The following is a 57,671-nucleotide window of genomic DNA, read 5'->3' as shown; positions in this document are numbered from 1 at the left end:
GAGGAGGTGCTGCGCCCGGTGGGTTTCTACCGGGCCAAGGCCGCGTCGGTGCAAGGCCTGGCCACCCGCCTCGTCGAGGTCTACGGCGGGCAGGTGCCGCGCCGCCTGGAAGACCTCGTCACCCTGCCGGGGGTCGGCCGCAAGACCGCCAACGTGGTGCGCGGGGACGCGTTCGGCCTCCCCGGCATCACTGTGGACACGCACGTGGGGCGGCTGTCGCGCCGCTTCGGCTGGACCACCCACGAGGACCCGGTGGACGTCGAGACCGACCTCGCCGCGCTCTTCCCCAAGGCCGACTGGACCCCGCTGAGCCACCGGATGATCTTCCATGGGCGGCGCACCTGCCACGCCCGACGGCCCGCGTGCGGCGCCTGCCCGATCGCCCGCGACTGCCCCTCCTACGGGGCGGGCGAGACCGACCCCATGAAGGCGGCCGCCCTCGTCAAGCCCGGTCCCCCCGTCGCGGCCCCTCCGGTCCTGGCGGGTCCGGGGTGACGCGGCCCGACTGGCTGGAGCGTCTCGCCGGCTCCCTGCCGCAGGTGGGCGAGGCCGTGGCCGAGCACCTGGGGGAGCGCACCCGCGCCGCCCGCGCCGAGGGCGTCCACCTGGGCGCCCGCAGCGGCCGCCGCGCGGCGGTGCTCGTGCTCTTCGGCCCCGGCGCCGACGGGGCGGGTGACGTCGTCCTCCTCGAGAGGGCGTCCGGTCTGCGCTCGCACTCCGGTCAGATCGCCTTCCCCGGCGGGGGCGTCGAGAACGACGACGGCGGCGACCCCGTGCGCGCGGCGCTGCGCGAGGCGCGCGAGGAGGTCCGCCTCGACACCGCTGGCGTGGAGGTGCTCGGCGTCGCGCCGGCGCTGCACGTGCCGCCCACGGGCGCCTCGGTGGTGCCCGTCCTCGCGTGGGAGCCCGTGCCGTCGTCGCTGGCCGTGGGCGACCCCGTGGAGGTGGCCCGCGTGCTGCGGGTCCCGCTGGCCGTGCTCACCGACCCCGCCTCCCGCGCCGTGGTCCGCACCCGGTCCGGCTGGACCGGGCCGACGTTCGCCCTGGAGGCGCCGGACGGCGACGACGGCGGGCTGGTCGCCTGGGGCTTCACCGCCGCCGTCCTCGACGTGCTGCTGCGCGTGGCCGGCCTGGAGCGCCCCTGGGACTCCTCGCGCGCGCTGCCGATGTCGGCCGTCACCGGTGGCCTGCCGGAGGGCGCCCGGTGAGCACCCTCGACGTCGTCCTCCTCCTGCTGCTCATCGTGTACGGGCTGTCGGGCCTGCGGCAGGGCCTCGTGGTGGGGCTCCTCTCGGTGGGCGCCTTCATCGCCGGCGCCGGGCTGGGGATGTGGCTGCTGCCGCTGCTCGTGGAGCGCATGGAGCCGGGGCGTACGCGGACCGTCGTCGTCGTGGTGGGCGTGCTGCTCATCGCGTGGGGCTGCCAGCTGCTCGGGGCCATGCTGGGACGGCGGCTGCGTGAGGTCATCACCTGGCAGCCCGCGCAGGTGGTCGACTCCGCGCTCGGGGCCGTCGCCGCGGTGGTCGCGGTGGCCCTCGTCGCGTGGTTCGTGGCGGGGGCGGTCCGGGCGGGCCCGATGCCTACGCTGGCGCGCGCCGTCGCCTCCTCCCGTGTCATCGCCACCATCGGCACGCTCGTGCCGCCGCAGGCCGACACGCTGTTCGCCGGGTTCCGCTCCGTGGTGGAGGCCAACGACTTCCCCCGCGTGTTCAGCGGCACCGGTGCCGAGCCGGTGACGCCCGTGGCGGCCCCCAACGACGCCGTGGTCGGCGGGGCGGCCTCCGTGGCGCAGGGAGGCATCGTCAAGGTCACCGGCACCGCCGAGGCGTGCCGGCGGGGCAGCGAGGGCAGTGGCTTCGTCGTGGCGCCGCAGCGCGTCGTCACCAACGCACACGTCGTCGCCGGGGTCGACGCGCCGCAGGTGCAGGTCGGCGGCAAGGGCGAGCGGTACGACGCCACCGTGGTGCTCTTCGACCCCGCCGAGGACCTGGCCGTGCTCGCCGTGCCGAAGCTGCGCGCCGAGCCGCTGGGTACCGGGCGCCAGCTCGGTGCGTCCGCCGACGCCGTCGTCGCCGGATTCCCCCAGGACGGACCGTTCACCGCCGTCCCCGCCCGCGTCCGCGAGGTGGTGCGCGCCGAGGGCAAGGACATCTACGGCGAGGCGACCGTCATCCGCCAGGTGTACTCCCTCGCCGCCGACATCGAACCCGGCAACTCCGGCGGGCCGCTGCTCGACCCGGGCGGCAACATCGTGGGTGTGGTCTTCGCGCGGTCCCTGACCGACACCGCCACCGGCTATGCCCTCACCCTCGACGAGGCCAGGCCGGTGCTGCAGAAGGCTCAGGAGGCCACCCAGCCTGTCTCCACGGGACGCTGCACCAGCGGCTGAGCTGCCTGGCGCGGGGTGGGGCGTTCAGTGCGGGTCGGTGGCCAGATGGAGCGTGCCGAGCCAGTCCAGGAGCAGCTCGGAGGTGACCTCCGGAGCCTCCTCGCCCAGGAAGTGCCCGGCACCGGGCACCTCGGCCCAGCGGTAGGCCGCGCCGGCCCAGCGGACGCTGCGGCGGCAGGAACCGGGGACGACGGCACCATCGAGCGTGCCCTGCGCGGTGAGCACGGGGACGGCGGCCGGGCGGGAGAGCGACCGGGCGAAAGCGTGCCCATCGGCGCGCACCCGTGAGCGGGCCATCCACCGGTAGCACTCCAGCGCGGCGTGCGCGGCGAACGGCACCCGCAGCGCCTGCGCGTGCTCGGCGACGACGGCGTCGTCGGCCCAGCCGGGTGCCCCCCACGCGCGCAGCACCTCCTCGACCATCGACCCGTCGCGCACCGCCCACTCGGGGAAGGCGGGCACCTGCACCCGGGCCACGTGCTTGGCGGCAGAGGGGGTGAGCACGCGCCACGGCTGGCGCAGGGCGAGCAGCGGGTGCGGCTCGCCCAGACTGGCGATCGCGGCCGTGGTGGCCGGCTGCAGGGCGGGGGAGGCCCACGCCGCCCACGCGCCCCAGCCGCTGCCCACGAGCACGGCGCGCTGGGCGCCGAGTGCCTTCACCACGCCGGCGGCGTCCGCTGTGAGGGTGGCGGTGTCGTAGCCACGCGGGGGCTTGTCGGAGGCACCGCTGCCGCGCAGGTCCATCGCCGCGGCGCGATAGCCCGCCGCCGCCAGGGCCACGAGCTGGTGCTTCCAGGCCCGCCACGACTGCGGGAAACCGTGCAGCAGCAGCACGAGCGGGGCGGCGCCGTCGTCGGGGCCGGACTCGGCGACGTGGAAGCGGCACCCGTTGGCCGTGACGTAGCGGTGCCGCCAGGGGCCGGGGTCGAGGAGGTCTGCGGCATCGACAGGCGGCCCCGCGCGCAGACCGCGGGGGAGGTCCCTCACGGGGCCTCCCCCCTCCACACGGTGCTGCCTGACCGCTCCCTCATGGCCGCCGGTCAGCTGCCGTCAGCGGTGACCCTTGATGGCTTCGATCGACTGCTTCGAGGTGGCGATGGTCCGCTCCGGCTTGCCGACCTTGCTGATGCGGCCCTTGCCGATGAACGCCAGCACCCCGGCCACCAGGAACAGCAGCACCGCCACGATGAGGAACGCCGCCCAGTACGGCAGCCACAGCGTCAGCAGCCACGCGAACGCCAGCAGGAGGAACAGGCCGCCGATGCCGCCGAACACCGCGGCGCCGACGAACAGCCCGGCGCCGATGGCGCCCTGCTTCACCTCCGCGGTGATCTCGGCCTTGGCGAGCGCGATCTCGGCGCGCACGAGGGCCGACAGGTCACGGCTGGCGTCGGCCACCAGCTGGCCGATGGTGCGCTCGCTGGCGCCTGCGCTGTGGCTCACGGCGGCTGCCTCCTCATGATCGACGGGCAGCGCACACGCTGTGGAGCGGTGCACTGCGGGCATGGTCCCTGGTCGGCGAGCCTAGGGGTGCCCCTGAGCTCCCGCGCGACGGAGGGGGCGCTGTTTTCCGTGGTGACCACCTGGTCGGCGCATCACCGGGCCGCCCCCTCCGTCGACGAACGACTGCTCAGCCAGCGACTCAGCGACTCAGCCAGCCCTTCAGCCGTCGGAGCTCTTGCCGGCGCTCATGCCCGCCTGGATCGACGCCATGACGCTGGAGTCGGCCAGGGTGGTCACGTCACCGACCTGGCGGTCCTCGGCGACGTCGCGCAGCAGCCGGCGCATGATCTTGCCCGAGCGGGTCTTGGGCAGCTCGGAGACCACGAACACCTGCCGCGGCTTGGCGATCGGGCTGATCTCTCTCGCCACGTGGTTGCGCAGTTCCTGGCCGATCGAGGCCGGGTCAGCGCCGTGCGCGGACTCGCGGAGGATGACGAACGCCACGATGCCCTGCCCGGTGGTGGGGTCGGACGCCCCGACGACGGCGGCCTCGGCCACGCTCGAGTGGCTGACCAGCGCCGACTCCACCTCGGTGGTGGAGATGCGGTGCCCGGAGACGTTCATGACGTCGTCCACACGGCCCAGCAGCCAGACGTCGCCGTCGGCGTCGCGGCGGGCGCCGTCTCCGGCGAAGTACCAGCCCTGGTCGCGGAAGCGGGACCAGTACGTGTCGCGGTAGCGCTCGTCGTCGCCCCAGATGCCGCGCAGCATGCCCGGCCACGGCTCGGTGAGCACCAGGTAGCCGGCGCCCTCGTGGCCGGCGGGGAGCACACGGCCCTCGTCGTCGACGACCTCCACGCTGATGCCCGGCAGCGGCACCTGCGCCGAGCCCGGCTTGAGGGTCGTCACGCCCGGCAGGGCGCTGATCATGATGCCGCCGGTCTCGGTCTGCCACCAGGTGTCGACGACGGGCGTGCGGTCGCCGCCGATGACGCGGCGGTACCACGTCCACGCCTCGGGGTTGATGGGCTCGCCGACGCTGCCGAGCACCTTCAGGGAGGACAGGTCGTGCCCGGAGACCAGCTCCTCGCCCCACTTCATGAAGGTCCGGATGGTGGTGGGTGCGGTGTAGAGCTTGGTGACGCCGTACGTCTCGACGATCTGCCACCAGCGGTCCTGCGTGGGCGTGTTGGGGGTGCCCTCGTACATCACCGACGTCGCGCCGTTGAGCAGCGGCCCGTAGACGATGTACGTGTGGCCGGTCACCCAGCCGATGTCCGCGCCGCACCAGTAGACGTCGGTCTCGGGGTGCAGGTCGAAGACGTTGCGGTGGGTGTAGGCGGCCTGCGTGAGGTAGCCGCCCGTGGTGTGCAGGATGCCCTTGGGCTTGCCGGTGGACCCGGAGGTGTAGAGCACGAACAGCGGGTGCTCGGCCTCCACGCTGACCGGTTCGTGCGTCGGGGCAGCCGCAGCCAGGGCCTCGTGCCACCAGTGGTCGCGGCCCTGCGTCCAGGCCACCTCGCCCTTGGTCCGCTGGACGACGAGGACAGCCTTCACCGTGCTCTCCACGCCGTCCTTGGTCTCCAGGGCGGCGTCGACGGCGGGCTTGAGCGGCGCGGGCTCACCGCGGCGGTACCCGCCGTCGGCGGTGATGACAGCCACGGCCTGCGCGTCGTCCACGCGGTCGCGCAGGGCCTGCGCGCTGAAACCGGAGAACACCACGCTGTGCGGGGCGCCGAGGCGCGCACAGGCGAGCATCGCCACGACGGCCTCGGGGATCATCGGCAGGTAGATCGCCACCCGGTCGCCCGTGCGCACGCCGAGGTCGGACAGAGCGTTCGCGGCGCGCTGGACCTGCGCGTGGAGGTCGGCGTAGGTGACCGTGACGGTGTCGCCGGGCTCGCCGACCCAGTGGAAGGCCACCCGGTTGCCGTTGCCGGCCGCCACGTGCCGGTCCACGCAGTTGGCGGCGGCGTTGAGCTTCCCGTCGGCGAACCACTTCGCGAACGGTGCGTCGGACCAGTCGAGCACCTGCGTGGGCGCTGTGTCCCACGTCAGCAGCTCGTTCGCCTGCCGGCCCCAGAAGGCGAGCCGGTCGGTAGCGGCCTCCTCGTAGAGGTCGGCGGTGGCCACCGCGCCGGCGGCGAGGTCAGCGGGCGGCGGGAAGGTCTGGTGCTGGGGTTCGGTGGCGGTCTGCGTCATTGCGTCCTCCGGGTCGTGCAGGCGTGGTGGTGCTCCACGGGTCGGCAGGGAACGGCCTGTGCCGACCCTAGCCAGCGGGTCTGGTGGCCCCCAGGGTGGTTGCACCCGGTTGGTCACCCGTCGGTCGTCGTCCTCGATCGAGGATTCAGTGCTGGACGGCGCCCTCGGCGCCGGCGCCGGTGAGGGCGCGCACCTCCATCTCGGTGGCCTTCGCCTCGTGGTCCGGCTCCGGCTTGCTCGTGACCGTGCCCAGCCAGCCGAGGAAGAAGGCCAGCGGGATCGAGACGATGCCGGGGTTCTCCAGCGGGAACAGGGCGAAGTCGACCGAGGGGTCCTTGATGAGGGACAGGTTCTGGTCCGGGTTGGCGGGGTTGGGCTTTCCCGACACCACCGGCGAGAAGATGATCAGTGTGAGGCAGCTGATGAGCCCGCCGTAGATCGACCACAGCGCGCCACGGGTGGTGAAGCGCCGCCAGAACAGCGAGTAGACGAGCGTCGGCAGGTTGGCGCTCGCCGCCACGGCGAAGGCCAGCGCCACGAGGAACGCGACGTTCTGCCCCACCGCGAACATCCCGCCGAGGATGGCGACGGCCCCGATGACGATGACCGTGCGGCGGGCGATCTTCACCTCCGCGCCCGGGTCGGGCTTGCCGTCCTTGACGACACTCGCGTACACGTCGTGGGCGAAGGAGGCCGCTGCGGTGATGGCCAGGCCCGCCACCACGGCGAGGATCGTCGCGAAGGCGACTGCCGCGATGAAGCCCAGCAGCAGCGTGCCGCCCAGCTCGTAGGCGAGCAGCGGAGCGGCGCTGTTGACGCCGCCCGGTGCGGAGGTGATGGCCTCCGGTCCCACGAGCGCCCCGGCGCCGTACCCCAGCACCAGCGTGAACAGGTAGAAGAGGCCGATCAGCCAGATCGCCCAGACCACGCTGCGCCGGGCCTGCTTGGCATCCGGCACCGTGTAGAAGCGCATCAGCACGTGCGGCAGGCCCGCGGTGCCGAGCACCAGGGCCAGCGCCAGCGACAGGAAGTTGAGCTTGGTCAGCTCCGAGGCGCCGTACTGGTTCATCGGCTCGACGAGCTTCTCCGGGTCCTCGACGCCCTGGGCGGCTGCGGTGTCGATGGCGGCCTGCATGAGCGCGGACGGGTTGAACCCGTACATGGCGAGTACCCACACGGTCATCGCGCCCGCACCGGCGATCAGCAGCACCGCCTTGACGATCTGCACCCACGTGGTGCCCTTCATGCCGCCGACCAGCACATAGACGATCATGAGGACGCCGACGACGGCGACCACCGCGTACTGGCCCGCTGGCGCGGTGATGCCCAGCAGCAGCGCCACGAGGCCGCCCGCTCCAGCCATCTGCGCCAGCAGGTAGAAGAAGCAGACGGCCAGGGTGGCCAGCGCGGCGGCCATGCGCACGGGGCGCTGTCGCAGTCGGAAGCTCAGGACGTCGGCCATCGTGAACTTGCCGGTGTTGCGCAGCAGCTCCGCGACCAGCAGCAATGCCACGAGCCAGGCCACGAGGAAGCCGATGGAGTACAGGAAGCCGTCGTAGCCATAGATGGCGATGGCGCCGGCGATGCCGAGGAAGCTCGCCGCCGAGAGGTAGTCGCCCGCGATGGCGGTGCCGTTCTGCGGACCCGAGAACGAGCGGCCGGCGGCGTAGTAGTCCGCGGCCGTCTTGTTGTTCCGCGACGCCCTCAGGACGATGACCATGGTCACCGCCACGAAGGCGCCGAAGATCGAGATGTTGACGAGCGGGTTGCCGAGGTTCACGGCTGCACCTGCCCCGCCGTCGTGCTGGTCGGTGTGCCGGCGATGCGTTCGCGCAGCGCCTCCGCGCGGGCGTCGAAGCGGCGGTCCGCCCAGCGGCGGTAGGCCATGGTGATGGCGAAGGTCGTCACGAACTGCCCCAGGCCCAGCACCAGGCCGATCGTGACGGTGCTCCCGCCGAGGCGGGTGCCCATGAAGCCCGGCGCGTAGGCGGCCAGCAGCACGTAGAGGGCGTACCAGGACAGGAACGCCGCGGTGGTGGGGAAGACCACGCGGCGGAAGGAGCGGCGCAGCGCCTCGAACTCCTCGCTGCGGCGCACCTCCTCGAGGTCGACAGCGGGCGCACCCGGTGCGCCGTCGGCGGCGGGGGATCGCGTGTCGTGGACGGTGCTGCGCTCTGTACTCACGGCGCCTCCTCGTCGGGCCGGGGCTCCGTCGCTCCAGCCGGTCGACCCCAGTGCAGCGACTCCCGAGGTGTTCGTCAAACGGAAGCAAAGCCAGGTCAAGAACTGGTCACTTGAGTGGGTCACAGGCAGGTCGGCCGCCCACAGGCGGTGCCCCGTGGGCCCGGCGCGGTCGGTTGTCCACAGGCGCCGTCCACAGTCGGTGGGTCGTGGGTGCCGCGCGCCAGGGTCGGCCTCATGGAGTGGGCCAGAGATCAGCTCAGGGATCAGCGCGGAGATCAGCGCAGCGCTGGGTTCGCCGAGGAGGTGCTCCTGGTCACTCGGCGTTCTGCGCTGGTCGAGCAGGTGCGCCGGCTCGCCGCCGCGGGGGGCGTACCGCTGCGAGTGGTGCCCGACGCCGCCACGGCTGGAGCTGCCTGGCGCGACGCGTCGGCGGTGCTCCTCGGCGACGACGCCGCCGCGCTCGGCGTCCTCCACCGTCGTCCCGGCGTGCTGCTCGTCGCGGCGTCCGCCCCTGCGGACGCGGCACCGCTGTGGCGCTGCGCCGTGGAGGTCGGCGCCGAAGGCGTGGCCCTCCTCCCCGACGACGCTCCCGCCGTCGCCTCCCTGCTCGCGGTCGCCGCCGAAGGCCCCCCGGGCAGTGGCCGTGTGGTCGGGGTCGTCGGCGGGTGCGGAGGTGCCGGAGCCTCCGTGCTCGCCGCCGCCATCGCGTCCACCGCCGTGGCGATGCGGACCCGGACCCTGCTCCTGGACGCCGATCCCCTCGGCGGAGGCCAGGACGTGCTGCTCGGCGCTCACGACGAGCCCGGCCTGCGCTGGCACGACCTGCTCGACGCCCCGGCGCGGCTGCGCTCCGCCGCGCTGGCCGCCGGGTTGCCCCGTGGCCCCGGCGACGTGCCGGTGCTCACGTGGGCTCCGGGTCCCGAGCCGCGGCCGGCCCCGGCAGTCGCGATCGAGGCCGTGCTCGACAGCACCGTTCGCGCCAGCGACGTCGTGGTGGTGGACCTGCCCCGAGGTGCCTCCCCCTCGCTGCTGTGGCGTACCGATCTGCTCGTGGTGGTCGTCCCGGGGCATCTGCGGGCAGTGGCAGCGACCACCGCGCAGCTGCCGACGCTCCTCGGCCACGCCGGAGACGTTCGTCTCGTGGTGACCTCACCGCCCGGAGCACCCCTGCTCCCAGACGACGTCTCGGACGCGCTGGCCGTGCCGCTGCTCGCGCGCCTGCACCCCGACCGCGACGTCCGCGCGGCGCTCGGTCGCGGAGAGCCCCTGCCGCGACCTCGCGGGGCCCTCGCCCGGTGCTGCCGGGCGGTGCTCTCGGCCCTCGGCGGGGACGCGCTCGCGGCACCGGGGCGCAGCGCGTGAGCGCCGGCCCGCTGCAGGAGCTCCTCGACCTGCCCGGCACCACCGACGTCCTCGTCAACGGCCCTGGCCAGGTCTGGGTCGACAGAGGTGACGGACTGGTGCGGGTCGACCTCGACGTCGGCGCCGAACCCCAGGTCAGGGCCCTGGCGGTGCGCCTTGCGGCGAGCGCGGGGCGCCGCCTCGACGACGCCAGCCCGTGCGTCGACGCCGTCCTCGGCGACGGCGTGCGGCTGCACGCCGTGCTGCCGCCCGTCTCCGCCAGCGGCACCCTGATCTCCCTGCGGGTGCCCCGCCGGATCCCGCTCGCCCTGGCGGACCTGGACGCCGCCGGGTCGCTGCCGCCCGGGTGGGCACCCGTACTGCGGGCGGTGGTGCACCGCCGCTGCTCGCTGCTCGTCTCCGGGGGCACGGGCAGCGGCAAGACCACCCTGCTCGCGGCGCTGCTCGGCCTCGTGGACCCCCGCGAGCGCCTCGTGCTCGTGGAAGACGCCGGCGAGCTGTCGCCCGCGCACCCCCACGTCGTCCGCCTGCAGGCACGGCACGGCAACGTCGAGGGCGCGGGTGCCGTCGAGCAGCGAGAGCTCGTGCGGCAAGCGCTGCGGATGCGCCCGGACCGGCTCGTCGTCGGGGAGGTGCGAGGCGCCGAGGTCGCGGACCTGCTCATGGCCCTCAACTCTGGCCACGAGGGCGGGTGCTGCACCGTGCACGCCAACTCCGCCGCCGCCGTCCCAGCCCGCCTCACCGCGCTCGCGGCGCTGGCCGGGATGGGGCCGGACGTGCTGGCGGCTCAGGCGGCCGCCGGGCTGCAGGTCGTGGTGCACCTGCGCCGTGAGGGCGGCGTGCGCCGCGTGGTGGAGATCGGGGTGGTCGCCGGGGATGCGAAGGGGCTGGCCGTCGTCCCAGCGCTCGTCGCGGGCTCCGCGCCAGACCACCCGGGCACCCGCGAGGAGGGGTGGCCCCGCCTCGCGGAGCTGCTGCAGCTGGCGACGACGACGCCGCTGCGCTCCACGCGGCGCGGAGCGTGAGCGGAGAAGTGGCTGGGCAGATGGGGACGCAGATGGGCGCAGGGCTGGTCGTGGGGCTGGTCGTGGCGTGCCTGGTCGGGGCGGCGGTGTGGCTGCTGCAACCCGTCGCGCCGCCGCGGGTCGCAGCGGTGCCGCCCTGGAGACGAAGGGTGCTGGGCGCGGTGAGGACGCGCCCGCCCCATGAGTCGGCTGACCCGCCGGCCGTCGCCGTCGCCCGAGCGGCGTCCGAGGTCGCTGCTCTGCTGCGGGCGGGGGCCGTGCCCGCCGCCGCGTGGGCGCCCCAGCTGCTGGACGGCGGAGCCGGTGATCCGTCGTCCTCGTCCTCGTTCCCGTCGTCGTGCCGTGGGCCGGGGCAGGTGCGGCTCGCACTGGACGCGGCCGCCCGGGCCGCCTCTCTCGGCGAAGACCCAGCCGCGGCGCTACGCCGGGGGCATTCCCGGCGATCCGCCAGCGGCCCCGCACTCGACTCCTTGGCGCTCGCATGGCGCACCAGCCAGGTCACGGGCGCCCCCGCGGCTGCCGTGCTGGACGGCCTCGCCGGGGCACTGCGTGACGAGGCCGAGGCGCAGGACGCTCGGGACGCCGCGCTCGCCGGTCCTCGCGCGACGGCACGGTTGCTCCTCGCGTTGCCCGGGCTGGGGCTGGCGGCCGCCACGGCGCTCGGGGCGGACCCGGTGGGTGCTCTCCTGCAGACCACGGCCGGTCGGTGGTGCGCCGCGTTCGGGGTCCTGTTCGCCCTGGTCGGCTGGGGCTGGACGGCGCTCCTGGTCCGCGCGGCAGAGAACGCGGTGAGCGCGCGGTGACGGCTCACCTCCTGTACCTGGTCTCGCGCGCGGAGGCTCCAGGTCCGTGGCCCGTCGTGGCGGCCCTGCTCGTGGGACTGGCGGTGCTGGTCGCCCCCGGGAGGCCGCGACCTCCCCGTGCCCAGGGCGGGGCGCCCGCGCCCGCAGCGGTGCTCCACGTGGATCCCGCGCTGCTGCTCGACCTGGTCGCCGCTGTCGTGGCGGCCGGGGCCGCGCCTTCCGCCGCTGTCTCAGCGGTGGCGGACGTGCTTGCTGAGGCGGACTGGCCCCACGCGGCCGAGCTGGCCCGCGTCGCGCAGTCTCCCGGCACCCGCAGTGCTGGTGCCTCCGCGGAGAGCGCGCGAGGCGCAGCGCAGACCGCCATCGATGGAGTGACCGATGCTGGCGTGGCCGACGTCGTCCTCGCGCTGCGGCGCGGCCTGTGGATCGCCGAGCAGACCGGGGCGCCCGTCGCGGCCCTTCTCGTCTCGGCGGCTGCGGAGCTGCGCCGCCGACGGCGCCGCGCCGGCGCGCTGGCCGCCGCGAGGCTGGGCGTGCGCGTCGTGGCGCCTCTCGGACTGTGCACGTTGCCTGCCTTCGGGCTGCTGGCGGTGGTGCCGGTACTGCTCTCGCTCGGCCGCGGACTGCTCGCGTGAGCACGTCGTCCGCCCACAACCTGCCCTGGCGGCGGCGGTGTCCACAGGCCGCTCGGCGAGCGCAGCGGAGTTGCTCGGCGCTCGGCCAGCGTGGGTCGTGCGCCGGCAGCCGCCGGCGCGTCCGCAGGACTCCCCTTACGACCACAGGAGGACGACATGACCACGCCCACCACCGGTGCCAGCGCTTCTTCCAACATCCCCGGTAGCCCTGAGCGCACCGAACCGCTCGGCGCCGACGCCGGTATGGCGACGGCCGAGTACGCCATCGCCACGCTCGCGGCGTGCGGCTTCGCCGCGGTGCTGCTGGCGGTGCTGTCCAGCGGCGAGGTTCGAGGCCTGCTCCTCGGCCTTGTGCAGCGCGCCCTGAGCCTGGTGTGACCCTTCCCCCTCCGGCGAACCGCCGTCCCGGGCGCGGTGGTCTGCGCCGCGCCCGGGACGGCGGTTCGGTCACCGCGGAGCTGGCCATCGGCCTGGTGCCCGTGGGGGTGCTGCTCGTGCTCGCGGCGTGGCTGGCGGGAGCCGGCGTCGTCCAGGTGCGGGTGCAGCTGGCCGCGGGTGCTGCCGCGCGGGCCATGGCGCGCGGTGAGGCGGAAGCCGTGGTGGCTCAGCGCGTGGCCGAGGCTGCCGAGGGCTCGGTCCTGACGATCGGGACCAGTGGCGACCTCGTCACGGTGGACGTGTCCGCCCCGCTGCGGGCGCCGCTCCTCGGCGACGTGGGGCGTGTGGCCGGTGCCGCGGTGGTCCCCCGCGAATTGCTCGGCGGAGATGCTCCGTGACCGGCCCCACGACCGGCCCCACGACCGGCCCCACGACCGGCCCCACGACCGGCCCCACGACCGGCCCCACGACCGGCCCCACGACCGGCCCTGTGACGGATCGCGGGTCGGGATCTGTCCTGGTGCTCGCCCTCGCGGCGGCGGCGGTCATCCTCGCCGCCGGTGCGGCTGCGGCCGGGCAGCTGGCCGTGGCGGCGGCGCGGGCCGGCTCGGTGGCGGACGCCGCGGCGCTCGCCGGAGCGTCGGCGCTGGCGGTGCCCGTTGCCGGCGCCTCGGAAGATCCGTGCGCCCGCGCTGGCAGGGCCGCCGCAGAGGGCGGGGGTCGGCTGGAGGAGTGCCGGGTCAGCATCGGGGGCGCCCCTGGTCCGGTGGCGAGCCCGGACAGTGGCCAGCTCACGGGCACTGTCGACGTCACGGTGTCGATCGACCCGAGAGGCCCCGCCTGGCTGGCAGGACTGGTCGGCCCGCCCACCGCGCAGGCCCGTGCGGGAGCGGCGGGGCCGTGAACGATGTCCGACGGTGCCTACGCACCGCCACAGCCTGCCGTTTCGTGCCACGACGACCTACGTTTGCGGGACGTTCCCAGCGTGGAAGGAGATTCCATGATGGCCATCTTGGGAACTGCCCTGATCTGCGTGATCAGCCTGCTGGCCGCCGCACTGTTCTCGCTGCTGGCGCAGGTCCGCACCCTGCAGAAGGACGTCTACACCGGCTTGGCCGACGTCCGTGTCGGCTTGACCGATGTGCGGTCGGAAATGGCGGAACAGCGCTCAGAGTCAAGACTCGGTCTTGCGGAGGTGCGCCGGGAGATCGCGGAACTGCGTTCAGAGACGCGGCTCGGCCTCGCTGACGTTCGTTCCGAGACCGCGGAGCTGCGCGCGGAGACACGGCTCGGCCTCGCTGATGTCAGCGGAGCAGTCGCCGTCCTGGGGACGAAGCTCAACCAGCACGTTGACGTCCCCGCGCGGCAGGCGAACGGCTAACGGATCAGCTGCGGGACGCCCCGCTGCGGTCGGTGTCGACGGCGCCGGCCCGCGCGGATTCGCCGGTTCCGGGAGACGCGACGGTCGCCGCCGTCGTCGTCGAGGGTGACGGAGAGGGCGACGCCGAGGTCGCAGGAGCGCTCTGCTCCGCCGCGGTCGCGTGGCGGGCTCGCTCGGCCTCCACGCGCCGCAGGCGCCGCAGCTCCCGCCGGCGCTCCCAGTTCTTGCGGTTGCCCCGCAAGAGCAGGGCCAGGCCCATCTCGGCCACGAGCAGGCACACGGCCCCGAGCAGGAACACTCCCAGTGCGGTGAGGGTGACGGAGGTGCTGATCTGCGACCACTCCAGCGTCACCGTCGGGGTGATGCCCGTGATCGCCACGAACAGCACCACCAGGGCCACGGCGAGGAGCAGCAGCACGGCGAGGACGATCACGAGGACCCCCTGCTGACGGGCCGGCGCCACTCGCCGACCGGGGCTCGGACGCTAGTCCCGGTCGGCGCTCGCGGCGCGCTGGACGAGCGCGTCCGGAGCATCCGTCGGCGCGTCGCGCAGGTCGACCACGAGCGGGGCCTCTGCGGCGCTCGGTGAGCCGGCGCCCGCGTCGTCGTCGGCGTGAGTCAGGACGAGGCGCAGCAACCGCAGTGCCCCTGCCTTGTCGAGAGGTTCGTTGCCGTTGCCGCACTTGGGCGACTGCACGCAGGAGGGGCAACCGGCGGGGCACTCGCACGCGGCGACGAGGTCGGCCGTGGCGCCCAGCCAGGTGGCCGCCGCGGCGAAGCCCCGGTCGGCAAAGCCCGCGCCGCCGGGGGCGGCGTCGTGCACGACGACGGTCGGCAGGCCCGTGTCGGGGTGCAGCGCTGTGGAGACCCCACCGACGTCCCAGCGGTCGCACGTCGCCACGAGCGGCAGCAGCCCGATCGCGGCGTGCTCGGCGGCGTGCGCCGCGCCCGGCAGGTCCGCCGCGGTGACACCGGCCTCCTCGAGGAGGTCCGGCGGCACGGTCCACCACACGGCCGCCGTCCGCAGGGTGCGCGCGGGCAGGTCCAGTGGTTCCTCTCCGAGCACCTGACCTGTCGTGGCGCGCCGCCGCAGGTACGACGTCACCTGCGTGGTCACCTCCACCGCACCCGAGCACACCGCAACCGGCCCCCAGTCGCGGCGCTGCTGCTCGGCGAGGATCCGAACGTCGGTGGTCGTGCGCGCCGAGGTGGTGTGGTCGACCTCCTCGCGGTGCAGGAGGGCCACCGAGCCTTCCTCGTCGAGCGCCTCCACCACGTGGGTCTCGCCCTGGTGCACGTAGACGGCGCCGGGGTGGACGGTGTGGTGGGCCGACCCGGCGTCGACGGTGCCGAGCACCCGCCCGGTGGTGGCCTCGACGAGCCGCACCGGCTCGCCGCCCGCGCCGCGCAGGTCGGCCAGGTCCGCGGCCCGTTCACGGCGGGTCCAGAACCAACCGCCAGGCCGCCGGCGCAGCAGCCCTCCCGCCACGAGGTGGCGCAGCACCGGCTCGGCTGCCGACCCGAACAGCGGCAGGTCATCGGTGGTGAGCGGTCGCTCCGCGGCGGCCGCGCACAGGTGCGGACCGAGCACGTACGGGTTGCCGGGGTCGAGCACGGTGCTCTCCACCGGCGCGCCCAGCACCACCTCGGGGTGGTGGACGACATAGGTGTCCAGCGGGTCGTCCTCGGCCACGAACACGGCCAGCGCGTCGGTGCCCGAGCGCCCGGCCCGCCCCGCCCGCTGCCACAGCGCTGAGCGGGTGCCGGGCCAGCCGGCGACGACGACGGCGTCGAGCCCCGAGACGTCCACCCCCAGCTCCAGCGCGCTCGTCGACGCCACACCCAGCAGGTCGCCGGCGCGCAGGCGCCGCTCCAGCTCGCGTCGCTCTTCCGGCAGGAATCCGGACCGGTAGGCCGCCACCCGCCCCGGCAGCGCCGGGTCGACCTCCGCCAGGGCGCGGCGCGCCGTGGCGGCCACGGCCTCCGCGCCGCGCCGCGACCGCGTGAACGCGACCGTCCGCACCCCACCGGCCACGAGGTCCGTCAGGAGGTCCGCCGCCTCGGCCGTCGCCGAGCGGCGCGTCGGGGCCCCCTTCTCGCCGGTGCCCGGGAGCAGCGGCGGCTCCCACATCCAGAAGCGGGTGGCGCCGCGGCGGGCGGTGTCCTCGGTGACCGCCACGATGTGGGAGGCCGGCACGCCGATCAGCCGGGAGGCGGTGAGCGCGGGCTCGGCCGCCGTCGCCGAGGCCAGCACGAAGACAGGGTCGGCCCCGGCGGCCAGCGCCAGGCGCCGCAACCGGCGCAGCACGTTGGCCACGTGCGAGCCGAACAACCCCCGGTAGTGGTGGCACTCGTCGACGACGACGACGCGCAGCGCCCGCAGGAACCGCTGCCAGCGCGGGTGCCCGGGCAGCAGCGAGCGGTGGAGCATGTCGGGGTTCGTGAGCACGTGGTTGGCGTGGTCGCGCACCCAGCGCCGCTCTTCGGGGGGCACGTCGCCGTCGTAGGTGGCCGCCCTCACCCCTGGCACGGCCAGCCTACGTACCACCTGCAGCTGGTCGGCGGCGAGCGCCTTGGTGGGGGACAGGTACAGCGACGTCGCACGGCTGGAGGCGGGGCCGCCCGGCTCGGCGGCTCCTTCGGCGACCGCGGTCAGCGCGGGCAGCAGGTAGGCCAGCGACTTGCCCGATGCGGTGCCGGTGGACACCACGACGTGCCGTCCGGCCCTGGCAGCCTCGGCCGCTCGCACCTGGTGCTCCCACAGGGAGGACACCCCGGACGCCTCCAGGGAGGCGCGCAGCGCGGGGTGGACCCACCCCGGCCACGCGGCGGTGGTCCCGGTGCGGGCGGGGGAGGTGTGCTCGTGCAGCACCCGCTCGCGGCGGCCCGGGCCCGCGAGCAGGTGCGCCGCGGCACCCAGGGCGTCAGCGGCCGGGGCGCCACCGAGCGGGTGCTCGCGGCGCGCTTCCTCGTGCACCCGGAGATGGTCGCATCGGCCGGCCTCGGGCCACCGCGCGTGGCCGACCTGGTGGGCTGGTGGTTGACTGCCACCTGAGCTTGGGCTGATATCAGCCACCCGACCAGCACCACACCGGCGCAGCTGCGCCCGTCTCGATCCCGAGGAGCCAGCGTGGACCTTTCCGTCACCAGCCGCGAGCAGGGCGGCCGGACCGTCGTCGAGGTCGGCGGTGAGATCGACGTCTACACCGCCCCCGTCCTTCGTGAGCGCCTCAACGACCTCGTCGGCGAGGGCCGCCATCACCTCGTGGTCGACATGGAGAAGGTCGACTTCCTCGACTCGACCGGCCTCGGCGTGCTGGTCGGCGGCCTCAAGCGCGTCCGCTCCCACGACGGGTCGCTGCACCTCGTCTGCACCCAGGAGAAGATCCTCAAGGTCTTCCGCATCACGGGGCTCACCAAGGTGTTCCCCATCCACAGCAGCGTGGACGACGCGGTCGCGGCGTCCAGCGGAGACACCGCGTCCTGACGCGGTGGCTCTTCACACTCCCTCGACGGGCCCCAGCGGCGCACCCGCGCCGCTGGGGCCCGTCGTGCTCCGCTTCACGGCGCTGCCGGAGCACGTGCGCATCGCGCGCCTGGTGACCACGTCGCTGGCCCGGCGCGCCGGACTGTCCGCCGGCGACGTCGAGGGCGTGCGCCTGGCCGTGGGCGAGGCCTGCGGCCGCGCCGTCCAGCGCAGCGAGTCGGCCGCCACCAGCGAGCTCGTCGAGGTCACCTCCACCTCGTCAGCGGGGACCCTCGTGGTGGAAGTGGTCGACCATGCCGGCGACGACGGCGTGGAGACCGAGGAGGTGGCCATGCTCCTCATGGAGGGTCTGGCCGACGAGGTCGCGGTCACCGCGGGCCCGGGCGGGCGCGGCGGCACCACCCGGCTCACGTGGCGCGCAGCGGGCGGTTCCCTCCGCGGCTGACCTGCGGGGTCGTCGAGCCGGGGAGGCGCCGTCCTCCCCGACTGGACAGCGCGGGTTGGTGCGTCTGTAGTCTCGCCGAGACCTGTTCCACCCCCCGTCGGGTGCCGCGAGGCCGCCTGGGGGGTTCGCCCCAGCCTCGTCAAGGAGGACGGATGCTCGGGCTGACGAGCTCTGCCGTGCTGGCCGGGGTGCAGACCGCGGCTGGTGCGTCCACCACCCCCAGCACGGCCGTGACCGGCCGTGACCAGATCATCGTCATCGCCATCGCGGCCATCGCCGCGCTGGGCCTGGTGATGGCTTTCGTGTTCCGCCGCCAGGTGCTCGCCGCCGGTGAGGGCACGGAGCGCATGCAGGAGATCGCCGCTGCCGTCCAGGAAGGCGCGAGCGCGTACCTGCGTCGCCAGTTCCGGACGCTCGCGATCTTCGCGCTGCCCGTCGTGGCGCTGCTGTTCGTGCTGCCCGGCGATTGGGAGGTGCGGACCGGCCGCGCCGTCCTGTTCCTCGTCGGAGCCCTGTTCTCCGCCGCGGTCGGCTACCTGGGCATGTCCCTGGCCGTGCGGGCCAACGTCCGCGTGGCCGCTGCGGCTCGCACCCCCGAGGGGCGCGAGGAAGGCTTCCGCCTGGCCATCCGTACCGGCGGCACCGTTGGCATGGCCACGGTGGGCCTGGGACTGCTCGGCGCCTCCCTCGTGGTGCTCTTCTTCAAGGGCGACGCCCCGACGATGCTCGAGGGCTTCGGCTTCGGGGCCGCGCTCGTCGCGATGTTCATGCGCGTCGGCGGGGGCATCTTCACCAAGGCCGCCGACGTCGGCGCCGACCTCGTCGGCAAGGTCGAGCAGGGCATCCCCGAGGACGATCCGCGCAACGCCGCGACCATCGCCGACAACGTCGGCGACAACGTCGGCGACTGCGCTGGCATGGCTGCGGACCTCTTCGAGTCCTACGCGGTGACCCTCGTGGCCGCGCTGATCCTCGGCCGTGCCGCCTTCGGTGACGCCGGCCTGGTGTTCCCGCTGCTGGTGCCCGCGGTCGGCGCGCTCACCGCGGTGCTCGGCATCCTCCTCATCCGCGCCCGCAGCGGAGAGAGCGGTCTGGGCGCCATCCAGCGCGGCTTCTACCTGTCAGCGGTCGTCTCCGCCGTCGGCAGCACCGCGGTGGCCTTCGCCTACCTGCCGAGCTCCTTCGCCCGCCTCACGGGCGCCGGCCAGGGCGTCGAGCAGATCGAGTCCGACCCGCGCTTCCTGGCCTCGGCCGCGGTCATCGTTGGCATCCTCCTCGCCGTCGTCATCCTGTGGATCACCGGCTACTACACGGGCACGGAGTCCAAGCCGACACAGGCGGTGGCCCGCACGTCGCTGACCGGTCCCGCGACCGTGGTGCTCTCGGGCATCGGCCTGGGGCTCACCTCGGCCGTCTACACGACGCTGATCATCAGCGGCGCTGTGCTGCTCTGCTTCCTCCTGGCAGCGGGCAACGTCAGCCTGGCGCTGTTCCTCGTGGCGCTGGCCGGCACCGGACTGCTCACCACGGTCGGCGTCATCGTGGCCATGGACACCTTCGGTCCGGTCAGCGACAACGCCCAGGGCATCGCCGAGATGTCCGGCGACGTCGACGAGGCCGCCGCGCGCACCCTCACCGACCTCGACGCCGTGGGCAACACCACCAAGGCCATCACCAAGGGCATCGCCATCGCGACGGCGGTGCTGGCCGCGACGGCGCTGTTCGGTTCCCTGACCGACACCTTCCTCACCGCAGCGCAGTCGGCGTTCGCCAGCGTGCAGCAGGTGCCCAGCCAGTTCGTGCTGCAGTCCCTCGGCCTGCAGCTCAACCAGGCCGGCTTCGTCATCTCCATCGGCCAGATCACCGTGCCGTCGGTGCTCGTCGGCCTGCTGGCCGGCGCCGCCGTCGTCTTCCTCTTCTCGGGCCTGGCCATCGACGCCGTGACCCGCGCCGCGGGCGCCATCGTCTTCGAGGTGCGCCGCCAGTTCCGGGAGAAGTCCGGGATCATGGACGGCACCGAGAAGCCCGAGTACGGCCGCGTGGTGGACATCTGCACCCGCGACTCCCTGCGCGAACTCGCGACCCCCGGCCTGCTCGCGGTGCTCGCGCCCGTCGTCGTCGGGTTCGGCCTGGGTGTCGCCGCGCTCGCCGGGTTCCTGGCCGGTGCCATCGGCACCGGGTGCCTCATGGCCGTGTTCCTGGCCAACTCCGGTGGCGCCTGGGACAACGCCAAGAAGCTCGTCGAGGACGGCCGCTACGGCGGCAAGGGCTCGGAGGCCCACGCGGCCACCGTCATCGGCGACACCATCGGTGACCCGTTCAAGGACACTGCGGGCCCGGCCATCAATCCCCTGCTCAAGGTGATGAATCTGGTCGCCATCCTCATCGTGCCCGCGGTGGTGACCCTCACGGTCGGTGAGAGCGCGAGCACCCCGGTGCGCCTGGCGATCGCGGGGGCGGCCCTGCTCGTGCTCGTCGTCGCGGTCTACCTCTCGGCGCGGCGCACGAGCGCGCTCGACGCGGACGAGGACGACGACGACCTCGAGGACGACCTCGACGACGACGGCGACGGCTCGGCCGCTGACGGCCCGCAGGGCGAGGAGCGCCCCGCGGGTGAGCCGGCCACCGAGATCACCGACGGGTCCGCCGACAAGGCCAGCGGCAAGCCCGCTGCCGAGTCGACCTCCACCTCCGCGCTGGCCCCCAGCACGGAGCGCGAGCCGGAGGCGGAGCCCAGCCGCTGACGTACCGTCGGGGTGTGTCACTGACGGCTCCGACAGCTCAGACGACGGTCCGCGAGACGACCGGCGCACGGCCGCCGAGGCCCCCGCAGCTGACGGGGGCCTCGGCGGCCTCGCTGCGTGCGGACCTGGAGCGGTCCGGGTGGACGGTCGAGGGCGTCGCCGAGCTGCTGGGCCCGGTCGCGGAGGCCGCGATGCGGCGCGACTCGCTCCTGCCCGCTCGCCGGGCTGCCGCGGCCGCCGGTGACGACCCGGTGGCCGTGCTCACGCGCCTGTTCCTCCTCGCCGGCACCGTGACCCGCGCGGCGCTCGATGCGGCGCTGCCGGCCACCGGCACCGCCGGCGCGGAGGCCGTGGGGCTGGTCGAGGCCGCCGGCGGCTCCCCGGACGACGCTGTCCGCGCCGTCGTCGACCTGCGCCCTCACGCCGCTGTCGACGCCCTTGGTGAGGTCGCCTGGTGGGTGGCGTCCGACCTCGGGGAGCACGCTCTGCCGCCCGGGCAGCCGCTGCCGTCCGAGCACGTGCTCGGCATCGGTGGGGCCTCGGCCTCGCTCGCGAAGCTCGCGGTGAGGACGCCCGCGCAGCGGGTGCTCGACATCGGCACCGGCAGCGGTGTGCAGGCGCTGCACGCCACCCGCCACGCCCGCGCGGTCACCGCCACCGACACCTCGGCACGGGCCCTCGGCTTCGCGGCCTTCAACGCCGCCCTGGCGGGTGTCGAGCTCGACCTGCGCCGCGGCAGCCTGCTGGAGCCCGTGGCGGAGGAGCGGTTCGACCAGGTGGTCTCCAACCCGCCGTTCGTGGTCACCCCGCGCGCCGCCGGCGTGCCCGGCTGGGAGTACCGCGACGGGGGACTCGTCGGTGACGCGGTGGTCGAGCAGCTCGTCACGGGCCTCGGGGCGGTGCTGGCGCCCGGCGGCAGCGCGCAGATGCTCGGCAACTGGGAGCACCGGCGCGGCGAGGGCTGGCAGACGCGGGTGCAGGGCTGGCTCGACGCCTCCGGGCTGGACGGCTGGGTGGTGCAGCGCGAGGTCATGGACCCCGCCCACTACGCCGAGACCTGGATCCGCGACGGCGGCCAGCGCCCCGGGCCGGAGGCCGACGCGCTGCTGGAGGCCTGGCTCGACGACTTCGCCGCCCGCGGCGTCGAGGCCGTCGGCCTGGGCTTCGTCGTCCTGCACGCCCCGGCCGCAGACGCCGCCTCCAGGCCGCGGTGGACGCGCGTCGAGGAGGTCACCGGACCGCTGGAGCGCCCCCTCGGCGAGCACGTGGCCGCCGTGCTGGCTGCCCGCAAGCGCCTGGTGTCCACCGACGACGACGCGCTGCTCGCCGCGCGGCTGCGGGTGGCCGACGACGTCACCGAGGAGCGCCACGCCCGACCCGGGGAGGGCGGACCGCGCGCGGTGCTGCTGCGCGCCGGCGGCGGGCTCGGCCGCGTCGCGTCGGTCGGCACCGCGCTGGCCGGCCTGGTGGGTGCCTGCGACGGCGAGCTGCAGGTCGGTCAGGTGGTGCAGGCGCTGGCGGTGCTGCTCGACGTGGACGCTGCCGCCCTGCGGGCCGAGCTGGTGCCGCAGGTGCGGGGCCTGGTCGAGGACGGCTTCTTGGAGTGGACATGACGCTGTGGGGACCTCAGGGGGCATGGCGGTGAGGACGACGACGTCGGCGGGCGCCGCGGCCGCGTCGCCGCGGCGCGCCGTGAGCCCCGCGGCCCTGGCCGCCGGGGTGCTCGTCGCGGTCGCCTCGGCAGCCGGGGTGTGGGCGCTGCACCGGGTCTTCGTGCTCACCGCCCACGGCCAGGCGGTCGACGAGGCGGCGCTGACCGGCGCGCGGACGCGCCTGTGGCGGTTGGAGGGCAGCGCCCACGCCGTCCTCGACACGGTCTCGGTGCTGGGGGTGCTGGCAGCGGTGGCGGTGGTCGCCGTCGTCGCCCTGGCCCAGCGGCGGGTGCGGCTGGCGCTGGCCGCCGTCGTCCTGGTGACAGGTTCGCTGGTGACCACCCAGCTGGCCAAGCACGTGCTGCTCGCCCGGCCCGACCTCGACGTCACCTATGTGCTGTCCAACTCCCTGCCCAGCGGGCACACCACCTTCGCCGGGGCGGTCTCTGCGGCTGCACTGCTCGTGGCGCCGGTGCGGTTGCGGCCCCTCGCGGCTGTGCTCGGCGCCGGTTACACCTCCGCGATCGGCGTCGGCACGCTCGCCGCGGGGTGGCACCGGCCCAGCGACGCGGTGGCTGCCATGCTCGTGGTGCTCGCTTGGGGGGCGCTGCTGGCGCCGCTGGCCGGGGGCCGGCCTTCCGGCGGGGCGGGCTCGACGGGCCGCGCCGTCGCAGGGAGCCTGCTCGTGACCGGCGCCGCGGTCGGCCTGACGGGGGGAGCCACCGCCCTGGCCGTCGTCTCGGCCGTGGTGCCTCCCGAGCCCACCGGCCGGACGTGGCAGCTGGTGGCCGGAGCCGGAGGCGCCCTCGGGGTGGGCGGGGCCGCGTGCGGGGCGCTGCTGGCCATGCTGCTCCTCCAGCGCGCTGCCGATCGAGCTGCTGATCGAGCTGCTGATCGAGCTGCAGGTCGGGATGCTGGGAGTGGCGCCCCGGGAGCCGCTCCGCAGCGCGCCGGGGGCGACCCCGCCGTCACGGGAGGTACGGTGACCGCGCCGCAGCCGTCGGCGGGGCCGCGCTCCCTCGAGTGAGCCGCCCCGCGAGGCGCGCTGCCGCCCCACCGCTCGCAGACCCGCTGGCCCCGCCAGACCGAACCGCCAGGAAGGCAGGCCCGTCCGTGGCCCGAAGCTCCACCTCCGCAGCGCCCGTGCGCCGGCTCGTCATCGTCGAGTCACCGGCCAAGGCGCGCACCATCGCCAGCTACCTCGGCGACGGGTACGAGGTCGAGGCCAGCGTCGGCCACATCCGCGACCTCCCCCAGCCCTCCGAGCTGCCCGCCGAGATGAAGAAGGGCCCGTTCGGCAAGTTCGCTGTCGACGTCGACAACGGCTTCGAGCCCTACTACGTCGTCGACGCCGACAAGAAGAAGAAGGTCACCGAGCTCAAGCGGGCCCTCAAGGACGCCGACGAGCTCTACCTCGCCACCGATGAGGACCGCGAGGGCGAGGCCATCGCGTGGCACCTGCTGCAGACCCTGCAGCCCACGGTGCCGGTCAAGCGGATGGTCTTCCACGAGATCACCCGCGAGGCGATCCAGCGGGCGCTGGAGGCCACGCGCGACATCGACGCGCACATGGTCGACGCGCAGGAGACCCGCCGCATCCTCGACCGGCTGTACGGCTACGAGGTCTCCCCGGTGCTGTGGCGCAAGGTCCGCGCCGGCCTGTCCGCGGGGCGCGTGCAGTCCGTGGCCACCCGCATGGTGGTGGAGCGCGAGCGCGAGCGGATGGCGTTCCGCTCGGCGTCGTACTGGGACGTCCAGGCCGACACCTGCCCGGCCGGCTCCGGCGGAGCCCAGCGCTTCACCACCCGCCTCGTCTCCGTGGACGGCGCCCGCGTGGCCACCGGCCGCGACTTTGCCGACACCGGCCAGCTCACCGAGCGCGCTGCGGCCCTCGGCGCCGGGCTGGTGCGTCTTGACGAGGCCGCCGCCACCGCCGTGGCCAACGGTCTGCGGGCCGCCGGCGCGCAGGGACTGGCGGTCACCTCGGTGGAGACCAAGCCGTACTCCCGCAAGCCCGCGGCGCCGTTCACCACCTCCACGCTCCAGCAGGAGGCCAGCCGCAAGCTCGGCTCGTCGGCCCGCCAGACGATGCGCACCGCCCAGTCGCTGTACGAGAACGGCTGGATCACGTACATGCGTACCGACTCGGTGTCGCTGTCGCAGCAGGCGGTGAGCGCTGCCCGCTCGCAGGCCGCCCAGCTCTACGGCGCCGAGTACGTGGCGGACAAGCCGCGCACCTACTCCTCCAAGGCGAAGAACGCCCAGGAGGCCCACGAGGCCATCCGCCCCGCCGGTGACGTCTTCCGCACCCCTGCCCAGGTGGCGGGCCAACTGCGCGGTGAGGAGTTCCGTCTCTACGAGATGATCTGGCAGCGCACCGTCGCCAGCCAGATGGCCGACGCGCGCGGCTCCACCGCCACGGTGCGCCTCGGCGGCTCGGTCGACGTCGCTCCCCCCGCCGACGCGCCCCGCGGTGAGGGCTCCTCGCCCACGGGCACGCTGCAGCCCGGCTCCCACACCGTGGAGCTGTCGGCCTCCGGAACCGTCATCACCTTCCGCGGCTTCCTGGCCGCCTACGAGGAGGGCCGCGACGAGGAGCGCCACGGCTCCGGCTCGGGAGACGCCGAGCGTCGGCTGCCGCAGTTGGAGGAGGGCCAGCGCGTCGACGTGCTCGCCGCCTCCGCCGACGGCCACGAGACCTCCCCGCCGCCGCGGTACACCGAGGCCAGCCTGGTCAAGGCCCTCGAAGAGCGCGGCATCGGCCGCCCCTCCACGTACGCCGCGACCATCGCGACCATCTCCGACCGCGGCTACGTGTGGCGTCGGGGCACCGCCCTGGTACCCAGCTGGCTGGCGTTCGCCGTCGTCAGGCTCCTCGAAGACCACTTCGACCACCTCGTCGACTACGACTTCACCGCCGAGATGGAGGACGACCTCGACAGGATCGCCTCCGGCTCCGAAGACCGCCGAGCCTGGCTGAGCCGTTTCTACTTCGGCGCTGAGGGCAACGACGGTGGCGCCGGGGCGGCTGCCGTCCCCGGCGGCGGATCGCCGTCCCCGGCTGGCCGCACCGGTCTCAAGCCGCTCGTGGAGCACCTGGGCGACATCGACGCCCGCGGCGTGAACTCCCTCGACGTCGGCGAGGGCATCACGCTGCGTGTCGGCCGCTACGGGCCGTACCTGGAGATCCCCCCGCCGGAGGGGGCCCCCGAGGGCACCGAGCCGCAGCGCGCGTCCGTCCCGGACGACCTGGCCCCCGACGAGCTGACCCCCGCCAAGGCGCGCGAGCTGCTGGAGACCGCCGGCGACGGCGAGCGCGAGCTCGGCACCGACCCGGCCACGGGCCGCACCATCGTCGCCCGCGCGGGCAGGTTCGGCCCGTACGTCACCGAGGTGCTCGAGGAGGGCGCTCCCAAGAGCGCCAAGCCGCGCACAGCGTCGCTGTTCAAGAGCATGCAGCTGCAGACCGTCGGCCTCGACGACGCCCTGAAGCTGCTGTCGCTGCCGCGTCTGGTGGGCACCGACCCCGCCACCGGCGAGGAGATCACCGCGCAGAACGGCCGCTACGGGCCCTACCTCAAGAAGGGCACCGACTCCCGGTCCCTGACCAGCGAGGACCAGCTCTTCGAGGTCACCCTCGAAGAGGCCCTCGCGCTGTACGCCGAGCCCAAGCGTGGCCGCGGTGGCCGTGCCGCCGCCGCGCCGCTGCGCGAGCTCGGCAACGACCCGGTCAGCGGTGCCCCCGTCGTCGTCAAGGAGGGCCGGTTCGGCCCCTACGTCACCGACGGGACCACCAACGCCACCCTGCGCACGGCTGACACGGTCGAGGCCGTGACGCTCGAGCGGGCGGCGGAGCTGCTCGCCGAGAAGCGCGCCAAGGCCCCCGCCAAGGGCGCGAAGACCACCACCAAGACCACGAAGACCGCCGCCAAGACGACCAAGACCACCAAGACCGGCACGACGCGCAGCGCGTCCTCGCGGTCCGCCGCGGCGAAGAGCTGACCCGGCGCCCCGACCGGACCGGACGCTTCGCCGTGGTGTTCGCGCACGCCGCCGTGTGCTCCGCCTCGACAGCCTGGTCGTGTGCCGGGGTGTCCGCTCGGCCGCAGGATCACCCGTTCGGCTCCCATCCGCGAGGTGCCCAGCACCGAACGGTTGCTGGGAGCACGGAGGTCCTGCCGTGACGGGGGAGGGGGCATCACGTGGTGACGCACCGGGTGACGCCCTGGCGGCGGCGATGGCGCGGGTGGCCCTCGGCGACCGCGATGCCTTCGCCGAGGTCTACGACGCGATGGCGCCCAAGGTGCTGGGCGTGACGCGGGCCGTGCTGCGCAACCCCTCCCTCGCCGAGGAGGTTGCGCAGGAGGTCATGGTCGAGCTGTGGCGCCAGGCGGGGCGCTTCGACCCCTCGGCGGGGTCGGTCGGCGCGTGGGCTGCCACCATCGCGCACCGCCGCGCCGTCGACAGGGTGCGCTCGGTGCGCGCCCGTGAGGACCGCGAGGACCGGGTTGCTGCCGGTGAGAACCGCACCGCCTACGACGAGGTGTCCGAGCAGGTGCTCCAGCACGACGACGAGACCCGCGTGCGCGCAGCGCTCGGTGGACTCACGGAGCTGCAGCGCGAGACGGTGCTCCTGGCGTACTGGGGCGGTCGCACGTCCACGGAGATCTCCCAGCGGCTCGGCGTGCCCGTGCCGACCGTCAAGACTCGGCTGCGCGACGGCCTCGCGCGGCTGCGCGCCGACATGTCCCGCCAGGACGCCGACCTGCCGGGCCCCACCGCGGCAGGTGCTCCCTCGGGGCGGTCGGAGCGGTCCCAGCGATCGGTGAGGAGGACGACGTGAGCGAGCACGACCTCACCGCCGCCTACGCCGTCGACGCCCTCACCCCCGAGGAGGCCCTGCGGGCGGAGCAGCACCTCGCGGGCTGCGCCACCTGTCGGGCAGAGCTCGCCGAGCTGCGGGAGGTGCTGGCCGACGCGATCGCACCGGCGACCCCCTCGCCGGCGATGCGCGAGCGGGTGTTCGCCGCCCTCGACGACGTCGAGCAGCTGCCGCCGGCGCCCAGCGTCGACGAGACCCGACCTGACGAGAGCCGTCCCGAACCACCGGGCCGCCCCAAGCCGGAGGGCAGCCCCGACGAGTTGTCGCTCCGCCGTGACCGGCGGCTCGCGCAGGGCCGCTCACAGGGCCGCTCACAGGGCCGCTCACAGGGCCGCCCGGGGGGCCGCCGGTGGTTGCCGGCCGTGGCCGCCGCGGCAGCCGCCGTCCTCGTCGCCGGCGCCGCCCTCAGCGGCTGGGCTGCGCTGCGCTGGCGCGAGGAGGCCCAGCACGCGCAGGAGGTCGCGCTCGCCATCGCGCAGGTCGCCTCCGCTCCCGACGCCGTCACCGTGGTCGCCCAGAACGATGGGGCGCAGTGGGCCTCGACGCACGTCATGGCCTCCGCCGAGCTGGGCGAGGCGGTCATCATGCCCACCGGCGTCTCCGAAGCGCCCCGGGGCCACGACTGGCAGCTGTGGTGGGTCACCGGCTCCTCGGCCCGCCCCGCGGGTCTGCTGAGCGGCGGTACGCCGGAGGTGCTGGAGGGGGCTCCGGACGGCGCGACCGCCGTCGCGGTGACGCTCGAACCTGCCGGCGGCAGCTCCGCCCCCACCACCACGCCCGTCGCGGTGTACCCGCTCGGTGCGTGACGCGGAGCCGGATCCGCCGTCCCCCGAGAGGCTGTGGACGCACAGGGCGGTGTCGGAGACCGCGGTTACATTGACCCGGTGACGAGCGCTGCGGTGCCCGGCGGTGCCGCCGCGTCGTCCGGGCCGTCGCAGACGGCGCCGGACGAGCACGGCGTGCGCGCTGTCCTGCGCATCCGGTCCTTCCGGCAGCTGTGGTGGTGCCTGGGGCTGTCCAGCCTGGGTGACTGGCTGGGTCTGCTGGCCACCACCGCCCTGGCGGTGAGCCTGTCCGGCGGAGCCCGTGACGCCTACGCGGCGGCCAACCTCGCCGTCGCCGGTGTCCTCGTGCTGCGTCTGGCGCCGGCTGTGATCTTCGGGCCGCTGGCCGGCGTCGTCGCCGACCGGTGGGACCGCAAGACCACCATGGTCGTCGGTGACGTGCTCCGCGGCGTGCTCTTCGCGAGCATCCCCGTGGTCGGCGAGCTGTGGTGGCTGCTGGTGGCGACCGTGCTCATCGAGGTGGTGGGTCTGTTCTGGACCCCCGCGAAGGACGCCTCGGTCCCCAACATCGTTCCCCGTCCGTCGCTGGAGGCGGCCAACCAGCTGACGCTGGTGGTCACCTACGGCACCGCACCCGTTGCCGCGCTGCTCTTCAGCGCCCTGTCGCTGTTCAATCCCGTGCTGCCGGCCCTCCTCGACGGCGTGGCGCTGGCCCTGTACCTCAACGCCGCCACCTACCTCGTGGCCGCGCTCGTCGTCGCGCGGCTGGAGCTGCCGAAGCGCCGCGCCGGTGAGTCCGGCACCACACCGGTGCCAGAGGGGGTCGGGCGCAGCATCCTCGAGGGCTGGCGCTACGTGTGGGCCACGCCGCTCGTGCGCGGTCTCGTGGTCGGCATGCTCGGGGCCTTCGCGGCCGGCGGCTTCGTCATCGGGGTCGCCCGGACCTTCGTGGAGGACCTGGGCGCCGGAGACCCGGGCTACGGCGTGCTCTTCGCCGCGGTGTTCACGGGGCTGGCGCTGGGCATGTGGTCGGGGCCGCGCGTGCTGGCCGCGCTCCCGCGCTGGCGCCTCTTCGCGCTGTCGCTGGTCGCCGCCGGTGTCGTGCTCTTCCCGCTGGCGCTGGTGCCGAACATCGTCATCGTGGCGGCGCTGTCGGTGGCGGTCGGTGCCTGCGGCGGCATCGCCTGGGTCACCGGCTACACCCTGCTCGGCCTCGAGGTGGCCGACGAGGTGCGCGGCCGCACGTTCGCCTTCGTGCAGTCGTCGGCGCGCATCGTGCTGGTGGGCGTGCTGGCGCTCGCCCCCGCGCTCGCCGCGCTGTTCGGCACCCACCGCATCCAGGTCACCGAGACGGCCGGCGTCACCTACAACGGGGCGGCGCTGACGTTGCTCGTCGCGGCCGTCCTGGCCACCGTGATCGGGCTGGCCGCCTACCGAACCCTGGACGACGGCCACTCCGGCCCCCTGCGCGAAGATCTCGTCCGCGCCTGGCGGCTGCGCTTCACCGCCCGCCCCGAGCCGCAGCGCAAGGGGCCGGGATTTTTCGTTTCCTTCGAGGGCGGAGACGGCTCCGGCAAGAGCACCCAGGCGCGCCTCCTGGCCGACTGGCTGCGCGAGCTCGGCCACGAGGTCGTCCTGACCCGCGAGCCGGGCGCCACCGAGTTGGGTGCCTCCATCCGCCATCTCCTCCTGCACGGCGGTCACGTCTCCCCGCGTGCCGAGGCGCTGCTGTACGCCGCTGACCGCGCCCACCACGTCGCCGAGGTGGTCCGTCCCGCGTTGGCGCGCGGCGCCGTCGTCATCACCGACCGCTACCTCGACTCCTCCGTCGCCTACCAGGGCGCGGGCCGTGACCTCGAGGGTGACGAGGTCGCCTCGCTATCCCTGTGGGGCACCGAAGACCTCCTGCCCGACGCCACCGTCCTGCTCGACCTCCCGCCCGCCGCCGCGCGCGCCCGTCTGGGCCGCGCGCTCGACAGGCTGGAGCGCGAGCCGGAGGAGTTCCACGCGGCCGTCCGCGAGCGGTTCCGCCAGCTCGCCCGCCGCAACCGGCGCCGCTTCGTCGTCGTCGATGCCGACGCTCTCCCCGAGGTGGTGGCCGAGCAGGTGCGTGAGCGCCTCAAGCCGCTGCTGCCACCGGCCCCGCCGTCGTCGTCGCAACCGGCCCCGCCGTCGTCCCAGCCGTCGTCCCAGTCCTCGTCGCAGCCGGTCGCGCCGCCTGCCGAGCGGTCGAGCAGCGGCGACGTGGACCCGGCCGACGCCTGGGACGCGGGGCGATGAGCGTCTGGGACGACGTCGCCGGTCAGCCCGAGGTGGTGGCGCAACTGCGCGAGGCGGTCGCCATCCCGGCGGCGATGACGCACGCGTGGCTCTTCACGGGCCCGCCCGGCTCGGGGCGCTCGACCGCCGCCCGTGCCTTCGCGGCAGCCCTGCAGTGCGAGGTCAACGACGACGGAGCTGTGGGGGCGGGCGGTCCAGGCGCGGAGCGCGGGTGCGGGGTGTGCCACGCCTGCCGCACCGTGCTCGCCGGCACCCACGCCGACGTGCAGGTGGTGGCCACCGAGAAGCTCAGCATCGGCGTCGACGACGTGCGCGCCCTCGTCCAGCGGGCTGCTCGCGCACCGTCGGCGGGGCGCTGGCGGGTGGTGCTCGTCGAGGACGCCGACAGGTTCACCGAGCACAGCGCCAACACGCTGCTGAAGTCGATCGAGGAGCCTCCGCCGCGCACGGTGTGGCTGCTGTGCGCGCCCAGCCCCGAGGACATGGTGACGACGATCCAGTCGCGCTGCCGGCCGGTACGTCTGCGTGTGCCCTCCGTCGAGGACGTTGCGGCGCTCCTCGTGCGCCGCGACGGGATCGACCCGACGATGGCGGCCTACGCCGCACGAGCGGCGCAGAGCCACGTGGGGCTGGCCCGCCGCCTGGCGCGCGACGAGGGGGCCAGGCTGCGGCGTCGCCAGGTGCTGCAGCTGGCGTTCGAGGTGACCGGCGTGGGGGAGGCCGTGGTGCGGGCTGGGGAGTTGGTGGACGTCGCCTCGGAGGAGGCGACGGCGGCGACGGCGGAGCGTGACGCCGCCGAGCGCGCCGACCTGCTGCGCTCGCTGGGTGCAGAGGCGGCGGGGTCGCTCCCACCGGCGCTGCGCTCGCAGGTGAAGGCCCTCGAGGACGACCAGAAGAAGCGCGCCACGCGCGCCAAGCGTGACGTGCTCGACAGGGCCCTGGTCGACCTCGCCTCCCTCTACCGCGACGTCCTCGTGGTGCAGCTGGGCGCCGGGGTCGACCTCGTCAACGCCGAGCTGGGCCGCGAGGTCGCCGGCCTGGCGCGCCGTGGCGGCCCCGAGCAGACCCTCGCCCGCCTCGACGCCATCGCGACGGCGCGGCGCCGGATCTCCGCGAACGTCAACCCGCTGCTCGCCGTCGAGGCGATGGCTCTGGCGCTGCGCCCGTGAGCGTCAGCTCCGCCCCCTCGTCGCATCGTTCGCGCTCGTCGCGCCGGTCACGGCGACCCTGGGGGGTGGCGGGTGCGACCGTGGCGGCGGTCATGGCCGTGGCGGCCTGCAGCGGACCGCCGCAGCCCACGGGCGGCGATCCGACCACCCTCCCGCCGACCACCGCCAGCGCCACCACGCCGGGCGAGCAAGCCACCGACCCCGCCTACGCAGCCTTCTACGACCAGAAGATCGCGTGGAAGGACTGCGGGGGCGGGCTGGAGTGCGGCACCGTCACCGTGCCCGTCGACTGGGCCCGCCCCGACCGCGACACGGTCGACCTCGCGGTGGCCCGTCACCCCGCCACCGACCCCTCCCAGCGTCTCGGCTCCCTGCTGGTCAACCCCGGTGGCCCGGGCGCCTCGGGGGTCGCGTGGCTGCGCGGAGGCGTCCAGGCCGTCGTCAGCGACGCCGTCCAGGCCCGCTACGACGTCGTCGCCTTCGACCCACGCGGCACCGGGAGCTCCCAACCGATCGACTGCATGTCCGACGCCGAGTTCGACACCTACCGCGCCGACCCCGCCGACCCGACGACACCGGCGGGCCTGGCGGAGGAGACCGAGGAGGCGACCCGGTTCGCCCAGGGCTGCGAAGTCGACGCCGGCCTGCTGCTGGGCCACCTCGGCACGGTCGACGTCGTGCGCGATCTCGACGTCCTGCGCGCCGTCGTCGGCTCGGAGCGGCTCGACTACCTCGGCAAGAGCTACGGCACGCTGCTGGGCGCCGAATACGCCGGCGCGTTCCCCCAGCGTGTGGGGCGGCTAGTGCTCGACGGGGCCCTCGACCCCTCCTCCAGTTCCGGGGACGTCGCCCTCGTGCAGGCGGAAGGTCTCGAGCGGTCGCTGCGCGCCTACGCCGAGGCCTGTCCGCAGCGGTCGGACTGCCGGCTGGGGAGCACCGCCGACGCCGTCGTCCAGCAGGTCCGCGACGTGCTGAGCGCAGCCCGGCAGCAGCCGCTGCCCACCTCAGACGCGAAGCGACCGCTCACGGCGCCGCTGGCCTTCCAGGGCATCCTGGCCACCCTCTACACCGAGAACACCTGGTCGCTGCTCGACAGCGCCGTGGAGTCGGCGCGCGGCGGCGACGGCGCCCGGCTGCTGCAGCTGGCCGACGCGTACGCCGGCCGCCAGCCCGACGGCACGTACAGCTCCAACCTGCTGGAGGCCTACACGGCCATCACGTGCCTGGACCGTCCGGTCGACGCCAGCCCGCAAGCCATGCAGGCGCAGGCGCAGCAGCTGGAGCAGCGGTCTCCGACGTTCGGCAGGTCGCTGAGCTACGGCGCGCTGCAGTGCGGCGTCTGGCCGATCCCCCCGACCCGCACCCCCGCGCCGGTGAGCGCCCCGGGCGCGGCGCCGATCCTCGTCGTCGGCACCACCAACGACCCTGCCACCCCGTACGTGTGGGCCCAGTCGCTCGCGTCGCAGCTCTCCTCGGGGCGGCTGCTGACGTGGGACGGGCAGGGGCACACCGCCTACCGCCGCGGTTCGGCGTGCGTGGACGGCGCCGTCGACGGCTACCTCTTGGGTGGCGTGCTCCCGGGTGAGAACGCCACCTGCACCAGCTGAGTGCTGCTCAACGGGGGTCAGCAGTGGGTCAGCGGGGGTCAGCAGTGGGTCAGCGGGGGTCAGCGCCGCTGCGGGTGGTTCCGGCGCGCGCGGCGGCTTCCAGCGCCCGCAGGCGGACGCGGTCCTGGATGCTCAGCGTCGACTCCTCCGGGGCGGCCATGAGCATCGGGGCCACCGGCCCCACGACCGAGTGCGGCCCCGCGGGGGGACGCCGCCCGACGGCCGTGACGTCGACGATGTCGAGCCCGTTGTCGGCGTTGATGACCACGTCCAGCGTGGCGGAGCGGGCGCGGCGTGCGCCCAGGTCGACCACCGACGCCGCGGGCGGCGGCAGCACCACGGCCAGACCCGCCGAGCGGGGGCCCGCCGGTGGACCGCTGCGGGGCCTCGTGGTGGTGGTCGCGTCATCGCCCATGCCGCGACAACGGCGCGACGCGCCGATGGCTTGAGCGGTTCGGCGTGTCCGCTCTGGCGCGCCGGGTATGGTGGACCCCGCTGCACGGCGTTCACCGACGTGCGCGCCGCCTTAGCTCAGTCGGCAGAGCGATTCACTCGTAATGAATAGGTCCGGGGTTCGATTCCCCGAGGCGGCTCCCTGAGGTCCCCGCACCGGTGCCGGTGCGGGGACTTTCTCGTCTGTGCAGTCCACTCGTCGCGGTCCACTCGCCGACCGGATGTGGTGCCGGACCCTCCACGGCACCGCAGGCGGGCCTAGCCTCCGCCGGTGCGGCACCCCTCTCCTCTCGTCGCACGCCTGCGGGCTCCCTCCGGTGACCACCCCGCCCGCGGAGTGCTCGCCGAGCTGCGACGCGCCGTCATCTCCGGCGACGCACCGCCCGGCTGCACCATCCCGCTGCGGGAGGTCGCCGAGGCGTTCGGCGTGAGCCCGATCCCCGTGCGCGAAGCGCTGCAGGTGCTGGTCGGTGAGGGCCTCGTGGTGCACCGCGCCAACGCCGGGTACGCGGTAGCCCGGCTGTCGCGCGGCGAGCTGGCCGAGCTGTACGTGGTCCGCGGTGCCCTCGAGGAGGCTGCGCTGCGCGCTGCGGCTCCCTTGGCGACCGATGACGACGTCGAGGTGGCCCGTCAGGCACTCGCGGCGCTGCGCGAATGCCTGTCCGGCGGTGACCTGCGCAGCTACCACGAGCACAGCCGGGCGTTCCACGTCGCGCTCATGGCGCCGGCGGGCATGCCGCGGCTGCTGGGCATGGTGGAGCAGGCGTGGAACCTCACCGAGGCGGTGCAGCCGATGCGCTGGTCGACGTGGCAGGCGCGCGAGCGCCTGCATGCCGAGCACGCCGAGATGCTGGAGGCCTTCGCGCGTCGCGACGCGGACGCGCTGGTGGCGGTGGCTCGCGCGCACCAGCACCGCCTGGAGGAGGTCGTCGCCGACGTCCCCCTGGACGGCGACCCCACCTGACCTCCTCCTCCGCACGATCATGCGGATCCGCGCCACGTCCTGGGCCGGCCGCATGCGCCCCGCCCCGGCGTCCTGGGTTCTCGTGGCGCTGAGGTGCTTGATCGTGGCGGCGACGGGGGAGGGAAGCGCCTGCGCCACCGGCACAGATCGGCACGGAAGCGCATGGTCGTCGCGGGGGAGGGGCTCAGAGATATACGACGAGGGCAACGGTCACGCAACACGGGCTTCCTAGCGTCGTCTCAGCAGCAAGGACCGCCCCCGCCCCCGAGGAGATCCCGTGCCCGAGACCACCACCAGCCGGCGCAGCGCGAGCGGCGCCTCGCCGGCCGCCGGCGTCGTCGACAGTCCCACCGCCGCAGCCCCGGTCGCCGCGCACGGGGCCGCCGGTGATGCGCTCATCAAGCCCGGCTACGACCCGCGCCTGACCAACGCCGACCTCGCCCCCCTGCGCGAGCAGAAGTGGGGCTCGTACAACCTCTTCGCGTTCTGGATGTCTGACGTGCACAGCGTCGGCGGGTACGTCACCGCGGGCAGCCTCTTCGCCCTCGGCCTGGCGAGCTGGCAGGTGTTCGTGGCGCTCATCGCCGGCATCACCATCGTGTACTTCCTGTGCAACCTCGTGGCCAAGCCGAGCCAGGTCACGGGCGTTCCGTACGCCGTCGTCAACCGGGCCGTGTTCGGCGTCAAGGGCGCCAACATCCCCGCGATCATCCGCGGAGCCATCGCCGTGGCCTGGTACGGCATCCAGACCTACCTCGCCTCGGCCGCGCTCGACGTCGTCCTCATCCGGCTGTGGCCGGGCCTGACCCCCTGGGCCGACGCCTCCCAGCACGGTTTCCTCGGGCTGAGCGTGCTCGGCTACGCCACGTACGCCTTCCTGTGGGCGGTGCAGGCGGCGGTCTTCTGGCGCGGCATGGAGGCCATCCGCAGGTTCATCGACTTCTGCGGCCCCGCCGTGTACGTCGTGATGTTCATCCTGTGCGGGTACCTGCTCGTCAAGGCCGACTTCAACGTCTCCCTCACGCTGTCGGAGGTGTCGCTGACCCCGCTGCAGCAGCTCGGCACGATGCTCTCGGCCACCGCGCTCGTCGTCGCCTACTTCTCCGGCCCGATGCTCAACTTCGGTGACTTCTCCCGCTACGCCCGCACCTTCGGCGCCGTGAAGAAGGGCAACTTCCTCGGGCTCCCGGTGAACTTCGTGCTGTTCTCGCTGCTCACCGTGCTGACCGCCGCTGCGACGCTGCCCGTGTACGGCCGCCTCATCACCGACCCGGTGGAGACGGTCGCGCAGATCGACTCGACGTTCGCCGTGGTGCTCGGCGCGGTGACCTTCACGACCGCCACCATCGGCATCAACATCGTGGCCAACTTCATCGCCCCGGCGTTCGACTTCTCCAACGTCAACCCGCAGAAGATCTCCTGGCGCGCCGGCGGCATGATCGCCGCCGTCGGCTCCGTGGTCCTGACGCCGTGGAACTGGTACGCGAACGACACCGCCATCCACTACACGCTCGGCATCCTCGGCGCGCTCATCGGCCCGCTGTTCGGCGTGCTCATCGCCGACTACTTCCTCGTGCGCAAGCAGCGCATCGCCGTCGACGCCATGTACTCGATGGACGAGCGCGCTGGCTACTGGTACCGCAAGGGCTACAACCCCGACGCCGTCATCGCCACGGCCGTCGCCGGTGGCGTCGCCATCGCCTCGGTGCTGCTGCCCCGCCTGCTCGGCGAGGCGCTGTGGGTCAGCGACTGGGCGTGGTTCATCGGCTGCGGCCTCGGCCTCGTGGTCTACCGCGCCCTCGCCCTGCGCCCCGGCTCTCCGACGCTGACCGCCATGGCGGTCGCCGAAGGCGGGACCGGCATGACCGACGGCACCGTCGTCACCGACGAGACCCCGCGGGTGGTGGACGTCCGGTGATCGTCGACGTCGTCAACCCCAACACCACGGGGTCCATGACGGCGCTCGTCGCGGAGGGTGCCCGGGCCGCAGCAGGCCCGGGCACCACCGTGCGCGCCGTCACCTCCCGCTCCGGCCCGGCGAGCATCGAGAGCCACTACGACGAGGCCCTCGCCGTGCCCGGCCTGCTGGAGGCGGTGCTCGAGGGCAGCGCCACGGGGGCCGACGCGCACGTCGTGGCCTGCTTCGGAGATCCCGGCCTGGACGCCTGCCGCGAGGTGGCCCGCGGGCCGGTGCTCGGCATCGCCGAGGCCGCCATGCACGCTGCGGTCCTGGTCGGGCGGTCCTTCAGCGTGGTGACCACGCTGGGACGGACCACCGCGCGGGCCCGCGAGCTGGCCGTCCGCTACGGCTTCGGGGAGCACTGCGCGGGCGTGCACGCCTGCGAGATCCCGGTGCTCGAGCTCGAGACCGACCCGCTGGCCCGGGCCTCCATCGCCGCTGCGTGCGCGAGGGCTCTCGACGACGACGGCAGCGACGTGATCGTCCTCGGCTGCGCCGGCATGACCGACCTCGCGGCGTCGCTGTCGGACGAGCTGGGCGTGCCCGTCGTCGACGGCGTCGCCGCGGCGGTGGGGATGGCGCAGGCGCTCGTGCTGGCCGGCCTGTCCACCAGCCGGCGCGGGGAGTACGCACGGCCACCGGCCAAGGCGTACGCCGGCGAGCTGCAGCGGTTCGCGCTCCGCTGACAGCCGGGCTGACGGCGTGGTGAGCACACCCAACCGGCGGTGATCATGGACCTCCGAAGCGGCTTTCGAGCCGTGATCATGGGCGGTTGGCCACCTTCGCCCTCGGCGAGCTCGTCATCGTGACATGTTCGGGAAGTCCATGATCACGGACTGGGTAAGGCCCTTCCTCGGCGCGGTGAGGGCGGCTGAGTGCAGAGCTGCCCCGTCGCGCTGGGGGCTGGCCGGGTGCTGCGGGTGGGGCTGGCCCCACCCCGCAGACGCCGGGCCGCACCATGGTCCGCGATGCGCCGCGCGACGAGGCTCGATGCCATGACGAACACCACCACGGCCCCGCTCCCGGCGGCCACGTCCGATGTCTCACCACCCGCGGCTCGCCCGGCCGCGTCCGTCGTCGTCGGGTGGCTCCGCCGGACCCCCGGCGACCTTCTCTACCTGCTCACAGGCCTCCCCGTGGCGGCCGTCTCCGCCGCGGTGCTGTGGTCGCTGGCCAGCCTGGTGACCAGCCTCGTGAGCAGCGTGGTCCTCATTCCGGTGGCGATCATCGCGCTGCTGGCAACGCTGGCGTGCGCTCGCGCGTTCGCGCACGTCGAGAGGTTCCGCCTGGCGTGGACGGGGGAGCGCATCCCCGCTCCGCGCCCGGCCGGCTCGCCCCTGACGCCTCCGGCCCCGACCCGCACCGGCCCCTGGTGGCGCTGGTGGGACTGGCTTCGTGACGGCCAGCTCTGGCTCGACCTGCTCCACGGCTCCATCGCTGTCGCCCTGGCCACCATCACCTGGTCGATCACCGTTGCCTGGCTGGTCACCGGCCTGACGGCCGTCAGCTGGTGGTCCTGGGGCGAGCGTGCCCAGGCGGCGGTGGCCCCCGGCCGGGTCTCGATCGCGGGGATCGACGCGCTGCCCGTCGTGTGGCAGGTGCTCGTGGGTCTCGCGCTGCTCGTGACACTCGTGCCTGTGGTCCGCGGGTTGGCCTTCGCCCACGCCGTCTTCGCCCGCGGCACCATCGGCAACTCCTCGGTGCGGGCCCTGGCCCAGCGCGTCGAGGTGCTCACCGCCAGCCGCGCCGCGGCCTCCGATGCCGAGGCGGCCGCCCTGCGTTCATTGGAGCGCGACCTGCACGACGGTCCCCAGCAGCGCCTCGTGCGCCTGGAGATGGACCTCGCCGCCACCCAGCGCCGCCTGGCCGCTGGCGACGCCGAGGCCGCAGCGACCGCGCTCGCCGAGGCGCGCCAGCAGGCGCAGGAGGCCCTCGCCGAGCTGCGCGCGCTGTCCCGCGGCATCGCGCCGCCCGTGCTGGCCGACCGCGGCCTCGTGGCGGCTGTGGAATCCCTCGCGTCGCGCAGCGCGGTGCCGGCCACGGTGCGGGCCGGGGCGTTGGGCGCCCTGCCGGGCGGGGTGGAGCGGGCGGCGTACTTCGTCGTCGCCGAGGCACTGACCAACGCCGCCAAGCACAGCGGGGCCCGGGCCGCCGTGGTGGACCTCACGGTCCGTGCGGAGCCGGAGGGGCGTTGGCTGGTGGTGAGGGTCGAGGACGACGGCGTCGGTGGCGCCGACCCGTCCAGCCCGACGGGCACAGGTCTTCGCGGGCTGGTGGCCCGGGCCCAGGCGGTGGACGGCGCGCTCACCGTGGCGAGCCCGGCCGGCGGCCCGACCGTGGTGGAGGCCCGTCTCCCCCTGCCCTGACCCCGACCTCCCCACGGTGATCATGGGCGTCCGCCACCCTCTCAAGTCGTGATCATGGGCGTCCGCCACCTCCAGGGGTGGCGGACGCCCATGATCACGGAGGGGGAGCGGGGGGTCTGGGAGCATCGGCGGCGTGAGGGTGGTCGTCGCGGAGGACTCGGTGCTGCTGCGCGAGGGGCTCGTGCGCCTGCTCGCCGAGGCGGGCCACGAGGTGGTCGCCGCCGTCGGTGACGCGCCCTCCCTGCTCGACGCCGTCGCCGCGCACGCGCCCGACGTCGCCGTCGTCGACGTCCGGATGCCCCCGGGTCACACCGACGACGGCCTGCGCGCCGCCGTCGAGGCCCGGCGCCGCCAGCCCGACCTCGCGGTGGTGGTGCTCTCGCAGTACGTCGAGGCCTCCTACGCCGCCGACCTCCTCGGCGACGGGCGCGGCGGCGTGGCTTACCTGCTCAAGGACCGGGTGGCCGACCTCGACGCGCTCACCGGCGCACTCGACGCCGTCGCAGCAGGTGGCACGGCCCTCGACCCAGAAGTGGTCGCGCAGCTCCTGGCCCGCCGTCGCCGCGACGACCCCCTCGCCGCGCTCACCCCGCGTGAGCGCGAGGTGCTGGCGCTCGTGGCCGAGGGCCGCTCCAACGCCGCCATCCGCGACGCCCTCGTCGTGTCCGAGGGTGCCGTGGAGAAGCACGTGGCGAGCATCTTCACCAAGCTCGGCCTGCCGCCGTCGACGGCGGACCACCGCCGGGTGCTGGCGGCCGTGACCTATCTGCGGGCCACGGGCGCCTGACACCCGGCAGCGGTGCGCCGCAGCGGCGGCGCGACCCGTCAGACGCGAGCGGCGCGCAGCGCGTCGGTGAGCGGGGTTGCCGGGCGGCCCAGGAGCTCCTCGAGGTCAGCGGTGCTGCCCTCCAGGGCGCCGCCGGCGGTGGCGACGTCGACGGCCGCGTAGAAGCCGGCGGTGCCCGCGTCGAGCCCGGCGGCCTGCAGGCCCGCGGTGAGCTCCTCGACGGAGACCTCGTGGTGGACCACCTCACGGCCCAGGACCTCGGAGAAGGCAGCGGCCAGCTCGGTCAGCGTGAAGGAGGGGCCGGCCAGCTCGTAGGTGCGCCCGGCGGTGCTCTCGTCGAGCAGGGCCGCCGCCGCCGCAGCGGCCAGGTCGGCGCGGGTGGCGGGGCTCACGGCGGCGCCGCGCGTGGCGCTGGCGATCGACCCGGTGGCCTCCGCCTGGCTTAGCAGCCCGAAGTAGTTCTCGGTGTACCAGCCGTTGCGCAGGACGGTGGTGGGGATGCCGGACGCGGCCAGCAGGCCCTCGGTGGCCACGTGGTCCGGGGCGACCGGCAGGTCGGAGCTGGCGGCGCGCAGCACGGAGGTGTAAACGATCCGGCCCACCCCGGCGGCCTTCGCGGCGTCGACGACGGCGGTGTGCTGCGGCACCCGCGCCCCGACGGAGTTGCCGGAGACGAAGAGGAGGGCGTCGACGCCCTTCAGGGCCGGCTCGAGGGTCTCGGGGCGGTCGTAGTCGGCCTCGCGGACGTCGACGCCGCTCGCGCTGAGGTCGGCGGCCTTGGCGGGGTCGCGGACCAGGGCGACGACGTCGGCAGGTGCCGTGCCGCGGCGCAGCAGCTCGGCGACGGCGAGACGGCCGAACTGGCCGGTGGCTCCGGTGATGGCGTACGTGGGCACGGGTCCTCCTGGGTGGTGCGGGCCGAACTGACGCCACCCATCATGCAGCACTAACTGCCGGTTAGTGCAAGCGGATCCGCTGCGCGGTAGCATCGGCGGGTGACCAGTGCCCCCGAGGACGACGACGCGACGCCCGCGCGGCCCACCGACGAGCTGGACGACCAGCAGTTCGTCATCGACGTCTTCGCGCGCGCCTGCCCTTCGCGCTCGCTCCTGGCCGACGTCACCGGCCGCTGGGGCACCCTCGCCGTGCTGGCCCTGGCTGACGGCACCGCGCGCTTCGGCGCGCTGCGCCGCCGCGTCGACGGCGTCAGCGAGAAGATGCTGTCGCAGACGTTGCAGGCCCTCGAGCGCGACGGGCTCGTGGTCCGCGAGGTCGTCTCGAGCATCCCCCCGCACGTCGAGTACACGCTCACGCCGCTCGGCCTGCGGATCGCCCAGCGGCTGCACGCGCTCGTGGAGGTGCTCGAGGACGCCGTCCCGGAGGTGGTGGCCGCGCGCGCGGCCCACGAGGCCCGTGGGAGGGTCGACGCGTGAGGCTGATCCTCGTCCGCCACGGCCAGACCCCGTCCAACCTCGTGCACAAGCTCGACACGAAGATCCCCGGGCCGGGGCTCACCCCGCTGGGCGAGGAGCAGGCCCGCGCCCTCGTCGAGACGCTGCGCGGCGAGCGCATCGATGCCCTGTGGGCCTCCAGCGCTGCGCGCGCGCAGCTCACCGCCACGCCGCTCGCCCACGACCGCGGCCTCGCCGTCCAGGTGCACGGCGGTCTGCGCGAGCTCGACGCCGGAGACCTCGAAGGCCGCACCGACGAGCTGTCGGTCCGCGAGTACCTGCGGGTGGCCTTCACCTGGGCCGACGGAGACCTCGAGGCCCACCTCCCCGGCGGCCCGACGGGGCGCGAGGTGCTCGAGCGCCTGGACGCCGGCGTCGCCGCCGTCGCGGCATCGGTCGCTCCGGACGGCGCGGCCGTCGCGGTGAGTCATGGTGGCGCCATCCGCGTCTGGGTCGCGGCGCGGGCCGGGGTCGGCGCCGCGTTCGCCGCGTCGAACCCGCTGCTGAACACCGGCGTCGTCGTCGTCGAGGGCAGCCCCGACCAGGGCTGGCGCACCCTCAGCTACCAGGGCGATCCGCTCCACGCGCCGACGGCGCCGCTGGAGGAGTCGGGCCCCGCGGCCGAGCCTGTCATGACGCCCGCCATCCAGCCCGTCATGGAGTGACGTCAGGCGGCGTCGGAGTGTCCCGCGCGCCAGTAGCCCATGGCTGCCAGCGAGGTGCGGGGGAGCCCGGCTGACCGGACCAGGCGGCGCACGTCGCGCACCAGGCCGGCCTCACCGGCCACCCAGGCGTAGAGGTCACCGCTGCTCACTGCCTCCGGGACGTCCCAGAGGATCTCGAGGTCGCTGTCGTCAGGTTCGCCGGCCCCCGCGTGCAGTAGCGGAAGCGGCGACGGCGCCTCGCCCGCGATGAGCGAGGCCACGGCGTTGACCAGCAGCGACCCGTGGGCGACCTCGCCGGCGGGGCCGCGACGGGGCAGCCAGCGCACCTGCGCACCGCCGGAAGCCACCGGCTGGAGCGCGTCCTCGGGGCAGGGCACCTCGAGCAGCGCCACCGTCCGCCGCGCAGCCTCGGGCTCCAGGGCCTCCAGCACCGCGCACGCGGCGGGCACAGCGGTCTCGTCACCCACGAGCAACAGTCGACCCCCGGGCGGCGGCGCCCACTCGCGCCCCCAGGCGCGGCCCTCGCCGGGGCGGTCGGGCCCCACGACCACCAGTCGGTCTCCTACCCGGGCGCCGGCCGCCCACCGCGATGCCGGACCGCTGCCCGCGCTGCCGTCCAAGGCCCCACCGGTGCCGTGGAGCACGAAGTCGACGTCGACCTCCCCGCGCGAGGGTCGCGCCGCGCGCACCGTGTAGGTGCGCAGCAGGGGACGGTGCTCGGCGGGCGCCCGCAGCCACTGCGGGTACCACTGCTCACCCCAGCCCCGACAGGTCTCGACGAGCTCGTCGGCGGTGGTCCCGGGGGCAGGCAGCACCACCTTGATGCGCTGGTCGGCCCCGCAGGCCCCGAAGTCCACGAGGTCGTCACTCCCGAAGGTGACCCGCACGAAGCTCGGGCACAGCCGGCGCACGCTGGTGACCTCCACGGCGAAGGTCCGGAAGGTGGGGGCGTCCATGAAGGGCAGGCTAACCTCACTTACGGGTCGCGGACCAGTCCCGTTGGCGTCTTCAGCCTCCTGACATGATCGGTGCATGGTGACCCGTGGAGCTGCTGAGCACCTCGAGCACGAGCTCGCCGTACTCCTGCGCCGCGCCCGGGGGATCTCCGGACAGCTGGCGCGCGACCTGCACCCCGACCTGGAACCAGGGGCCTACGGCCTGCTGCTCCGTGTCAAGGCCCAGGGAGGCGCACGCGCCACCGACCTCGCGAGCTACCTCGGCATCGGCAAGCCGACGGTGTCGCGGCAGCTGGCCACGCTGGAGCGCCTGGGACTCATCGAGCGCTCGCGCGACAGCCAGGACGCCCGCGCCCAGGTGGTCACCCTGACCCCCACGGGCACCGAGCAGGTCGAGCGCGTGCAAGAGCTGCGGCGCGCCCACTTCCTCGAGCGGCTCTCGGGATGGACCGACGACGACGTCGAGCTGCTCGCGGGGCTGCTCGGGCGCTTCAACGCGCTACCGGCCGCCGCCGAAGGGGCCGACTCCCCGGAGACCGACGACGACGACCCACCGGCCCGCTGACCAGCCGCTCATCAGCGCGCTGACCAGCCGCTGACCTGCTGCTGAGCGCCACCCGGTCCGAACAGCAGGCGGTCCGCCGGCTGCTCAGACCGGGTGGCGTTCGGGGCACACGGCTCAAGCGGTTCCCTGGGGACACCGATGGTCCGACGTGCACCGAACCACGCCCGAGCACGGCTCACCGGGGGCCCGCGCGGCAGCGCGCCGCGCCGCCGGGGCCCTGCTCGCCACCGGGTTGGTGCTCACCCTGCAGCCCATCGCCGCGGACGTCACCCCCGCCGCGGCCTCCCCGCGGACCCCGAGCCAGGCCGAGGTCGACGCCGCGCGCGCCGCCGCGGGGGACAAGGCGACGCAGGTCGCCGCGGTGCAGGCCGAGCTGGCCACGGCCGCCGCGGCCCTCGACGCGGCGCAGGTGAAGGCCGCTGTCGCCGCCGAGGCCTACGACGCCGCGCAGGAAGAACTCGCCGCCCGCACAGAAGCGGCCCGCACCGCCGTCCTCGCCACCGCCCAGGCCCAGCAGCGCGCCGAGGACGCCCGCGCCGCGGTGGGCCGCCTCGCCGCAGGCAGCTACCGCAGCGGCGGCGACGCCCTGGAGCGCGTGTCGGCGTTCATGTCCGCCGGCGGCCCTCAGGACCTCCTCGACCGGGCGGCGCTCCTCGACGTCGTCGGAGATCGCACCGACCGCACCTACGACCAGCTGCGCGCGGCGGAGTCCGTGGCCGAGCTGCTGCAGGTGCAGTCGCAGCAGGCGCTGGACCAGCAGCAGCAGGCCGCAGCGGCCGCGCAGACCGCCCGTGACGCCGCGCAGAGCGCCGCCGACGCCGCCACCGCGCTCATGGCCTCCACGCAGGCGCGCAGCACCGAGCTCGTGTCGCAGCTCGCGCAGCTGCAGGGCATCAGCACCGCGCTCGCGGCGCAGCGCCAAGCGGGCCTGGCAGCCGAGGCCGCGGCCCGCGCTGACGCCGCTGCCCGGGCGGACCGCGCCCGCCGCCAGGCGACGTCCGCCGCGGGCGGTGGGCGATCCTCGGGTTCCTCCGCCTCGTCGGCCGGGTCGGCCGCCTCCGGATGGACGGGCTCCTCGGGCTCGTCAGACGCCGGGTCGGTGCCGATGGGCGGCTCCTCGGCCAGCTCCTCCGAGGCGGCCGCGGCACTCGCGTGGGCGCGCACGCAGATCGGTGACCCCTACGAGTGGGGCGCCACCGGCCCCGACAGCTGGGACTGCTCCGGGTTGACGTCCGTGGCCTATCGGAACGCGGGCGTCAGCATCCCCCGGACGTCAGCGCAGCAGTACCGCGCCGTCGCGAAGATCTCCTACGACGACCTGCGCCCCGGGGACCTCATCTTCTACGGCACCGACCCCGACGACTGGTCCACCGTCTACCACGTGGCCTTCTACGCCGGCGGCGGCATGATGGTCGAGGCGCCGCGCACCGGTCTCGACGTCCGCGAGACGCCGGTGCGCTACGCCAATTCGATGACCTGGGCCGGAAGGGCCTGACCCCGGCGAGTCCCGATCAGGCGACCCACCGAGGCCCTAGGCCATCCAACTAGGCCATCCAACAGGGGATCAGTCAGCCGATCAGGGGGCCGCCGTGCCCGGCCTGGGCGCGCACGTCGGCCCGCTGCCCGGCGTCGTGGCCCGACGTGAGGTGTCCGTCGTGGTCGGCCAGGCGCTTGACCGAGTTCTCGATCTCCGCCTCGGCCTCGGCGCGACCCACCCAGTGGGCGCCCTCGACGGACTTGCCGGGCTCGAGGTCCTTGTAGGTCTCGAAGAAGTGCTGGATCTCCAGGCGGTGGAACTCGCCGATGTCCTGCAGGTCCTGTAGGTGGTCCATGCGGGGGTCGCCGGCGGGGATGCACATGACCTTGTCGTCGCCGCCGGCCTCGTCGCGCATGTGGAACATGCCGATGGCCCGGCAGCGCACCACGCAGCCCGGGAACGTGGGCTCCTCGAGCAGTACCAGCGCGTCGAGCGGGTCGCCGTCCTCACCGAGGGTGCCGTCGATGAAGCCGTAGTCGGCCGGGTACCGGGTGGCCGTGAAGAGCATCCGGTCGAGCTTGATGCGACCCGTCACGTGGTCGACCTCGTACTTGTTGCGCGACCCGCGCGGGATCTCGATGGTGACGTCGAACTCCACGGCTGCCTCCAAGGTATGTGCGCCCCCCGACGCGGCCAGCTGCCGCGCGGTCGTCCGCTGTGCGCGGCCCGCTGGGCCGTAGTGTCCCGCACGCAGGTGACCCGGAACGAGGAGCCCGTGGCAGGACCACCCGAGAGCACCACCTCGACGGAGGCGGACGACGACGACGGCGTCGCAGTGCCTGCGACCGAGGCTGCGCCGGCCGCTGCACCTCCGGCCGCCGCACCCCCGGCTGCTGAGCCCCCGGCTGCTGAGCCCGCGAGCGCGAAGCGCCGGCCCCGGGCGCGCACCGCCGCCGCGGCCCTGGCGGCGGTGCTGCTGGTCAGCGGGTATGCCGCCGCCGACACCGCGGACGCCGTCCCCGGGGTCCTCACCCTGAGCCCACCCCCGACCGTGCCCGGCCCACCTCCGGCGCCCGGCGCGGCCGCCGAGCCCGCCGCGCCGGCGGCGCTGGGTGCCCTCGACCCGGCTGCGCCGCGCCCCGACCCCGGCGCGCTCGCGGCCGCTGTGGGGCCGCTGCTGGGGGCCGCTGCGCTGCGCGGCAGCGCCACCGCCAGCGTCGTCGACGCCACGACGGGCCAGGTACTCCTCGACGACGGCGCCGCGACACCCCAGGAGCCGGCCTCGGTGGCCAAGCTGCTCACCGCGGCGGCGGCGCTGCGGGTGCTCGGCCCCGACGCGACGATCCCCACGCGGGTGGTGGCCGGCGCCCAGCCGGGTCAGGTGGTGCTCGTCGGCGGCGGAGACCAGCTGCTCGCCGCAGGCCGCGGCGACCCCGACGCGGTGGTCGGACGGGCCGGTCTGGCCGACCTGGCCGACGCCGTCGCCGACTCCCTGCGCCAGCGCGGCGCTGCCGCGGGGTCGACCGTCTCGGTGACCCTCGACGACTCCCTCACCGGCGGCTCACCGCAGGTGGAGGCCGGGTGGGGCACCGGAGACATCGCCGCGGGCTACGTGGCCCCGCTGACCTCCCTCGCCATCGACGCCGGGCGGCTGGTCCCCGGGCGCTACGCCGCCCGCTCCAACGACCCCGGGCTGGACGCCGCCCGCGCGTTCGCCGGGCTGCTGGGGCAGCGGGGCTTCACCGTCGCGCCCGCGGTGGAGCGCGGCGGACCTGCCTCCACCGGTGGGGCGCTGCTGGGGGAGGTGAGGTCGGCCCCGGTGGCCGACGTCGTGGCCCAGGCCCTGGCCGAGAGCGACAACACCGTGGCCGAGGGGCTCGCGCGCCTCGTGGGGGCGGCGTCCGGGGCGCCGCCCGGCTTCGCGTCCTCGGCGCAGGCGGTGATGGCCGCCGTGAGCGCCGCCGACGTCGACACCACGGGTGCGGTGCTCGCCGACGGCAGCGGCCTGGGCTCCGGCTCGGCGGTGCCCGCGGCGGTGTTCACGAGCCTGCTCAGCGCGGCAGCCCGCGAGCCGGAACTGCGGCCGCTGTTGCCCGCGCTGCCCGTCGGCGGTCTCAGCGGGACCCTCGAGGAGCGGTTCGGGCAGCCCGGCGCCGCGGGCGCCGCCGGCCTCGTGCGTGCCAAGACGGGATCGCTCACCGGGGTGACCAGCCTCGTCGGCACCGTCGTCGACGCCGACGGGCGCCTGCTGGCGTTCGCGGTGCTCGCCGACGCGACGGGACCCACTCCGGCCGCGAGGGACGCCGTCGACGCCGTCGCCGCAGCCCTGGCCACCTGCGGCTGCGGCGCGGCGACGACCTGACGCCTACGGTGGTGGGATGGCCGGCTCGGAGCACCGTGACACCGGGCCTGACACCCGGCTCGACACCCGCCTCGTCGACTGGGACCTGGCCGCCCGTACCGCCAGCCGTCTCGTGCGGCCCGGGCCCGTGGTCAGCGAGGCCGAGGCGCGGCGCGTCGTCGGCGTGATCCGCGAGGTCGCGGCCGCGTGCCCACCCCACGTCGCCCGGGTGAGCCAGCTGCTCGTCCCCGCCGGGCCGCCGGTGCGCGTCGTCGAGCGGGGTGCCTGGGCGCGCGCCAACGTCGCCTCCTTCGCGAGCCTTCTGGCGCCCGTCCTCGAGCGCGCCGTCGACGAGCGGCGCTCCCGTGTCGGCAGCGGCCGTCTGCGCGGCCTGGGCGTGGCCGGCCGGGTCACCGGGTTGCAGCTGGGGTCGCTGCTCGCGCTGCTCAGCTCCCGCGTGCTCGGCCAGTACGACGCCCTCGGTGAAGGCCCGGGGACCGGAGACCTCCTCGTCGTCGCGCCCAACGTGCTCACCGTGCAGCGCGAGCTCGGCCTCGACCTGCGCGACTTCGCCCTGTGGGTGTGCCTGCACGAAGAGACCCACCGCGTGCAGTTCGCCGCGGCGCCCTGGCTCGCGGACCACCTGCGCGAGCGGGCCCGGGCGCTGTCGGGGGACGTGCTCGGCGGGTCGGGGTCGGGCGCCGAGCGGCTGGCGTCGGTGGTGCAGGGCCTGCGTGGGGCTGTCGAGGGGGCGCGCGGCGGCCGGAGCTCGGGTGGCGGTGGTGACTCGTCGGGCGCGGGGCTGCTGGACCTGGCCACCACCGCGGAGCAGCGCCGCGCCCTCGCCGAGGTCACGGCGGTGATGGCGCTCCTCGAGGGCCACGCCGACGTGGTCATGGACGATGTCGGCCCCTCCGTCGTCCCCACCGTGGCCGCCATCCGCCGCCGCTTCACCGCCCGGCGCAGCTCCAGCCGCGGCCTGCTCGACGTCGTCCTGCGCCACGGGCTGGGCCTGGAGGCCAAGCTGCGCCAGTACGCCGACGGCGCGCGCTTCGTCCGGGGTGTGGTGACCAGGGTCGGCACCGGAGGGTTCAACGCGGTCTGGAGCTCGCCCGCCGCGCTACCCCGCCCGGAGGAGGTGGCCGACCCGGCCGCCTGGGTGCGCCGCGTCCACGGCTGAGCCGTCCATGAGCCGTGCGTGAGTCGTGCGTGAGTCGAGGACAGTGACAGCGAGAGGACCCGATCCCGCCGTCGCCACGGTGCGCTCGGCGGTGCGTGCCGCCTGCGCCGACGTGCCCGCCGGTGCGCTGGTGCTCGTGGCGTGCAGCGGCGGCGCCGACTCCCTCGCCCTCGCCGCGGCCGCCGGGTGGCTCGCCGGACCCGGTGGCCCCGGCCGCGCTCGGTGGCGGGCCGGCGCCGTCGTCGTCGACCATGGCCTCCAACCGGGGTCTGCAGCGATCGCCGAGGAGGCGGCAGCGAGGTGCCGCGCGCTGGGGCTGGACCCCGTCGACGTCGTCACCGTGCAGGTCGGGCGCAGCACCGACGGACCCGAGGCCGCAGCGCGCGACGCCCGCCTGGCAGCCCTGGACGCCGCCGCCCGCCGCAGCGGCGCGGCCGCGGTGCTGCTCGGCCACACCCTCGACGACCAGGCCGAGCAGGTGCTCCTCGGCCTCGCCCGCGGATCCGGCGCCCGCTCGCTGGCGGGCATGCCCCGCACCCGGGGGGTGCTGCGCCGCCCCCTGCTGGAGGTGACCAGGACGACGACGCGCGCCGCCTGCGCCGCGCTGGGCCTGCGGCCCTGGGACGACCCCACCAACGCCGACCCCGCCTACTCACGCTCCCGGGTGCGCTCCCGCGTGCTGCCCGTGCTGGAGGACGAGCTCGGCCCGGGGGTTGCCGCTGCGCTGGCCCGCACGGCTGACCAGCTGCGGGAAGACGCCGAGGTGCTGGAGCAGCTCGCCGCGGAGCTCCTCGCGCGGGCGGTGCTCACGGCAGCTGACGACGCGCAGCGCGAGCTGGACATCGCCGTCCTGGCCGCAGCGCCCGCTGCCCTGCGACGTCGCGCGCTGCGCGCCGCAGCGGTGCACGCCGGCGCGGCCGCAGGCGAGCTCTCGCGCTTTCACGTGCTCGCGGTGGATGCACTGGTGGTCGCCTGGCGCGGTCAGGGAGCCGTTCAGCTCCCCGGCCTGGTCGAGGTCAGAAGGACCTGTGGCAGGCTGCGGCTCGCCCCCGCGGCACCCCAGCGCTCGGCACCAGGAGGAGACTGATGGACGCCCAGGACATGGGCCGCGACCTCGCGGACGTCCTCATCAGCGAGGAGCAGATCCGCACGCGCCTGGGCGAGATCGCCTCAGAGGTCGACACCGACTACGCCGGTCGTGACCTGCTGCTCGTGGGCGTGCTCAAGGGCGCGGTCATGGTCATGGCTGACTTCGCCCGCGCGCTGCATGGCCCCGCTGAGATGGACTGGATGGCTGTCTCGAGCTACGGCTCCGGCACCAAGTCCTCGGGAGTGGTGAGGATCCTCAAAGACCTCGACCGTGACGTCCTGGGCCGCCACGTGCTCATCGTCGAGGACATCATCGACTCGGGGCTGACCCTGTCGTGGCTGGTGGCGAACCTGCGCTCGCGCGGTGCGGCGTCGGTGGAGGTGATGGCGCTGCTGCGCAAGCCCGACGCCGCCAAGGTCGCCGTCGACGTGAAGTACGTCGGCTTCGACATCCCCAATGCCTTCGTCGTCGGCTACGGCCTCGACTTCGCCGAGAGGTACCGCAACCTGCGTGTTGTCGGAACTCTCGCGGAGCACGTCTACAGCTCCTGAGCTGGAGCGTCGATACCCGGGTGGGGATCCGGGATAGTTCGCTGGGCGTCCGCTGAGGGCGAACGAGTGGAACATTGCGGACACCCTCGTCCGTTGGGCTGGTGAGCCCCCGCTTCGGTGCCGGGCTCCAGGCCCCGCCGGTGTACGGTCGGGCGCCGGTCCAGCCAGAGGAGAGAGGACGGGCCTTCGGCCCTCATCCACGCATGAACGCCAGGCGCTTCTTCCGCGGCCCGACGGTCTGGATCGTCGGGGCCCTGCTGCTCCTCGTCCTCGCCAGCCAGCTCTTCACGGGCGACCGCAGGCCAACTGTCGACACCCAGATCGGCTTGCAGCAGCTTGCCGACAAGAACGTCACGCAGGCGAAGGTCATCGACGGTGACCAGCGTGTCGAGCTGAACCTCAAGCAGCCGCTGCAGTCTGCAGGCGGCGCGACGGAGATCCAGTTCGACTACGTCACCGCCCGCGCCGGCGAGGTCGCGACTGCTGTGGCCGCCGACTCCCCGAAGTGGACCGACGAGGTGCCGAAGGGCTCCGTGCTCGGCTCGATCCTCATCACGGTCCTCCCGATCCTGCTGTTCCTCGTCCTGTTCTGGTTCCTCTTCGCCAACATGCAGGGCGGCGGCAGCCGCGTCATGCAGTTCGGCAAGTCCCGCGCCAAGCTCGTCTCCAAGGAGGCCCCCAAGGTCACCTTCGCCGACGTCGCAGGCGCCGAGGAAGCCGTCGAGGAGCTCCACGAGATCAAGGAGTTCCTCGCCGAGCCGGCCAAGTTCCAGGCCGTCGGCGCGAAGATTCCCAAGGGTGTGCTGCTGTACGGCCAGCCCGGTACCGGTAAGACGCTGCTGGCCCGCGCCGTCGCGGGTGAGGCGGGCGTGCCGTTCTACTCGATCTCCGGTTCCGACTTCGTGGAGATGTTCGTCGGTGTCGGCGCGTCCCGCGTCCGCGACCTGTTCGAGCAGGCCAAGAACAACGCCCCCGCGATCATCTTCGTCGACGAGATCGATGCCGTCGGCCGCCACCGCGGCGCCGGCATGGGCGGCGGTCACGACGAGCGCGAGCAGACGCTGAACCAGCTCCTGGTGGAGATGGACGGCTTCGACGTCAAGACCAACGTCATCCTCATCGCGGCCACCAACCGGCCCGACATCCTCGACCCGGCGCTGCTGCGCCCGGGCCGCTTCGACCGGCAGATCGCCGTCGAGGCGCCCGACATGAACGGCCGCCACCAGATCCTCAAGGTGCACGCCAAGGGCAAGCCCGTCGCTCCCGACGTCGACCTGCTCGCCGTCGCACGCCGTACCCCTGGCTTCTCGGGTGCCGACCTGGCCAACGTGCTCAACGAGGCAGCGCTGCTCACGGCCCGCACGAACGGCCAGGTCATCGGCAACCGCGAGCTCGACGAGGCGATCGACAGAGTCATCGCCGGACCGCAGAAGCGGACCCGGCTGATGAACGAGAAGGAGAAGAAGATCACCGCTTACCACGAGGGCGGACACGCCCTGGTGGCTGCGGCGCTGCGGCACACCGACCCGGTGACCAAGGTGACGATCCTCCCGCGCGGTCGCGCGCTCGGTTACACGATGGTGCTCCCCGTCGACGACAAGTACTCCACCACTCGCAACGAGATCCTCGACCAGCTGGCGTACGCCCTGGGCGGTCGCGTCGCGGAGGAGCTGGTCTTCCACGACCCGACCACCGGCGCCAGCAACGACATCGAGAAGGCCACCGACATGGCCCGCAAGATGGTCACGCAGTACGGCATGAGCGAGCGTGTGGGCGCCATCAAGCTGGGCAGCGGCAGCGGCGAGGTCTTCCTCGGACGCGACATGGGCCACGAGCGCGACTACTCCGAAGGGGTCGCCGCGATCGTCGACGAGGAGGTCCGCCGCCTCATCGAGAACGCCCACGACGAAGCGTGGGAGATCCTCATGGAGCACCGCCAGGTGCTCGACACCCTCGTGACGCGCCTTCTGGAGGAGGAGACCCTCAACGCCGAACAGCTGGCCGAGGTGTTTGCTCCGGTGCAGAAGCGCCCGCTGCGTCCGGTGTGGCTCTCCAGCGAGCGTCGCCACGTCGACCAGCGGCCCCCGGTGATGTCCAAGAAGGAGATCGCCGCGTCCCAGAACGGGCACGCACGGCCGATGGCACCGCAGGACGAGGCCGCCGCTGCGGGCGAGGATCACCTCGCGGGCGGGGTGCGGGCTCCCGAGAGCTTCCGCTCCGATCCGTTCCGCCCCGACCCCGGCTCGCAGGCCTGAGCGTGGCGGCGCCCGCACCCGGCGCCGCCGCGGTCGGTTCCGTCGGTCCGGTAGACCTCGAGCGGGCTCGCGCTGCGGTGCGCGAGCTGCTCCTGGCGATCGGGGAAGACCCCGACCGCGACGGCCTGCAGGCCACGCCCGACCGCGTGGCCCGTGCGTGCGTGGAGCTGTTCGCGGGCCTGCGGCAAGACCCGGCCGAGGTGCTCGCGACGTCCTTCGACATCGGCCACGACGAGATCGTCGCCGTGCGTGACATCCCGGTTTCTTCGGTCTGCGAGCACCACCTCCTGCCGTTCACGGGGGTGGCGCACGTCGCCTACGTGCCGAGCGCCGACGGCCGCATCACGGGGCTGTCCAAGTTGGCCCGCCTCGTCGACGTGTACGCCCGTCGCCCGCAGGTGCAGGAGCGACTCACGACGCAGGTGGCAGACGCCCTCGTGGAGCACCTCCACGCCCGCGGCGTGCTCGTCGTCGTCGACTGTGAGCACCTGTGCATGTCCGTGCGTGGGGTACGGGCACCCGGGGCACGGACGAGGACCTCGGCCGTGCGCGGTGGCATGCGCGACGCCGCCACCCGCGCGGAGGCGCTGACCCTCGTCCTGGGCCGCTGAGGGTCCCGTGACCACCCCAGCGACGACCCACCCGACGCCGCCGACTCTGCTGTCGAACACCGACCGGACCCTCGTGTGGGGCGTCGTCAACACCACGCCCGACTCCTTCAGCGACGGCGGCCTGCACCTCGCCTCCGACGCCGCCGTGGCCCACGGTCTGGCCCTGGTGGCCGACGGCGCCGACGTCGTCGACGTCGGCGGTGAGTCCACGCGGCCCGGCGCCGCGCGCGTCGAGGAGGCTGAGGAGCTGGCGCGGGTGCTGCCCGTGGTCTCCGGCCTGGCCGCTCAGGGCGTGGTGGTCAGCATCGACACCATGCGCGCGAGCGTGGCCGCCGCGGCGCTGGAAGCGGGGGCGCTCATCGTGAACGACGTCAGCGGCGGCCAGGCCGACCCGGCCATGGCCCCGCTGGTTGCCGCCACCGGCGCCACCTGCGTGGTCGGCCACTGGCGCGGCCACTCCGCCACCATGAACGACCTCGCCACCTACGACGACGTCGTCGCGCAGGTCCGCGCCGAGCTGGACGCCCGCCTGGCGGCCTTCGTGGCGGCCGGCGCCCAGCCCGACCAGCTCGTGGCCGACCCGGGCCTCGGCTTCGCCAAGCGCGCCGAGCATGACTGGGCACTCCTGGCCGCGCTGCCCGAGCTCGTGGCCGCCTGGGGCCGCGTGCTCGTCGGCGCCTCCCGCAAGCGGTTCCTCGGGGCACTTCTCGACGGGCGCCCCGCGGACGAGCGCGATGACGCCACCACCGCGGTGACTGCCCTGGCCGCTGCTGCCGGGGCGTGGGGCGTGCGTGTGCACGCGGTGCGCGGCAGCGCCGACGCCGTGCGTGTCGCCGCTCGCTGGGGGGCGACGGCGTGAGCGGGCTCCTCAGTGGTGAGCTGGCCGGTGACGTCGTCTCGCTGCGTGGCCTGCGCGCCCGCGGTCGCCACGGCGTACTGGACGCCGAGCGTGAACTCGGGCAGGTCTTCATCGCCGACATCGACCTCGCCGTCGACACGCGCACCGCAGCCGTCACCGACGACCTCGGCGACGCCGTCGACTACTCCCTGGTGGCCGCCGACGTCGTCGCCGTGCTCTCAGGGGAGCCGGTGAACCTCATCGAGGTCCTCGCCGGCCGCGTCGCAGCGGCCTGCTTGGCGCACGCGGGGGTGAGCGCCGTCGCCGTCGCCGTCCACAAGCCGCAGGCGCCCGTGGGGGTGCCCTTCGACGACGTCGTCATCACCGTGGTCCGCCGCCGCGCCGACCTGCTCGATGCCACCCCGGCGCGCCCCGTCGACGCGGTGGTGGCGCTCGGTTCCAACCTCGGTGATCGCGCAGCGGTGCTCGCCGCGGCCGTCGCCGACCTCGCCGCCACCGACGGGCTGGAGGTCGTCGGTGTCTCCGGTGTCGTCGAGACCGCCGCCGTGGGCCTGCCGGGCTCGGAGCCTCAGCCCGACTACCTCAACGCCGTCGTGAGGCTGCGCAGCGCGCTGTCACCGCGCGACCTCCTGCGCGCCTGCCGCGCGGTGGAGGCCGCGCACGGCCGCGGCGCCGCCGTGCGCGCGGTGGAACCGCGATGGGGTGCGCGGACGCTCGACGTCGACGTCCTCACCTGCGGGGTGCTGGTCGCTGCGGACGGTCCCGGTCCTGATGACGGCGACGGCGGCGCCCCGGCGCTGCAGCTGCCGCACCCGCGCGCCGGCGTCCGGGCGTTCGTGCTCGTGCCGTGGGCACGGCTGGCCCCCGATGACGTGCTGCCCGGCGCGGGCCGGGTAGCCGACGTGCTCGCCGAGCTCGCTGCCGCCGACCCGTCGGCGGTCGCCGACGTGCGCAGCCGGCCCGATATCGTCCTGCCCGGCTCCAACCCGCGCGGTTGGCGCTCCGGGGCCGCTCGCGCCACCGGGTCAACCAGCGACGCCGGGAGTGGCGCGTGAGCCCGCTACGCACCCGGGTGCTGCTCGTGGTCGTCGTCGTGGCCGGGGTGGTGACGTGGGCCGCGCTCGACATCTTCGACAGCACCGGCGCTTCCGTACCGATGCCGTGGACCGTGCCCGTCCTGCTCCTCGTGCTGGCCGCGACGGTGCTATCGGTGGGGAGGCCGGTGCGGCGCTGGAACCAGGGCCACCGCGACCACCCGCTCGATCCGCTCCGTGCGGCGCGCACTGTAGTGCTGGCGCAGGCCGCCGGTGTGACCGGCGCTGCCCTGGCCGGGGCGTACGGCGGGTTCGTGGCGCTGCTGCTGCCGATGCTCGACATCGAGGTCCGGCGTGACCGGATGCTCCTGGCGCTGGCGGCCCTGGCCGCCTCCCTGCTGCTGCTCGTGGCCGGGGTGGTGGTCGAGCGCTGGTGCCGGCTCCCTCCCGACGACGACGCCGCCGGTCCTGGCGCGCCGCCCCACCGCCAGCAGGGCCGGCAGCAGGGCCGGCAGCAGGGTCAGCAGGGTCGGGGGAACCGCGGTCAGGCGGGGACGTCGTCCCGTTCCGCCGACACTGACGGCGACGGCGCCGTGCGGCGCAGCGCCGAGTAGACACCGTCGGGCGTCAGCACCCCGACATAGCGATCTCCGTCGAGCACGGGCAGCCAGCCGGCGTCGTGCTGGACGATCTCCGACAGGCCCTTGCGCAGCGAGTCACCCACGCTGATCGTCTCGTCGAAGCGGCGCACCAGCTCGCCGACCAGCGTCGCGTCTGACCCCGTCGGTTCGCCTGCCCTGCCTTCGCCGAGGTGCCGCAGCGACACCCAGCCGCGCAGCGAGCCGGACCTGTCCAGCACCACGGCGTACGGCTCGGGGGCACCGGCCATCGCGGTCCGGGCGGTCGCGACGTCGTCGTCGACAAGCACCGTGGCGGGATGGGCGAGGTCTTGCGCGTCCACCGGGGTGACGGCCAGGCGCCGCAGCCCGCGGTCGGAGCCGGCGAAGTCGGCCACGAACTCGTTGGCGGGTGCCCCGAGCACGGTGGCCGGGTCGGCGAACTGCTCGAGCTTCCCGCCCTGGCTGAAGACGGCGATGCGGTCCGCCAGACGGACGGCCTCGTCGATGTCGTGGGTGACCACGAGCACGGTCTTGCCGAGCTCGGCCTGGATCCTGCGGAACTCGCCCTGCAGGCGGTCGCGGGCGATCGGGTCGACGGCGCCGAACGGTTCGTCCATGAGGAGCACCGGCGGGTCGGCCGCGAGCCCCCGCGCCACCCCCACGCGCTGCTGCTGACCGCCGGACAGCTCGTGAGGGTACCTGTCGGCGTACTGGGAGGCGGGCAGCCCCACCAGCTCGAGCATCTCCTCCACACGGGCGCTGGTGCGCCGGCGGTCCCAGCCGAGCAGCTGCGGCACGGTGGCGATGTTCGCGGCCACCGTGAGGTGGGGGAACAGCCCGACGCGCTGGATGACGTAGCCGATCTCGCGGCGCAGCTTCACCGGATTGACGCGGGTGACGTCCTGTCCGCCGATCTCGATGCGCCCGGCGGTCGGCTCGATCAGCCGGTTGACCATCCGCAGCGTGGTCGACTTCCCGCAGCCGCTGGGGCCGACGAGGGCCACCATCTCCCCGGCCTCGATGGCCAGGTCGAGGTGGCCGACGGCGAGCGTGCCGTCCGGGTAGCGCTTCTCGACGCCGTCGAGCCGGATGGTGCTGCCGGGGGTAGCGTCCCCGCCGTGCCCTTGACCGCGGCTGCGCCCCACCTGCTGTCGGTCGGCTCGCTGAGCGGGGGTGTCCACACCGCGACCCTCCCCGACAACTGCCTGGTCCGCAACGACTGGATCTGCCCGCTGTACGTGCAGACCCGCGCGGACGTGCTCCTGGAAGCCGTCGAGCAGCACCTCTACCTCGTGCTGGTGTCCCTGCTTGCTGGAGCGCTGCTGGCGGTGCCGCTGGCGGTGCTCGCGCACCGGGTGAGGCGGGCGCGGGGCCTGACGCTGGGCGTCACCACCGCCATCTACACGATCCCGTCGCTGGCGCTGTTCATCCTGCTCGTGCCTATGACGGGTCTGACGTCGACAACCGTGGTCATCGCCCTGGCGCTGTACTCGCTGACCATCCTCGTGCGGAACATCCTCGTAGGCCTGGACGGCGTCGACCCGGAGGTCCGCGATGCCGCAGCCGGCATGGGTCTGTCGTCCTGGCGCACGCTGTGGCGGGTCGAGGCTCCGTTGGCTCTGCCCGCGGCCATGGCCGGGCTGCGCGTGGCGGCGGTGTCCACCGTGGCGCTTGCGACGGTGGGGGCTGTGATCGGCAACGGGGGCCTGGGCAACCTCATCACTAGCGGCTACTCCTCCAACTTCAACGCCCAGGTGCTCACCGCGTCGGTGCTGTGCGTGGTGCTCGCCGTCGCGTTCGACCTGCTGCTGCTCGGCGCCCAGCGGCTGGCGACCCCGTGGCGCCGGGGGGTGCGCTGATGGGCTGGCTGACCGGCATCCCCGCGTGGTTCGCCGACCCTGCTAACTGGCGCGGTGAGGCGGGCGTTCCGACGCTCTTCCTCCAGCACCTCGGGTACTCGGCGGCGGCGCTCGGCCTGGCGTGCCTCGTGGCGCTGCCCGTGGGCGTCTGGCTCGGGCACACGGGCCGCGGCGGCGTGCTGGCCCAGCAGGTTGGCAACGCCGGCCGGGCGGTGCCGGTGCTCGCGCTGCTCGGCGTTCTGCTCCTCGTGCCGGGGTTCGGGCGCACCTGGTGGACGCTCATCCTCTGCCTCACGCTCTTCGCGATCCCCCCGATCCTCACCAACGCCTACACGGGCCTGCGCGAGGTTGACCGCGGCGTCGTCGACGCCGCCCGTGGCATGGGTATGTCGGAGGGTGAGGTGCTGCGCCGGGTCGAGCTGCCGCTGGCCACACCGCTGCTCATGAACGGGGTGCGCCAGGCCGCCGTCCAGGTTGTCGCGACGACGTCCATCGCCGCGCTGTTCGCCTTCGGCGGCTTGGGGCGGATCATCACGCGCGCCACCGGCAGCGCCGGCATCGACCTGTCCGCCGCGCTGGCCGGCACGCTGCTCATCGCGGCCTTCGCCCTGGTGGTGGAGTACGGACTGGCGTGGGCAGGCCACCGCGCCGACCCTGTGGCCCGTGCCCGCCGCACTGCTCAGCGGCGAGCCGTTACGACATCGTGACCCACCCCCGGAGCGCGCAGGTGTCAGGCATGGGGTTCCATGCCTGACAGTCCGTGCACGCAGCACC

The 57,671-nt window shown here is 74.5% G+C and carries 54 protein-coding genes and 1 tRNA gene (1 of these 55 running past the window's edge); 43 read left to right on the top strand and 12 right to left on the bottom strand.

What is annotated here, in order from left to right:
- The 3 genes in view from nth to BXY45_RS11820 are tightly spaced (each overlapping or abutting the next) and all read left to right on the top strand, a layout consistent with a single transcriptional unit that may run on beyond the window.
- Window positions 1-495, top strand: the 3' portion of a protein-coding gene (gene nth / locus BXY45_RS11830) for an endonuclease III (protein WP_109774726.1). 192 nt of this gene lie to the left of the window's left edge; 495 of the gene's 687 nt are visible here — the last part of the coding sequence; the start codon falls outside the window, past its left edge; the stop codon is at window positions 493-495.
- Window positions 492-1,208, top strand: coding sequence for an NUDIX hydrolase (locus BXY45_RS11825; RefSeq protein ID WP_211319487.1), 717 nt, complete (start codon window positions 492-494; stop codon window positions 1,206-1,208). Before nth ends, BXY45_RS11825 begins: the two co-directional genes overlap by 4 nt.
- A complete protein-coding gene (locus tag BXY45_RS11820) occupies window positions 1,205-2,389 on the top strand; it encodes a MarP family serine protease (protein ID WP_170131468.1) in 1,185 nt (394 codons plus the stop codon). The genes BXY45_RS11825 and BXY45_RS11820 overlap by 4 nt, the downstream gene beginning before the upstream one ends.
- A 24-nt stretch (window positions 2,390-2,413) precedes the next feature.
- Here BXY45_RS11820 and BXY45_RS11815 read toward each other — a convergent pair whose 3' ends face one another.
- The 5 genes from BXY45_RS11815 to BXY45_RS11795 form a co-directional block, all read right to left on the bottom strand.
- The gene (locus BXY45_RS11815; protein ID WP_245961774.1) at window positions 2,414-3,376 is read right to left on the bottom strand and encodes an alpha/beta fold hydrolase; all 963 of its coding nucleotides are present in this window, start codon (window positions 3,374-3,376) and stop codon (window positions 2,414-2,416) included.
- A 63-nt stretch (window positions 3,377-3,439) separates the two neighbouring features.
- Window positions 3,440-3,832 (bottom strand): phage holin family protein, encoded by a 393-nt coding sequence (locus BXY45_RS11810; RefSeq protein WP_211319486.1) that lies wholly within the window; start codon window positions 3,830-3,832, stop codon window positions 3,440-3,442.
- A 219-nt stretch (window positions 3,833-4,051) separates the two neighbouring features.
- Complete coding sequence (gene acs / locus BXY45_RS11805; RefSeq protein WP_109774690.1) at window positions 4,052-6,034, bottom strand: acetate--CoA ligase; 1,983 nt, start codon at window positions 6,032-6,034, stop codon at window positions 4,052-4,054.
- A gap of 145 nt (window positions 6,035-6,179) precedes the next feature.
- Window positions 6,180-7,754 carry a solute symporter family protein gene (locus BXY45_RS11800; protein WP_211319503.1) on the bottom strand — a complete coding sequence of 525 codons (1,575 nt, stop codon included), beginning with the start codon at window positions 7,752-7,754 and terminating at the stop codon, window positions 6,180-6,182.
- A gap of 56 nt (window positions 7,755-7,810) precedes the next feature.
- A complete protein-coding gene (locus tag BXY45_RS11795) occupies window positions 7,811-8,131 on the bottom strand; it encodes a DUF485 domain-containing protein (protein ID WP_342799549.1) in 321 nt (106 codons plus the stop codon).
- Window positions 8,132-8,452: 321 nt separating this feature from the next.
- Here BXY45_RS11795 and ssd point away from each other — a divergent pair, with 321 nt between their 5' ends.
- The 8 genes from ssd (at window position 8,453) to BXY45_RS11760 (ending at window position 13,802) form a co-directional block, all read left to right on the top strand.
- Entirely contained in the window at window positions 8,453-9,580 is a 1,128-nt protein-coding gene (gene ssd, locus BXY45_RS23830) for a septum site-determining protein Ssd (protein ID WP_211319485.1), read from the top strand.
- Complete coding sequence (locus BXY45_RS11790) at window positions 9,577-10,605, top strand: TadA family conjugal transfer-associated ATPase (RefSeq protein WP_245961773.1); 1,029 nt, start codon at window positions 9,577-9,579, stop codon at window positions 10,603-10,605. Before ssd ends, BXY45_RS11790 begins: the two co-directional genes overlap by 4 nt.
- A 20-nt stretch (window positions 10,606-10,625) precedes the next feature.
- On the top strand, window positions 10,626-11,408 hold the full coding sequence (locus BXY45_RS11785; protein WP_146211171.1) for a type II secretion system F family protein: 783 nt from the start codon (window positions 10,626-10,628) through the stop codon (window positions 11,406-11,408).
- The gene (locus tag BXY45_RS11780; RefSeq protein WP_109774686.1) at window positions 11,405-12,043 is read left to right on the top strand and encodes a hypothetical protein; all 639 of its coding nucleotides are present in this window, start codon (window positions 11,405-11,407) and stop codon (window positions 12,041-12,043) included. The genes BXY45_RS11785 and BXY45_RS11780 overlap by 4 nt, the downstream gene beginning before the upstream one ends.
- A gap of 156 nt (window positions 12,044-12,199) precedes the next feature.
- The gene (locus tag BXY45_RS11775; RefSeq protein ID WP_109774685.1) at window positions 12,200-12,421 is read left to right on the top strand and encodes a DUF4244 domain-containing protein; all 222 of its coding nucleotides are present in this window, start codon (window positions 12,200-12,202) and stop codon (window positions 12,419-12,421) included.
- Window positions 12,418-12,819, top strand: a complete 402-nt coding sequence (locus tag BXY45_RS23825; protein WP_177524084.1) for a TadE family type IV pilus minor pilin — start codon at window positions 12,418-12,420, stop codon at window positions 12,817-12,819. Before BXY45_RS11775 ends, BXY45_RS23825 begins: the two co-directional genes overlap by 4 nt.
- 122 nt (window positions 12,820-12,941) lie before the next feature.
- The gene (locus tag BXY45_RS11765; protein ID WP_146211170.1) at window positions 12,942-13,325 is read left to right on the top strand and encodes a hypothetical protein; all 384 of its coding nucleotides are present in this window, start codon (window positions 12,942-12,944) and stop codon (window positions 13,323-13,325) included.
- 81 nt (window positions 13,326-13,406) lie between these two features.
- Window positions 13,407-13,802 (top strand): hypothetical protein, encoded by a 396-nt coding sequence (locus BXY45_RS11760; protein ID WP_146211169.1) that lies wholly within the window; start codon window positions 13,407-13,409, stop codon window positions 13,800-13,802.
- A 4-nt stretch (window positions 13,803-13,806) separates the two neighbouring features.
- Here the strand turns inward: BXY45_RS11760 and BXY45_RS11755 are convergent, their stop codons facing one another.
- Window positions 13,807-14,235, bottom strand: coding sequence for a hypothetical protein (locus tag BXY45_RS11755; RefSeq protein WP_146211168.1), 429 nt, complete (start codon window positions 14,233-14,235; stop codon window positions 13,807-13,809).
- 51 nt (window positions 14,236-14,286) lie between these two features.
- Window positions 14,287-16,779 carry a DEAD/DEAH box helicase gene (locus BXY45_RS11750; protein WP_109774681.1) on the bottom strand — a complete coding sequence of 831 codons (2,493 nt, stop codon included), beginning with the start codon at window positions 16,777-16,779 and terminating at the stop codon, window positions 14,287-14,289.
- Window positions 16,780-16,932: 153 nt separating this feature from the next.
- Between BXY45_RS11750 and BXY45_RS11745 the strand changes: the two genes are divergently transcribed.
- The 11 genes from BXY45_RS11745 (at window position 16,933) to BXY45_RS11695 (ending at window position 32,853) form a co-directional block, all read left to right on the top strand.
- Window positions 16,933-17,289, top strand: coding sequence for an STAS domain-containing protein (locus tag BXY45_RS11745; protein WP_109774680.1), 357 nt, complete (start codon window positions 16,933-16,935; stop codon window positions 17,287-17,289).
- A 4-nt stretch (window positions 17,290-17,293) separates the two neighbouring features.
- Window positions 17,294-17,734 (top strand): ATP-binding protein, encoded by a 441-nt coding sequence (locus BXY45_RS11740; RefSeq protein ID WP_211319483.1) that lies wholly within the window; start codon window positions 17,294-17,296, stop codon window positions 17,732-17,734.
- Between the two features lie 152 nt (window positions 17,735-17,886).
- Complete coding sequence (locus BXY45_RS11735; RefSeq protein ID WP_109774679.1) at window positions 17,887-20,478, top strand: sodium-translocating pyrophosphatase; 2,592 nt, start codon at window positions 17,887-17,889, stop codon at window positions 20,476-20,478.
- A 14-nt stretch (window positions 20,479-20,492) separates the two neighbouring features.
- Window positions 20,493-22,091, top strand: a complete 1,599-nt coding sequence (locus BXY45_RS11730) for a DUF7059 domain-containing protein (protein WP_245961772.1) — start codon at window positions 20,493-20,495, stop codon at window positions 22,089-22,091.
- Between the two features lie 22 nt (window positions 22,092-22,113).
- Entirely contained in the window at window positions 22,114-23,157 is a 1,044-nt protein-coding gene (locus BXY45_RS11725) for a phosphatase PAP2 family protein (protein WP_109774678.1), read from the top strand.
- Between the two features lie 86 nt (window positions 23,158-23,243).
- The gene (gene topA / locus BXY45_RS11720) at window positions 23,244-26,132 is read left to right on the top strand and encodes a type I DNA topoisomerase (RefSeq protein ID WP_170131467.1); all 2,889 of its coding nucleotides are present in this window, start codon (window positions 23,244-23,246) and stop codon (window positions 26,130-26,132) included.
- A gap of 178 nt (window positions 26,133-26,310) precedes the next feature.
- Complete coding sequence (gene sigK / locus BXY45_RS11715) at window positions 26,311-26,973, top strand: ECF RNA polymerase sigma factor SigK (protein ID WP_245961771.1); 663 nt, start codon at window positions 26,311-26,313, stop codon at window positions 26,971-26,973.
- Entirely contained in the window at window positions 26,970-27,818 is an 849-nt protein-coding gene (locus tag BXY45_RS11710) for an anti-sigma factor domain-containing protein (RefSeq protein WP_109774677.1), read from the top strand. The genes sigK and BXY45_RS11710 overlap by 4 nt, the downstream gene beginning before the upstream one ends.
- Before the next feature lie 78 nt (window positions 27,819-27,896).
- Complete coding sequence (tmk, locus tag BXY45_RS11705; protein ID WP_245961770.1) at window positions 27,897-30,077, top strand: dTMP kinase; 2,181 nt, start codon at window positions 27,897-27,899, stop codon at window positions 30,075-30,077.
- Window positions 30,074-31,246, top strand: a complete 1,173-nt coding sequence (locus BXY45_RS11700; protein WP_109774675.1) for a DNA polymerase III subunit delta' — start codon at window positions 30,074-30,076, stop codon at window positions 31,244-31,246. The genes tmk and BXY45_RS11700 overlap by 4 nt, the downstream gene beginning before the upstream one ends.
- Before the next feature lie 65 nt (window positions 31,247-31,311).
- Window positions 31,312-32,853, top strand: coding sequence for an alpha/beta hydrolase (locus tag BXY45_RS11695; protein ID WP_109774674.1), 1,542 nt, complete (start codon window positions 31,312-31,314; stop codon window positions 32,851-32,853).
- Window positions 32,854-32,902: 49 nt separating this feature from the next.
- Here BXY45_RS11695 and BXY45_RS11690 read toward each other — a convergent pair whose 3' ends face one another.
- On the bottom strand, window positions 32,903-33,268 hold the full coding sequence (locus tag BXY45_RS11690; RefSeq protein WP_109774673.1) for a hypothetical protein: 366 nt from the start codon (window positions 33,266-33,268) through the stop codon (window positions 32,903-32,905).
- 105 nt (window positions 33,269-33,373) lie between these two features.
- On the opposite strand from BXY45_RS11690, the gene BXY45_RS11685 reads away from it, so the two are divergent.
- From BXY45_RS11685 to BXY45_RS11660, 6 genes are all read left to right on the top strand, one after another.
- A tRNA-Thr gene (locus tag BXY45_RS11685) sits at window positions 33,374-33,446 on the top strand.
- Between the two features lie 131 nt (window positions 33,447-33,577).
- Window positions 33,578-34,270: a GntR family transcriptional regulator gene (locus BXY45_RS11680; RefSeq protein WP_109774672.1), complete on the top strand. Its 693-nt coding sequence runs from the start codon at window positions 33,578-33,580 to the stop codon at window positions 34,268-34,270.
- A 277-nt stretch (window positions 34,271-34,547) separates the two neighbouring features.
- Complete coding sequence (locus BXY45_RS11675) at window positions 34,548-36,188, top strand: NCS1 family nucleobase:cation symporter-1 (RefSeq protein ID WP_109774671.1); 1,641 nt, start codon at window positions 34,548-34,550, stop codon at window positions 36,186-36,188.
- Entirely contained in the window at window positions 36,185-36,916 is a 732-nt protein-coding gene (locus BXY45_RS11670) for an aspartate/glutamate racemase family protein (protein ID WP_109774670.1), read from the top strand. Before BXY45_RS11675 ends, BXY45_RS11670 begins: the two co-directional genes overlap by 4 nt.
- 309 nt (window positions 36,917-37,225) lie before the next feature.
- Window positions 37,226-38,596 (top strand): sensor histidine kinase, encoded by a 1,371-nt coding sequence (locus tag BXY45_RS11665; protein ID WP_170131466.1) that lies wholly within the window; start codon window positions 37,226-37,228, stop codon window positions 38,594-38,596.
- Between the two features lie 133 nt (window positions 38,597-38,729).
- Window positions 38,730-39,383: a response regulator gene (locus BXY45_RS11660; protein ID WP_109774668.1), complete on the top strand. Its 654-nt coding sequence runs from the start codon at window positions 38,730-38,732 to the stop codon at window positions 39,381-39,383.
- A gap of 38 nt (window positions 39,384-39,421) precedes the next feature.
- Here the strand turns inward: BXY45_RS11660 and BXY45_RS11655 are convergent, their stop codons facing one another.
- Window positions 39,422-40,279, bottom strand: coding sequence for an SDR family oxidoreductase (locus BXY45_RS11655; RefSeq protein ID WP_109774667.1), 858 nt, complete (start codon window positions 40,277-40,279; stop codon window positions 39,422-39,424).
- A gap of 99 nt (window positions 40,280-40,378) precedes the next feature.
- Here BXY45_RS11655 and BXY45_RS11650 point away from each other — a divergent pair, with 99 nt between their 5' ends.
- Window positions 40,379-40,816, top strand: a complete 438-nt coding sequence (locus tag BXY45_RS11650) for a winged helix-turn-helix transcriptional regulator (protein WP_245961769.1) — start codon at window positions 40,379-40,381, stop codon at window positions 40,814-40,816.
- Complete coding sequence (locus tag BXY45_RS11645) at window positions 40,813-41,499, top strand: histidine phosphatase family protein (protein ID WP_109774666.1); 687 nt, start codon at window positions 40,813-40,815, stop codon at window positions 41,497-41,499. The genes BXY45_RS11650 and BXY45_RS11645 overlap by 4 nt, the downstream gene beginning before the upstream one ends.
- 2 nt (window positions 41,500-41,501) lie before the next feature.
- On the opposite strand, the gene BXY45_RS11640 is transcribed toward BXY45_RS11645, so the two are convergent.
- Window positions 41,502-42,455 (bottom strand): siderophore-interacting protein, encoded by a 954-nt coding sequence (locus BXY45_RS11640; RefSeq protein WP_109774665.1) that lies wholly within the window; start codon window positions 42,453-42,455, stop codon window positions 41,502-41,504.
- Window positions 42,456-42,531: 76 nt separating this feature from the next.
- Between BXY45_RS11640 and BXY45_RS11635 the strand changes: the two genes are divergently transcribed.
- A complete protein-coding gene (locus BXY45_RS11635) occupies window positions 42,532-43,020 on the top strand; it encodes a MarR family winged helix-turn-helix transcriptional regulator (RefSeq protein WP_109774664.1) in 489 nt (162 codons plus the stop codon).
- Between the two features lie 148 nt (window positions 43,021-43,168).
- Window positions 43,169-44,515 (top strand): C40 family peptidase, encoded by a 1,347-nt coding sequence (locus BXY45_RS11630; protein ID WP_109774663.1) that lies wholly within the window; start codon window positions 43,169-43,171, stop codon window positions 44,513-44,515.
- 73 nt (window positions 44,516-44,588) lie between these two features.
- Here the strand turns inward: BXY45_RS11630 and BXY45_RS11625 are convergent, their stop codons facing one another.
- Entirely contained in the window at window positions 44,589-45,155 is a 567-nt protein-coding gene (locus BXY45_RS11625; protein WP_109774662.1) for an inorganic diphosphatase, read from the bottom strand.
- Window positions 45,156-45,272: 117 nt separating this feature from the next.
- Between BXY45_RS11625 and dacB the strand changes: the two genes are divergently transcribed.
- From dacB to BXY45_RS11580, 9 genes are all read left to right on the top strand, one after another.
- Window positions 45,273-46,859: a D-alanyl-D-alanine carboxypeptidase/D-alanyl-D-alanine endopeptidase gene (dacB, locus tag BXY45_RS11620; RefSeq protein WP_146211166.1), complete on the top strand. Its 1,587-nt coding sequence runs from the start codon at window positions 45,273-45,275 to the stop codon at window positions 46,857-46,859.
- A gap of 16 nt (window positions 46,860-46,875) precedes the next feature.
- On the top strand, window positions 46,876-48,018 hold the full coding sequence (locus BXY45_RS11615; protein ID WP_109774660.1) for a zinc-dependent metalloprotease: 1,143 nt from the start codon (window positions 46,876-46,878) through the stop codon (window positions 48,016-48,018).
- Between the two features lie 43 nt (window positions 48,019-48,061).
- Window positions 48,062-49,105 carry a tRNA lysidine(34) synthetase TilS gene (gene tilS, locus BXY45_RS11610; RefSeq protein WP_109774659.1) on the top strand — a complete coding sequence of 348 codons (1,044 nt, stop codon included), beginning with the start codon at window positions 48,062-48,064 and terminating at the stop codon, window positions 49,103-49,105.
- Window positions 49,105-49,659 carry a hypoxanthine phosphoribosyltransferase gene (gene hpt, locus BXY45_RS11605; protein WP_109774658.1) on the top strand — a complete coding sequence of 185 codons (555 nt, stop codon included), beginning with the start codon at window positions 49,105-49,107 and terminating at the stop codon, window positions 49,657-49,659. The genes tilS and hpt overlap by 1 nt, the downstream gene beginning before the upstream one ends.
- Window positions 49,660-49,862: 203 nt before the next feature.
- Complete coding sequence (gene ftsH, locus BXY45_RS11600) at window positions 49,863-51,914, top strand: ATP-dependent zinc metalloprotease FtsH (RefSeq protein WP_109774657.1); 2,052 nt, start codon at window positions 49,863-49,865, stop codon at window positions 51,912-51,914.
- Between the two features lie 2 nt (window positions 51,915-51,916).
- A complete protein-coding gene (folE, locus tag BXY45_RS11595; protein ID WP_211319482.1) occupies window positions 51,917-52,525 on the top strand; it encodes a GTP cyclohydrolase I FolE in 609 nt (202 codons plus the stop codon).
- A gap of 7 nt (window positions 52,526-52,532) precedes the next feature.
- A complete protein-coding gene (folP, locus tag BXY45_RS11590; RefSeq protein WP_245961768.1) occupies window positions 52,533-53,384 on the top strand; it encodes a dihydropteroate synthase in 852 nt (283 codons plus the stop codon).
- Window positions 53,381-54,439, top strand: a complete 1,059-nt coding sequence (gene folK / locus BXY45_RS24210) for a 2-amino-4-hydroxy-6-hydroxymethyldihydropteridine diphosphokinase (RefSeq protein WP_109774656.1) — start codon at window positions 53,381-53,383, stop codon at window positions 54,437-54,439. The genes folP and folK overlap by 4 nt, the downstream gene beginning before the upstream one ends.
- The gene (locus BXY45_RS11580; protein WP_170131465.1) at window positions 54,436-55,032 is read left to right on the top strand and encodes a DUF3180 family protein; all 597 of its coding nucleotides are present in this window, start codon (window positions 54,436-54,438) and stop codon (window positions 55,030-55,032) included. Before folK ends, BXY45_RS11580 begins: the two co-directional genes overlap by 4 nt.
- Here BXY45_RS11580 and BXY45_RS11575 read toward each other — a convergent pair.
- Window positions 54,963-56,183, bottom strand: coding sequence for an ABC transporter ATP-binding protein (locus tag BXY45_RS11575; protein WP_109774715.1), 1,221 nt, complete (start codon window positions 56,181-56,183; stop codon window positions 54,963-54,965). The genes BXY45_RS11580 and BXY45_RS11575 overlap by 70 nt on opposite strands.
- Before the next feature lie 18 nt (window positions 56,184-56,201).
- Between BXY45_RS11575 and BXY45_RS11570 the strand changes: the two genes are divergently transcribed.
- Both BXY45_RS11570 and BXY45_RS11565 read left to right on the top strand, forming a co-directional pair.
- Window positions 56,202-56,897, top strand: a complete 696-nt coding sequence (locus BXY45_RS11570; RefSeq protein WP_109774714.1) for an ABC transporter permease subunit — start codon at window positions 56,202-56,204, stop codon at window positions 56,895-56,897.
- The gene (locus tag BXY45_RS11565) at window positions 56,897-57,604 is read left to right on the top strand and encodes an ABC transporter permease (protein ID WP_109774654.1); all 708 of its coding nucleotides are present in this window, start codon (window positions 56,897-56,899) and stop codon (window positions 57,602-57,604) included. The genes BXY45_RS11570 and BXY45_RS11565 overlap by 1 nt, the downstream gene beginning before the upstream one ends.
- Window positions 57,605-57,671: the final 67 nt, after the last annotated feature.

This window comes from Quadrisphaera granulorum, assembly GCF_003149145.1.
In the GTDB taxonomy this organism is placed as follows: Bacteria; Actinomycetota; Actinomycetes; order Actinomycetales; family Quadrisphaeraceae; genus Quadrisphaera; species Quadrisphaera granulorum.
This window is presented reverse-complemented; position numbering and strand designations above follow the sequence as displayed.

Excerpts from the sequence above, each read along its gene's own strand:
- acs (WP_109774690.1), bottom strand. The coding sequence starts at position 6,034 with ATGACGCAGACCGCCACCGAACCCCAGCACCAGACCTTCCCGCCGCCC.
- BXY45_RS11800 (WP_211319503.1), bottom strand. The coding sequence starts at position 7,754 with ATGGTCATCGTCCTGAGGGCGTCGCGGAACAACAAGACGGCCGCGGAC.
- ssd (WP_211319485.1), top strand. The coding sequence starts at position 8,453 with ATGGAGTGGGCCAGAGATCAGCTCAGGGATCAGCGCGGAGATCAGCGC.
- BXY45_RS11785 (WP_146211171.1), top strand. The coding sequence starts at position 10,626 with ATGGGGACGCAGATGGGCGCAGGGCTGGTCGTGGGGCTGGTCGTGGCG.
- BXY45_RS11775 (WP_109774685.1), top strand. The coding sequence starts at position 12,200 with ATGACCACGCCCACCACCGGTGCCAGCGCTTCTTCCAACATCCCCGGT.
- BXY45_RS11735 (WP_109774679.1), top strand. The coding sequence starts at position 17,887 with ATGCTCGGGCTGACGAGCTCTGCCGTGCTGGCCGGGGTGCAGACCGCG.
- BXY45_RS11725 (WP_109774678.1), top strand. The coding sequence starts at position 22,114 with ATGGCGGTGAGGACGACGACGTCGGCGGGCGCCGCGGCCGCGTCGCCG.
- BXY45_RS11700 (WP_109774675.1), top strand. The coding sequence starts at position 30,074 with ATGAGCGTCTGGGACGACGTCGCCGGTCAGCCCGAGGTGGTGGCGCAA.
- BXY45_RS11690 (WP_109774673.1), bottom strand. The coding sequence starts at position 33,268 with ATGGGCGATGACGCGACCACCACCACGAGGCCCCGCAGCGGTCCACCG.
- BXY45_RS11665 (WP_170131466.1), top strand. The coding sequence starts at position 37,226 with ATGACGAACACCACCACGGCCCCGCTCCCGGCGGCCACGTCCGATGTC.
- BXY45_RS11640 (WP_109774665.1), bottom strand. The coding sequence starts at position 42,455 with ATGGACGCCCCCACCTTCCGGACCTTCGCCGTGGAGGTCACCAGCGTG.
- BXY45_RS11635 (WP_109774664.1), top strand. The coding sequence starts at position 42,532 with ATGGTGACCCGTGGAGCTGCTGAGCACCTCGAGCACGAGCTCGCCGTA.
- BXY45_RS11615 (WP_109774660.1), top strand. The coding sequence starts at position 46,876 with ATGGCCGGCTCGGAGCACCGTGACACCGGGCCTGACACCCGGCTCGAC.
- hpt (WP_109774658.1), top strand. The coding sequence starts at position 49,105 with ATGGACGCCCAGGACATGGGCCGCGACCTCGCGGACGTCCTCATCAGC.
- ftsH (WP_109774657.1), top strand. The coding sequence starts at position 49,863 with ATGAACGCCAGGCGCTTCTTCCGCGGCCCGACGGTCTGGATCGTCGGG.
- BXY45_RS11565 (WP_109774654.1), top strand. The coding sequence starts at position 56,897 with ATGGGCTGGCTGACCGGCATCCCCGCGTGGTTCGCCGACCCTGCTAAC.